Here is a 55910-nt window from a genome sequence, read left to right as displayed (position 1 = left end):
TCATGTGACGGACCTTGACGCGGTTGCCGGGGAGGGCAACAACGACGATTTGGTCGCACAGATCGTGCAAAGCGCAAGTACTTCGGTTCAGCTTGGGGGCGGATTTCGGACCCGGCAACGGATCGAGGATTGGATCGACAGGGGGGTGGCGCGTGTCGTCATCAGTACGCTTGCGGTTCAGGACCCGGCACTGGTTCAGGAAATGGCGGTACGCTATCCGGACCAGATCGTTCTGGCGGTTGATATCTACCAAGGCAAGCTGATGACGGAAGGTTGGCGGCAGACCGGCGCGATGGACCCCGCTGACTTTGTCCGTGCTTACGAGGGCGTGCCCTTGGCGGGGGTGATCGTGACGGATATCGACGCCGATATCGGTGATCAGGACGGGCAATTGGCAGTGATTGCCGGAATCGCCGAGGCCACGCCACACCCCGTCATGGCGCGCGGGACCGTGAGGAGCCTGGATGACATCTCGCGCCTGAAATATGTGGCCAATATCAGTGGAACCCTGGTGGGGCGAGCGCTCCATGCAAAGGATATCGATCTTGCCGAAGCGCTTGAGGTTGCGAAACCCATGCCCGAGCCCAAGGCCGAGTTCCAGTAAAGGCGCACGGTCGAACATACGCGGCGCCTCATTCCGCGTGGGGTGCCGTTTCTTGTGGTGGATGCCCGCCCATGGGGCCGGTTGCTCTTGCCCATTGGGGGCGTTGCGGGGTATGAGCAAAAAAAGACTTCTGAGGAAGGGCACATCATATGCGTCGTGTAGTTATTACTGGGCTTGGGCTCGTTACTCCGCTGGCTTGCGGTGTTGAAGAAAGCTGGTCGCGGATCCTGGATGGGCAGTCGGGCGCTGGACCGATTACCCGATTCAACCCGGAGCGGGTCGGCACAAAATACGCCTGCGAAGTTCCGTATGGGGATGGCAGCGATGGCACCTTCAATCCGGATGACTGGATGGAACCCAAGGAGCGCCGCAAGGTCGATGACTTCATCCTCTATGGTGTTGCCGCCGCCACTCAGGCGGTTGAGGATTCGGGCTGGAAGCCCGAGGACACCGAGGGGCGTGAGCGTACTGGTGTGATGATCGGTTCGGGGATCGGCGGCTTGCAGTCGATCGAACAGACAACGCTGTTGATGGCGGAAAAAGGTCCGCGCCGCGTATCGCCTTTCTTTATTCCGGGCGCTCTGATCAATCTGATTTCGGGACAGGTCAGCATCAAGTACGGATTCAAGGGGCCAAACCACGCGGTTGTGACCGCCTGTTCGACCGGGGCGCATGCCATTGGTGATGCGGCACGCCTTATCGCCAGCGATGATGCTGACGTCATGGTGGCCGGTGGCGGCGAAGCGGCGATCTGCGAAATCGGGATTGCCGGTTTCAACGCCTGCAAGGCGCTCAGCACGAAATACGCGGACGAGCCGACCAAGGCCAGCCGACCCTATGACGCGGATCGCGACGGGTTCGTCATGGGCGAAGGCGCGGGTATCGTGGTTCTGGAAGAATACGAACACGCCAAGGCGCGCGGCGCAAAGATTTATGCCGAGGTTCTGGGCTATGGGCTGTCGGGCGACGCCTATCACATCACCGCACCTTCAGAAGATGGCGAAGGTGGTGAACGGTCGATGCGCGCGGCGCTCAAGAAAGCCGGTCTGAAGCCGGAAGATATCGACTATATCAATGCGCATGGGACCTCGACCATGGCGGATGTGATCGAACTTGGCGCGGTGGAGCGCCTGATGGGCGACGCCGCAAGCAAGGTGACCATGTCCTCGACTAAGTCGATGACCGGGCACCTGTTGGGTGCGGCGGGCGCGATCGAAGCGATCTTCTCGATCCTTGCAATCCGCGACCAGGTGGCGCCGCCGACAATCAACCTGGACAACCAGGCGGTCGAGACACCCGTCGACCTGGCGCCCAATGCCAAGCGCGAACGTGAAATCAACGTGGCCCTGTCGAACTCTTTCGGGTTTGGCGGCACCAACGCATCGGTGATCTTCGGAAAGGTCGACTAAATGTGGCGCGCCATTGCCTCGAACGCGATCACGTTGCTGATCGTGACCCTTTTCCTGTTGGGCGGGGTGATCCTGTTCGGGCAGTCGCAATACCGGGCTGAAGGGCCGTTGGAGGAGGCGATCTGTCTGCGGGTGGAACGCGGTTCGAACATGAGTCGGGTGTCGACAAATCTTGAGAACCAGGGCGCAATTCGCAGTGGTACGCTGTTTCGTTTGGGCGCCGAATACTCGGACAAGTCCTCATCGCTCAAGGCGGGCAGCTTCCTGATCCCTGCCGGTGCAACGATGGAAGAGATCACGGAGATCGTAACGCAGGGGGGGGCGAGTACCTGCGGGACCGAGGTGGTCTATCGGGTTGGCGTGACCCGCCAGTCTGTTCAGGTGCGCGAACTCGATCCAGTGACGACCAAATTCGTGGAGGTTGCATCCTTCAACCCCAAGGAAGACGAAGTTCCGACGAGCTACACAGAGGTGCGTAGCCAGCCGGATACCCGGTACCGGATTTCCGTGGCTGAAGGTGTGACCAGCTGGCAGGTGATGGATGCGCTCAATGGCATAGATCTGTTGACCGGCGCGATTGAACGCCCCGAGGAAGGGACTCTTGCGCCGGACAGTTATGAAGTGCGTGCCGGGGATACCCGCGCCAGCGTAATCAAGCGGATGGCGGATGCGCAAGAGGTGTTGCTGGCAGCGGCGTGGGAAGGGCGGTCGCAGGATGTGCCTTTGCAGTCGGCGCAGGACCTTCTCATCCTTGCTTCGATCATCGAAAAAGAGACCGGGGTTCCCGAAGAGCGTCGTCAGGTTGCCAGTGTCTTCGTCAACCGCCTCAAGCGTGGTATGCGTCTCCAGACGGACCCGACAGTGATCTATGGTATCACCAAGGGGGAAGGTGTTCTTGGCCGTGGACTGCGGCAGAGCGAACTGCGGCGCGAGACCCCTTGGAACACGTATGTCATCACCGGCCTGCCGCCCACGCCGATTGCCAACCCAGGCAAGGCAAGCCTTGAAGCGGCGGCGAACCCGGATGATACAAACTTTGTGTTCTTTGTTGCGGATGGCACCGGCGGTCACGCGTTCGCCGAGACGCTGGCGGAGCACAATCGGAACGTCGCAAAATGGCGCCAGATCGAGGCGGAGCGCGCGAACCAGTAAGGCAGGTTGGCTTGGGTCAGTCGATGAGGCTGGTTGTGTAGATCGCTGCAGGACTTGCAAAGTCGGTTGCGGCCGCTGTGTTTGCCGGGGCAATCTGCGCGCTGATCGCCATACAGATCGTTGCAAGGCTCAAGATCAGTGTGGCGCTGCGTGTCAGGTTTTTTGTGCTCGTCATTGGCGCACAAGATTTCACAATTGTGTCTGGAATATGCGACAACTTTGGCCAAATTTAGGCGGATTGGGTGCATCGGCGCTCTTCGAGGTAGCGTTCTGATCATTAACTAATTGAAAATACATGTAATATTGACTTTGCGTTCGGTGTTTGCTAGAACATGTTTACGCTGGAAGACGTGTGAAACGGCTCGTGGGAGAAACCCTGCGGGCCGTTTTTCATGTCGCTTGTGCGGAGGGGTGGACTGCGCATGAGAGGCACCGAGCACATATGACCTTAGAAACTCCGCCTGACGACGCAATTGACCTGAGCCGGCAAATCGGTGGTCTTCGGCAATCCCTGTCCGACATGGCGACGCAACTTCGACATCTTCACGGCGTGGAAGTGTCGCAGGAGCATACCCTTGTCGATGAGATGCAGAGATTGCTGGCCCAGGTACGGGCCTGTGTCCGACTGGCAATTGAAACGGAGATCCGACTGAATGAACGCCACAAAACGAAAGCAGATCGGGGCAGGGCCTGCCCCCTCGATCTCGACACCGCACGATCTTCGATACGGTGCCGATTGGATCGCCTCAGAACCTGCCGAGGTTCAGGCAGCGTTCCTGGATAGTCTGACCGAGGGAGAGCTTCTGGCTCTCCCTTTTTTGTTCGATTTCTGGGCTTTTCCGCACCAGCTTCCGCCGGAAGGTGACTGGAAAACCTGGGTCATCCTTGGAGGGCGCGGAGCAGGTAAGACCCGTGCGGGTGCTGAATGGGTGCGCAGCATGGTCGAGGGATCAGGCCCAAAAGATGCTGGGCGCGCGCGCCGGGTCGCTCTGGTCGGGGAAACAATCGACCAGGTCCGTGAGGTGATGATTTTTGGCGAAAGCGGTATTCTGGCCTGCTCTCCGCCAGATCGGAAACCCGTTTGGGAAGCCGGGCGCAAGCGGTTGGTGTGGCCAAACGGGGCGGTGGCACAGGCGTTCTCGGCCCACGATCCGGAAGGGTTGCGCGGCCCGCAGTTTGATGCGGCGTGGGTGGACGAGATCGCCAAGTGGCGCAACGGGCGTGAGACATGGGACATGCTGCAGTTCGGGCTGCGGCTTGGGGATCATCCGCAACAATGCGTGACCACGACGCCGCGCAACGTGTCGGTGCTCAAGGATTTGCTTAAGGTGACAAGTACGGTTCAGACCACGGCGCCTACCGAGGCCAACCGGGCCTATCTTGCCGAGAGCTTCCTAGAGGAGGTTCGGGCGCGCTACGAGGGTACGCAGCTTGGCCGACAGGAACTGGACGGAGTGTTGCTGGAGGATCTTGAGGGCGCCTTGTGGAAACGCGAGATGATCGATGCCCACAGGCTTGCGAAGGCACCGGAGCTGGATCGGATTGTTGTGGCGGTTGACCCGCCCGTGACTGGGCATTCCAAGTCCGACGAATGCGGGATCGTGGTTGTCGGGGCCAATATGCGGGGACCGGTTCAGGATTGGAAGGCGGTTGTTCTTGAGGATGCAACCGTGCGGGCGGCTAGCCCTGAAGGCTGGGCCAGTGTTGCGATCGCAGCTATGGAAAGTTGGGGGGCGGACAAGCTGGTTGCAGAGGTCAATCAGGGCGGAGATCTTGTACAATCGGTGATCCGGCAGATCGACCCGCTTGTCCCGTTCAAGGCGGTACGTGCATCGCGTGGCAAGGCGGCGCGGGCCGAGCCGGTGGCGGCGCTTTACGAATTGGGCCGGGTCAGTCATCTGGGCGGGCTGAATGTGCTTGAAGACCAGATGTGTGCCATGACCTTGCAGGGGTATGAAGGTAGCGGAAGCCCCGACCGGGTGGACGCTCTTGTCTGGGCTTTGACGGAACTGATCATCGAGCCATCCGCCACTTGGCGTGCGCCCCGCTTTCGGGCGATTTGATCGAGGCAACGGGCACCGCGCGGTGCCCAAGCCGCATCTTAAGACCGCTCTGCGATAACGTTTCCAGTCCAAGGCGGACACAGGAATTGGCGCGGGTTTCCAAGTTGGAAATCGGGGGCGCAGGTAGCTTGGGAGCATCAGACGATGGTATTTGATTTCTTGCGGCGGGGGACCAAGGACGTGCCCGAGCAGAAGGCGAGCGCAACCGGACCCGTCGTGGCCTGGCAGAGCGCCGGGCGCGTCGCCTGGAGCCCGCGCGACACCGTTTCGCTGACGCGGACAGGGTTTGCCGGAAACCCGGTCGGGTATCGTTCCGTCAAGCTGATCGCCGAGGCCGCATCGGCGCTTCCGCTAGTGTTGCAGGATGCGCAGCAGAGGTTCGAAACGCATCCGATCCTGTCACTGATTCAGTCGCCGAATGCAATCCAAGGCCGCGCAGAGCTTTTCGAGGCGTTGTTTGGGCAACTTCTGCTGTCCGGCAATGCATATCTTGAAGCGGTTGGGGCCGATCAAGGTCTACCGTTGGAACTGCACGTACTGCGCTCGGATCGGATGAGTGTGGTGCCGGGCGCGGATGGCTGGCCGGTCGCTTATGAATATGCTGTGGGTGTACGCAAGCACCGCTTTGACGCGCGTGGCATGTCGCCGGTCTGCCATATCAAAAACTTCCACCCGCAGGACGATCATTATGGGTTTTCACCTATGCAGGCTGCGGCAATGGCGCTTGATGTGCACAACAGTGCGTCGCGCTGGTCCAAAGCGCTGCTCGACAATGCCGCACGTCCGTCCGGCGCGATCGTTTACAAGGGCAATGATGGGCAGGGAAGCCTGAGCACCGATCAATATGACCGGCTGGTGGGTGAAATGGAGAGCCACCATCAGGGTGCGCGCAATGCGGGACGACCGATGCTGCTGGAAGGCGGGTTGGACTGGAAACCAATGGGGTTCTCACCCAGCGATATGGAATTCCAGAAAACCAAAGAAGCTGCAGCGCGCGAGATCGCTTTGGCGTTTGGGGTGCCTCCGATGCTGCTTGGTATTCAGGGCGACGCGACTTACGCAAACTACCAGGAAGCCAACCGCGCCTTTTATCGGTTGACGGTGCTGCCGCTGGCCACGCGGGTCACAGCGGCAGTTGGGGCATGGTTGTCGGATTTTGTTGGGGAGAGTGTCGTGCTGAAGCCCGACCTGGATCAGGTGCCGGCGCTGTCTGCCGAACGGGATGCGCAATGGGCACGGGTGGCAAATGCCGGCTTTCTGACAGTTGCGGAAAAGCGCGCCCTGCTTGGTTTGCCCGCAGAGGCAGATGGGGACTTGGATGGGTGAAAAGCGATATGGGTTCGAGACATTTGATTGTGCCCCGGCGTTGCGGCTGGAAGCGCATGAGCGGGTGGCGAAATTGCAGTTCGACGGATTGAACCGCCGACTCGACAAGATCGAGGCGTTGATGGAGCGGTTGGAAAAACGGCTTTGGTTGACTGTCTACGGGGTGGTCGGTGTGATCCTTGCGCAGGCGTTTCAGTCGCTATTGAGTGCCGTGCCCTAGGGAACAAATGAAAGGGGTTAGGATGGAATTCGCGAATGTTCTGGAGCGCAAATTCGCGCGGTTTGGGGACGGCTTGAACGTAGAAGACGGAACCGTGATCGAAGGTTATGCCTCACTTTTTGGGTCCGTGGATCAGGGCGGTGACATCGTGCAGAAGGGCGCATATGCAAGTTCACTTGCGGCGCTAAGCAAGTCAGGGCGCAGCGTGAAGATGTTGTGGCAGCACGATCCGGCCCAACCAATCGGCATTTGGGACGAAGTGCGCGAAGACGCGCGCGGACTTTGGGTCAAGGGGAGGCTCTTAACCGATGTGGATAAAGGACGCGAGGCCGCCAAGCTGATCGGGGCAGGGGCGATCGACGGGCTGTCGATAGGCTATCGAACGTTGAAGGCCACGAAAAATGACAAGGGCCAGCGGCTCTTGAAGGAACTGGAGCTGTGGGAAGTGTCGCTCGTGACATTCCCGATGTTGCCCAGTGCGCGGGTGGCGGCCAAGGGGGAAGCCCCTGACATGGATGCCGCTTTGCGTGAATTGGCGGCGACCATTCAGGGCGCCCGCCGGGAGCTGGCGCGCTTCTAGCGCCGGCAGAAACTCAACTGAGGATCTGTGGATGAGTAAGACCGAGACGAAGGCTCGGGCCGGGGAAGATGTGTCTCCGGTAGCCGAGGTGAAGTCTGCCGTGGCGGGTTTCATGAGCGACTTCAAAGACTTCTCTAGCGAAATTGATGACCGACTGAAGAAACAGGAAGATCGAATGACCAAGATTGAACGTAAATCTCTTGTTGCAGCGCGCCCGGTTCTGGCGGCGGCAACCGATTTTGACGCCCCGCACCAGAAGGCTTTCAACGCCTATCTGCGTTCAGGCGAGGATGATGGGCTGCGTGGCCTTGAGCTGGACAGCAAGTCGATGTCGACGGCGGTGAATGGCGACGGCGGATACTTGGTCGACCCGCAGACGGCAGAGTCGATCAAGTCGGTGCTGAATGCCACGGCTTCGATCCGTGCGATTGCGAATGTGGTCAACGTCGAGGCTGGATCGTTTGATGTTCTGATCGACTCGACAGAAGCGGGGGCTGGCTGGGCCGATGAAACCTCGGCGACGGGTGAAACAGGCACGCCGACCATCGAGCGGATCACCATTCCGCTGCACGAACTCAGTGCGCTGCCGAAGGCATCGCAGCGTCTTCTGGATGACAGTGCATTTGACATCGAGGCCTGGCTTGCAGGTCGCATTGCGGACAAATTTGCTCGCGCCGAGGCGGCCGCATTCATCAATGGTGACGGTGTCGACAAACCGACCGGTATTCTAAACCACGCGGCGGTGGACAATGACGTCTGGACCTGGGGCAACATCGGTTATGTCCCGACGGGTGTGGATGGCGATTTCAATGGCGGAGATGCCATTATCGACCTCGTTTATGCGCTGGGGGCCCAGTATCGCGCTAGCGGCACCTTCGTGATGAATTCCAAGACGGCGGGCGCAGTGCGCAAACTCAAGGATGGCGACGGCCGCTTCCTGTGGTCGGATGGGCTTGCCGCCGGTGAACCGGCGCGCCTTCTGGGCTATCCGGTGCTGATTGCGGAAGACATGCCGGACATTGCGTCGGGTGCCGACGCGATCGCCTTTGGAGACTTCAACGCAGGTTACACGGTGGCCGAACGCCCGGACCTGCGGGTGCTGCGGGATCCGTTCAGCGCCAAGCCGCATGTGTTGTTCTATGCGACCAAGCGCATTGGTGGCAATGTGAGCGATTTTGCCGCGATCAAGCTTCTGCGGTTCTCGGTCTCCTAACGGATCGAGGAAACAAAGGCGGGACACCGCCTTTGTTCGGGCGCGCGCCAGTTATCTTGCGTTGTCTAGCCGTTCCCCTCCGTTCGAGCGACGTGAGGGCGCGCGCCCAGCCTGTTGAGAGGGTGGATTATTGGAGTTTTCCATGATGTTAGTCGAAGAGACCTCGGTGCCGCCGTCGGCCCTGCCGGTCGATGAGTTCAAGGCCCATCTGCGGTTGGGCAGTGGATTTTCCGATGAAAGCCTTCAGGACAGCGTTCTGGAAAGCTTTTTACTGGCGGCAATGAGCGCTGTGGAGGCGCGTACCGGAAAGGTTCTGATTGCAAGACGATTTTCCTGGCTGCTGAGTGGGTGGCGCACTGCGCAGGCTCAGGGGCTTCCGGTGTCACCGGTGTCTACAATCGAAAGCGTCGCGTTGATCGATCGACAAGGGGACGCGGTCACGGTTGCCCCAAGTGCTTATCGTTTGGTGCAGGATGCTCAACAGCCGACACTGCGTCCTGTTGGAACGTGCCTGCCGACCATTCCAATGGATGGAAGCGTGTCGATTGTATTCTTTGCCGGGTTTGGTTCGGCATGGGGAGATCAACCGTCGGATCTCGCTCAAGCGGTTTTCCTGCTCGCGGCGCATTACTACGAATACCGACATGAGACCTCGCTTCAGAGTGGCTGCATGCCGTTTGGAGTGACGAGCCTGCTGGAGCGCTATCGCCCCGTGCGCATGCATATGGGGGCAGGGCTATGAAACGGGTTTCTCTGAGCCGGAAACTCACTCTGGAAACACGCAGCAGCCTTCCGGATGGCGCCGGCGGCACCGTGGAGGCCTGGACGCAGGAAGGAGTTCTCTGGGGCGATGTGCAGGTGCGGACTGCGCGTGTGCGCAACGCGGCTGAAACTGCTTTTTCGACCGTGGGATACCGCATTTTCGTGCGGGCAGCCCCTTCAGGACAGCCATCGCGCCCGGAGGCGGGACAGCGCCTTCGCGAAGGAGCCCGCGTGTTCCGTATCGAAAGCGTCGCAGAGTGGGATCCCGACGGCCGCTATCTGGTTTGCAACGCCAAAGAGGAGCGTGTGGCATGAGTTATGCAATTGCGGCGGCCCTTCAGACCGCGGTTTTTCAGGCCTTGGCGACGGACGTCGCGCTGTCTTCGCTCATTGGGGGCGCCGTCTATGACGAGCTTCCAGAGGGGATTGCGCCCGATACCTATGTCATTCTCGGGGCGGAAACGACGCTGGATCGCTCGGATGCGGACGGAGATGGCGCCGAACATCGGCTCATTGTGTCGGTATTTTCCAGTGCTGGTGGCTTTTCCCAAGGAAAACAGGCGGCTGCGGCAGTCAGCGATGTGCTGCACCGCGCTGACTTGACCTTGTCGCGGGGCAGGATGGTTTTCATGACATTCGAAAAGGCAGTGGCCAAACGGGACACGGTGTCCGGGCTACGTCGCATCGACCTGAAGTTCCGCGCGCGCGTGGAAGACGATTTGATTTCTTAAATGGAGGCGCATCATGGGTGCACAGAATGGCAAGGATCTTTTGATCAAAGTGGATCTGACCGGGGACGGCCAGTTCGAGACGATTGCGGGGCTTCGGGCAACCCGGATCAGCTTTAACGCGGAAAGCGTGGACGTGACCTCGCTGGAGAGCCAGGGAGGCTGGCGAGAACTGCTCAGTGGCGCAGGTGTGAAATCGGCGTCGATTTCCGGGTCGGGTGTTTTCAAGGACGCCAGCACGGACGAACGGGCACGCCAGATTTTCTTTGATGGTGAGACACCTGATTTTCAAGTCATCATCCCCGATTTCGGGATCGTGGAAGGCCCGTTTCAGGTTGCGTCTGTTGAGTATTCGGGCACGCATAACGGCGAAGCCACGTACGAACTCTCGCTGGCTTCCGCTGGCGCGCTTACGTTCGTGGCGCTTTGACATGGCCAATCCGTGGGCAGGTGAGGTCGAGCTCGTTATCGATGGTCGGCCGCATGTACTCAAGCTGACGTTGGGCGCGTTGGCAGAATTGGAAGACGGCTTAAAAAGCGGAACGCTTGTCGAACTGGTCGAGCGGTTCGAAACCGGCGCGTTTTCCTCTCGCGATGTGCTGACGCTGATCTTGGCGGGACTTCGGGGTGGCGGATGGCGCGGCCATGCGGATGCCTTGGTGAGCGTCGACATTGAAGGGGGCGCGCTGCATGCGGCAAAAGTCGCCGCCGAGTTGCTCGCGCGTGCCTTTGTCGTTCCGGGAGAAGTGTCTTCATGAGCGGGTTTGACTGGCCCCGCCTCATGAGGGCCGCGTTCGGGGGGCTGAGAATGCCCCCAGAACAATTCTGGGCGCTCACCCCAGCCGAGCTGGCGCTTTTGCTGGGGCAGGAAGGTGGGCTGGCTCCGATGAACAGAAGCGGTCTCGACAAGCTGTTGAGTGCCTATCCCGATCAAGCAAAGGGAATTCGAGATGACGGAAATTGAAGGATTGGACGAACTAGAGGCGCAGGTCGATGCGCTTGAGGTCAGTCTTGGGCAGACCACGGCAGTTGCCGCCGGGTTCGACACGGAGTTGAAGCGGATGCGTGATGCCCTGTCTGCGACGGGACAAGACGTGGCGACCCTTGAAAAAGGCATCGGGCGCGGCTTGCGCAAGGCATTTGATGGCCTGGTGTTTGACGGGATGAAGTTGTCGGATGCGCTCGAAACCGTCGCAGGGTCGATGATCGATGCCACCTACCGAGCGGCGCTGACACCTGTAACAGACCAGCTGGGCGGAGTTATCGCGGGCGGAGTCAGCAATCTGATTGAAGGCCTTCTTCCGTTCGCCAACGGTGCCGGGTTCGCTCAGGGGCGTGTAATGCCTTTCGCGAAGGGCGGGATCGTTTCGGGCCCAACCACGTTTCCGATGCGCGGTGGCGTTGGACTGATGGGGGAGGCAGGTCCCGAGGCGATCATGCCCCTGAGCAGGGGTCCCGATGGTCGTCTCGGTGTTCAGGCAGGCGGCGGGAGGGCTGTCAATGTCGTGATGAACATCACGACGCCGGATGTTGAGGGGTTCCGGCGTTCTCAGGGGCAAATCGCGGCCCAGATGAATCGCGTCCTGTCTCGCGGTCAACGCAACGGCTGAAAAAGGGGGATGAAACATGGTATTTCATGAAGTGAGGTTTCCGGCAAACCTGAGTTTTGGCTCCATTGGTGGACCGGAAAGACGTACAGATGTCGTGACGCTGGCCAATGGGTTCGAGGAGCGCAACACGGCCTGGGCGCATTCGCGCCGCCGCTACGACGCCGGCGTCGGTGTCAAATCGCTGGACGATATCGAGGTACTGATTGCCTTTTTCGAAGCCCGTCGAGGTCAACTACACGGGTTTCGTTGGAAGGATTGGTCTGACTTCAAGTCCTGTAAACCGTCTGATACGCCGGACTATCGTGATCAGATCATTGCGCGGGGAGATGACGCAACCAAGACATTTGCACTCGTGAAAAACTACCGCTCGGGTGCCTTTTCCTATCAACGCCCGATTGCCAAACCGGTTTCCGGGACGGTTCGGGTTGGTCTCGCCGGGGATGAACTTAGGGAAGGCGTGCATTTCGAAGTCGAGGTCGATACCGGGCTCGTTCATCTTCGTGAGCCGCCCGGCTTGGAAACCGAGATTACGGCAGGGTTCGAGTTCGATGTTCCGGTCCGCTTCGATACGGACCGCATTCAGACCAGCGTTGCCAGTTTCAGAGCAGGTGATGTACCGAATGTTCCGGTCGTCGAGGTGCGTGTGTGATGGCGTTTCAAAAAGCTTTGCAAGCACACCTGCAAACGGGGCTCACCACCGTGGCGCGTGCCTGGGGCGTGATACGTCGCGACGGCGCACGTCTAGGGTTCACGGATCATGATTGCGCGCTTGAGTTCGAAGGGTTCACGTTTCGCGCTGACAGTGGGTTGACCGCGATGTCTCTGGAGCAGAGCACAGGTTTGTCCATCGACAATACCGAGGCTCTTGGCGTGTTGAGTGCTATGACGGTTCGCGAAGAGGACATCCTCGCGGGGCGGTATGATGGCGCCGAAGTCGTCGCGTGGATTGTAAACTGGGCCGATGTTAGCCAGCGAAGCATTCTTTTTCGCGGTACGATTGGGGCGTTGCATCGTGCCGGCGGAGCATTTCGGGCCGAATTGCGCGGACTGTCCGAAGCATTGAACCAGCCGATCGGACGTGTTTACCAGAAGCCGTGTTCCGCGGTGTTGGGGGATTCCCAGTGCAGGTTTGACATTGATACTTCAGGTTATTCAACCGCGCTCCCGGTTGACGTTGTTGACGGGAGCCGTGTGTTTGAGTGGCATTCGCTCGTGGATTTCGAACCCGGTTGGTTCAGCAAAGGCCTTTTGCGGATGGAAACCGGCGCTGCCTCAGGCCTGACCGGTGTCATCAAGCGCGACTATGTGAGGGATACCGGCGAACGGATCATCGAGCTTTGGGAACCTTTGGGCGCAAAGCCTGTTTCCGGCGACACACTCAAGCTTGTTGCCGGATGTGACAAGCGTTTTAACACCTGCCGGTTCAAATTCGGAAACGCACTCAACTTTCAGGGTTTTCCGGATATTCCCGGTGAAGATTGGATGGCGAGCTACCCCAAATCAGATGGCACAGCCTCTGGTGGGAGTCGCCGCAGATGATGGTATCGCGTAAGGAAGTCGTGCGTGCAGCGCGCGCATGGATCGGAACGCCCTATGTTCATCAGGCGAGTTGTCGGGGCGCCGGAACCGATTGCCTTGGTCTGGTTCGGGGTGTTTGGCGGGAACTATTTCATGGTGAGCCGGAGATCATCCCCAACTATAGCCGTGACTGGTCGGAAGCCGAGGGTCGAGAAGAGTTGTGGACTAGCGCGCGCCGGCACCTGACGGAAAAACCGCGTGAAAGCTTGGCTTTGGGGGACGTGATCCTATTCCGAATGAAAGAAGGCTGTGTGGCCAAGCATTTGGGGATTGTCACGCAAACTGGTCCGTCGGCATGCTTTACACATGCATATTCCGGGCATTCGGTCATCGAGAGCCCTCTCAGCGCCCCTTGGCGCAAGCGTATTGTTGCGCTTTTTGAATTTCCCAGGAGTTGAATAATGGCGACTGTTGTGTTGGCTGCAGCCGGGGCTGCAATTGGTGGTACTTTGGGCGGTGGTGTCGCTGGCGTTTCGGCGATTGCACTGGGCCGGTTGGCTGGCGCGAGCGCCGGGCGACTTGTTGATCAAAGAATCCTGGGATCCGGTGCCAAGACCGTCGAAACCGGTCGGGTGGACCGCTTTCGGATATCGGGATCGGCTGAGGGCGCGACACAATCCCGGATATTTGGACGTATGCGTGTTGCTGGGCAGGTGATCTGGGCAAGTCGCTTCGAAGAAATGCAGTCCGTCAGCGGAGGTGGAAAGGGTGCGCCGGCGAAACCCAAGACACGGACGTACAGTTATTCGGTGTCCATGGCGCTAGCGCTTTGCGAGGGTGAAATTCAGCGCGTTGGGCGTATCTGGGCTGACGGCATTGAGATTTCTCCAGATGACCTGAATATGCGCGTTTACAAGGGCGATATGGATCAGCAGCCTGACCCGAAGATGGAAGCTATCGAGGGCGCGGGAGCGGTCCCTTCGTATCGTGGGACAGCCTATGTTGTGCTGGAGGACTTGCCCTTGGAGCAATTTGGCAACCGCGTTCCTCAATTCAGCTTTGAAGTTATTCGTGGCACCCCGCAAGATGTCGGGGACGCGGTCTCAGACATGGCTCGGAGCGTGAATGCCGTCGCCTTGATGCCGGGGTCGGGAGAGTATGCTTTGGCAACTACGCCCGTAAGAATTCGCGGAGATTTGGCGGAATTCCGTACGGTGAATGAACATTCTCCATCAGGGAAAACCGACTTTGTTTCTTCTGTTGATGCATTGCGTGATGAGCTTCCCAACTGTGGAGCGGTGTCGCTTGTTGTCAGCTGGTTTGGAGATGACCTTCGAGTCGGTGAGTGTCAGTTGCGCCCAAAAGTCGAGCAAAAAGATGCTGACGCGAAGGAGATGCCCTGGCGTGTTAGTGGATTGACCCGCGAGTCGGCGCAGCAGATTCCCCGCAAGGACGGCATGCCCGTATACGGGGGAACACCCTGTGACCAATCAGTCCGGGATGCGATCCGGCATCTCCAAGGTAACGGATTACAGGTGATGTTCTATCCCTTTATCCTAATGGAACAGTTGGAGGGGAACGGTCTGCCGAATCCTTGGGACGGCGAGGATAACCAACCTGTTCTGCCCTGGCGCGGGCGCATCACGCTTTCTGCAGCGCATGGGCGAGACGGTTCTCCTTCTGGAAGCGACGTGGCGGATCAGGAAGTTGCAAGCTTCTTTGGAACAGCGAGCGCTGCTGATTTCACCGTCGGCGAAAATGGCGTGGAATACAATGGACCGGAAGAATGGAGCTATCGGCGCTTCATATTGCATAATGCGGCATTGTGCGCGTCAGCTGGCGGTGTAGATGCGTTTTGCATTGGTTCGGAAATGCGTGGGCTGACGCAGATTATCGGGCAGCACGGATTCCCGGCTGTGCAGGCGCTGATCACTCTTGCAGCTGAAGTACGGCAGTTGCTGGGTGCTGAAACCAAGATCGGGTACGCGGCAGACTGGAGTGAATACTTCGGTTATCAACCTGACGACGGTTCCGGCGACGTCTATTTTCACCTCGACCCACTGTGGTCCGATGCCAACATAGATTTCGTCGGCATCGACAATTATGTACCGCTGTCTGACTGGCGCGATGGAAAAGACCATCTGGATGCGGCGGAATGGCGGTCGATCTATGATCCAGAGTATTTGAAGGCGAACATCGAGGGGGGGGAGGGCTATGATTGGTATTACCATTCAGACGAGGCGCGTTTCGCGCAGCGCCGAACCGCGATTTCCGACGGAACTCATGATGAACCATGGGTGTTTCGCTACAAGGATATCCGAAACTGGTGGTCGCATTCTCACCATGATCGCATCGGTGGAATTCGATCCGTGGAATCCACACCCTGGGTGCCGGGTAGCAAACCCGTCTGGTTCACTGAAATCGGATGTGGTGCGATCAACAAGGGAACCAATCAGCCGAATAAGTTTGTTGACCCGAAGTCCTCGGAGTCGTCGGTGCCTTGGTTTTCGAATGGGGCAAGGGACGATTTCATTCAACAACGATATCTTCAAGTGATGCGCAGTTACTGGGAAGATGAAGAAAACAACCCAGTATCGGCTGAGTATCAAGGTCGGATGATCGATGTCTCTCGCATGTTTGTCTGGGCTTGGGATACGCGCCCTTTCCCCAGCTTTCCAAATAACAAGAGTGTCTGGGATGACGGCGAAAACTACAAAACGGGGCATTGGATTACTGGGCGGAGCTCAAACAGAACGCTTGAAAGCGTGGTGTCAGAAATATGCGAACGTTCTGGCATGACGTATTTTGATGCGTCCCAGTTGGAAGGCGTGGTACGCGGATATGTTGAGGAAAATGTCGCCGATGCCCGTGCCATGTTGCAGCCTTTGATGCTGTGCCACGGTTTTGATGCGGTTGAGCGGGACGGCGTTTTGAATTTCGTGATGCGTGGTCGCAATGAGATCGTCGAGGTTGAGAGGAACCAACTGGCGGAGACTGGAGAACTTGGTGCCGTGGTCGAAAAAACACGAGAGGCTCAGGGGTTGGAGACCGGCCGTGTCAGGTTAGGGTTCATCGAGGCGGGAAGTGATTTTGCAACGGTTTCCGAAGAGGCGATCTCGCCCGATGAGGCGACGACTGCTGTCTCCGTCAGCGAATTCCCCATCAGCATGTCTCGTTCTGAAGGTCGTCTTGTCGCCGAACGATGGATCGCGGAGGCCGCGCAGGCAAAAGAAAGTATCAGGTTGGCACTGCCGCCTTCGAAGTTCGGCCTGGGTGCGGGGGATGTTATCTCGATTTCGTCGGAAGAGGGGGTCGATAACACATTTCGGATCGATAACGTCGATTTTGGTGAAATGCAGATTGTTGATGCCACGACAATTGAGCAGACATTGTACCAGATGGCGATGTTGGATGACGATCTTCCACAAAGTTCGGTCTTCGTGCCTCCAACACCGGCGCTTTCGCTGTTTCTTGATTTGCCCCTTATGACGGGTGACGAGGTCCCCCATGCGCCGCATGTTGCGGTAACAGGCAAACCTTGGACTGGTTCCGTCGCAGTGTATGAGTCTTCGGTTGAATCAAACTATCGGCTGAATTCTATTGTGAATTCGCGTTCGATTATTGGTGTCACGCAGACAGCAATGTTCGCCGCGAGGCCCGGGTTGTTGGATCGTGGCGATGGCCTACAAGTCAAACTCACAAGCGGTGCGTTGGAGAGCATTCCACTTGAGCAGTTGTTAAGTGGCGGCAATCTAGCGGCAATTGGAGATGGTTCCACGGACAATTGGGAAGTGTTTCAGTTTCAAGTCGCAGAGCTGGTCGACACCGACACCTTTCGTCTTTCAGTGCGGCTTAGGGGGCAACTCGGATCAGATGTCAGGATGCCAGATGTTTGGCCAGCAGGGAGTTGGTTCGTAATGCTTGACGGGAACCCGCGCCAGCTCGATCTTCCAACGTCCTCGCGAAATGTCGCACATCACTATCGTGTAGGTCCGGCGGGGCGTTCGATGGAAGACAGTTCGTATTCCCACCACATTAAGGCGTTCTCGGGAAATGGTTTGAAACCCTATGCGCCCGTTCACTTGCACTGTGCAACAAATGCAAATGGCGAAAAAAGCTTTTCCTGGATACGGCGTACTCGGATCATGGGTGACAGCTGGGACGGCCTTGAAGTGCCCTTGGGCGAAGAAATCGAAAGCTATCTCGTGAGGGTTCTCAAGGATAATCGCGTTGTCAGAGAAGACGTCATTTCTTCGCCCAAATGGGTCTACAGCGCCGCGGATCAATCTGTAGACGGGTGCACTGGCGGTTTTACTTTTCAGGTCGCGCAGATTTCCGCACATTTCGGAGCCGGTGGGTTCGGTTCGTTGGGGGTTGAATAGATGCGTGACGTGCTGCCGGGCGATGTCGTTTCTGTCGCCCGGTTGCTGCTCGCGGTTTCGGGTGAGGAGCGCGCGCAGTGTTGTCGTAGGATAATGCTGCAAGCAGAAGCCGCTCATCAATACTTCAATCGATTTGGCAAGTCACATCCGATGTGGGGCAATGGCTCCTTGTGCAGTGCAGTTGCGCGGTTTCATCTTCCACCGGAGCCGAGTTTCTCGGACCGTGAATATCGAAGGTGCCATTTGGTGGTGCTGAATGAGCTCGAAGGTCACTGTCTGTCGCCGAAACCAAGTCGTGCGCCCGAATAGAGATGCAGGAGGAAGGCTCTTTGACGCCACCAACAAGGCGATGACAACGAGCATTGAAGGTTTGCCTATTGGGCAATTCGCGCTGAAAGTTTCTTGCTTTTTCGGGTATTCGAAGCCGTGATCTTTACCATTCCGGGTTTGAATTTGCAGGACATGCGCTATCTGTAGTACTCTGGACACAAAGGAGAGTGCAGTTCATGGCCGAAAAACGCGCAGTGTTGACTGAGTTGGATCCCGTTTGGCAACGCATCACGGAAGAAGCCCAAACAGCAGTTCGAGAAGAGCCGCTGATGGGTGGCCTGATCCACGCGTGTGTGCTGCATCACAAATCAATTGAAAGGGCGTTGAGCTATCGGTTCGCAGCCAAGCTTTCTTCCAATGAAATGTCGATGGTGATCTTGCGGGAGATTGGAGACGAGGCGTTTGCGTGTGACCCATATCTTGCTGAAGCCGCGCGGGCGGACCTCATGGCCGTATTCGAGAGGGATCCGGCCTGTCATAGGCTTTTGCAACCAATTCTGTTTTTTAAAGGCTATCAGGCGATGCAGGCCTACCGGATCGGTCATTGGCTTTGGAAGCAGGGGAGACATGACCTCTCCTACTTTATCCAGATGCGCACGTCGGAGATTTTTGGCATTGATATCCATCCCGCTGCGCGCATCGGCAAAGGGATCATGATCGACCACGCCCATTCGATCGTCATCGGAGAGACTGCAGTGGTCGGGGACAATGTTTCCATGCTGCATTCGGTCACACTTGGTGGTACAGGCAAGGAAGAAGAGGATCGTCACCCCAAGATTGGTGACGGTGTTCTAATCGGGGCAGGCGCCAAAGTTTTGGGCAATATTAAGATCGGTCATTGCAGCCGCATCGCTGCCGGTTCAGTTGTGCTTGAAGATGTCCCACCTTGTTCGACGGTTGCCGGTGTGCCGGCAAAGATTGTGGGCGAAGCCGGGTGTCCGCAGCCTTCCATCGAGATGGATCAAATTCTGAAAAGCTGATTATTCAGCGAATTGTAACCGCAAACGCCAGCTCGCCGAGCTGGCGTTTTCATGCATTTAGGCAAGCATTGCCATCGGGTTCTCAAGATTGGTCACAATATGATTGAGCACCTCTGCACCCAGTGCCCCATCAATGACACGGTGGTCGACCGATAGTGTCACCGACATGACGGTCGCTGCTTCGATGTTGCCATCTTTGCCAACTACCGGCTTTTTTACCCCGGCACCGACAGCCAGAATGGCTCCGTGCGGAGGATTGATCACCGCGTCGAAGTTGTCGATACCAAACATCCCCAAATTCGAAATTGCAAAACTTCCGCCCTGATATTCATGAGGAGCGAGCTTGCGATCCCGGGCACGCGCCGCGAGATCTTTCATTTCGGATGACAATTTTGAAAGCGATTTTGCGTCAGCATCCTGGATAACTGGTGTGAACAGGCCTCCTTCGATTGCCACGGCTACCGCGATATCTGAAGGTGTCAGTTTCAGAACGCGATCACCAGCCCAAACCGCATTGGCATCTGGAACGGCCTGCAATGCAAGCGCGCAAGCTTTGATGATGAAGTCATTGACGGAAAGCTTGACGCCACGGCTTTCAAGCTGCGCGTTCAACTCGCCTCGGAACTTGAGCAGGGCATCCAGTCGGATGTCTCGGCGAAGGTAGAAATGCGGAATGGTTTGCTTGGCTTCAGTCAATCGAGAAGCGATTGTTTTGCGCATCCCATCGAGGGGCATTTCTTGATATTCGCGGCCCTCGTAGATTTTCGCGATGGCTGATGCGTCCACGGTCGGAGCTTTTGCGGATGCGGGCGCTGGCGCGGCAGCGGGTTGTGCCGCATCCGGCGTTTTGGCCGCGGGCGCACTTTCCAGATCTGCCTTGACGATCCTGCCTCTTGGGCCGCTACCGGAGATGGCGGTCAGATCAATGCCTTTTTCCGCCGCAATTCGGCGGGCCAGTGGAGAGGCAAAAACACGTGCTCCAGAATCCGTTCGCGTTGCTTTCGGAGCAGGAGGTGTGAGGAGAGCTTGGGGCGTTGCGGCGACTTCTGGTGTAGCAGCGGAAGCACTTGTTGTTGACGACGAAATTTCCAAGTCATCGGCATCTTCACCGTCTTCAAGCAGCATCGCGATGGCGGTATTGACCTTGACCCCTTCGCTGCCTTCGGGAACCAGTATCCTCCCGACGACCCCCTCGTCGACAGCCTCGAACTCCATCGTGGCCTTATCGGTTTCGATTTCCGCAATGATGTCGCCGGATGCGACAGTATCACCTTCCTTTACCAGCCACTTGGCCAAGGTCCCTTCTTCCATTGTCGGAGAGAGGGCGGGCATGAGGATTTCAATAGGCATATCCGGGTCTCCTCAACGATAGGTCACTTGCTTGACGGCTGCGATCACCTCGTCGGTGGTCACGAGCGCCAGTTTTTCAAGGTTTGCAGCATAGGGCATGGGGACGTCCTTGCCGGTGCAGTTGATCACGGGGGCGTCCAGATAGTCAAAGGCGCGCTCCATGATTGTGGCCGAAAGGTGGTTGCCGATCGAGCCGACCGGCCAACCTTCCTCGACGGTGACGCAGCGGTTGGTTTTCATGATCGAGTTGATCACGGTGCCATAGTCGATGGGGCGCAGGGTCCGAAGGTCGATGACCTCCGCATCGATGCCATCTTCCGAGAGCTTTTCAGCGGCTTCCAAGGCATATTGCATCCCGATTCCAAAACTCACGATGGTGACATCACTGCCTTCGCGCCAAATCCGGGCTTTGCCAAAGGGGATCGTGAAGTCTTCCATTGCCGGGACTTCAAAGGAACGCCCATACAGGATCTCGTTTTCAAGGAAGATCACCGGGTTGGGGTCGCGAATTGCCGACTTGAGCAGGCCCTTTGCGTCCGAGGCGCTGTAGGGCATGACCACTTTGAGGCCGGGAATTTGCGCGTACCAAGCTGCATAATCCTGACTGTGTTGGGCACCGACGCGTGCGGCGGCACCGTTGGGGCCACGGAACACCATTGGGGCACCCATCTGACCGCCCGACATATAAAGCGTTTTTGCCGCTGAATTGATAATATGATCAATGGCTTGCATGGCAAAGTTGAATGTCATGAACTCGACGATCGGTTTCAACCCGCCAAAGGCCGCCCCAACGGCAATTCCGGCAAAGCCATGCTCGGTAATCGGCGTGTCGATCACGCGCTTGGAGCCGAACTCGTCAAGCAGACCCTGGCTGACCTTGTAGGCCCCTTGGTACTCGGCAACCTCTTCACCCATCAGGTAGACGTCTTCGTCGGCACGCATTTCTTCCGCCATGGCATCCCGGAGCGCTTCGCGCACCGTTTGCTGCTTCATGGGCGTGCCTTCGGGCCAATCAGGTGTCAGCTCCACAGGGGGTGCTGAGTGCGCTTGTGCGGCCACCGCAGGGGCCATCCTCGCCGGTTCCGCAGGTTCAGAGGCCTGTGCAGGCGCAGAGGGCACCGGGGCCGCCCCGGCTTCCTCACCTTCTTCAAGAAGGGTCGCGATGGCCGTGTTGACCTTAACGTTTTCGGTGCCTTCGGGCACGAGGATGTGGCCGATCACGCCCTCATCCACTGCTTCAAACTCCATCGTGGCCTTGTCGGTTTCGATCTCGGCCAGAATATCGCCTGCAGAGACAGTATCTCCTTCTTTGACGAGCCACTTGGCCAAAGTGCCTTCTTCCATCGTGGGCGACAGGGCGGGCATCAGAATTTCGGTTGCCATCTTTTCAACTCTCCTCTGTCAGATCACGCGTAGATGTCCGTCCACAGCTCTTCGGCTGCGGGCAGGGGGCTTTCCTTGGCGAAATCGGCGCTGGCGTTCACCACCGCCTTGATCTCCTTGTCGATCGCCTTGAGATCGTCTTCGCTGGCGTGTTTGCCCTCAAGGATCAGGTGGCGCACATGTTCGATCGCGTCACGCTCCTCGCGCATCTTCTGCACTTCTTCGCGCGTCCGGTACTTGGCCGGGTCTGACATCGAGTGACCGCGATAGCGATAGGTTTTCACCTCGAGAATATAAGGGCCCTTGCCCTTTCGGCAGTGGGCCACTGCGCGTTCGCCGGCGTCTTTGACGGCCAGCACATCCATGCCGTCGACCGCTTCACCGGGAATGCCGAACGCCTCACCGCGGGTGTGGATATCGGGGGTCGATGTCGAGCGTTTCTGAGCGGTGCCCATCGCATACTGATTGTTTTCAATGACAAAAATCACAGGCAGGTCCCAAAGGGCCGCCATGTTGAAGGTCTCATAAACCTGGCCCTGATTGGCGGCGCCGTCACCGAAATAGGTGAATGTGACCCGTCCATTGCCCTTGTATTTGTCGGCAAAGGCCAACCCTGCGCCAAGCGGCACCTGCGCCCCCACGATACCATGGCCGCCGTAGAAATGCTTCTCCTTCGAGAACATGTGCATCGAGCCGCCCTTGCCTTTTGAATAGCCGCCCTCGCGGCCCGTCAGTTCGGCCATGACGCCGTTGGGGTCCATGCCACAGGCCAGCATGTGGCCGTGATCCCGGTATGACGTGATCCGCTTGTCGCCTTCCTCGGCAGCGGCTTCCAAACCCACGACGACCGCTTCCTGACCGATATAAAGGTGACAGAAGCCCCCGATCAGCCCCATTCCGTAAAGCTGACCCGCTTTCTCTTCGAAACGCCTGATCAAAAGCATGTCCCGATAGAACTGTTTGAGCTCATCCCCAGAGACATTCGTCTTCTTGGTGGTGCGTCTGGCCGCCATTCCATTCCCTCCCGAACGCTGAATAGTTTAGCGTTAAACAATACAGGATTTCAGCGTAGCGCAGACGTGCGGTACTTGCGAGCGGAAAAGTGTTTTTCTTTTCAGTGTCTTGAGGAGTTTAGCGGATCACGATCTCGTCGGCGCGGATCATCCCAAGCACATCGCGCACCTGCTGGTCGAGCAAATCAAGGTCGAGATACTCGTCCGACAGGCGGTGCGTGATATTTTCCATATGCGCCACTTGCGCTTGCACTTCGGCCAGTTCGGCTTGCAGCTTTTCTTTTTCAGCAAGGATTTCCACCCGGCGGAACAGGCCATAGTCGCCCTGAACGGCGGCAAAAGTGAAGTAGGAAGACAAGGCAAAAGCCAGCCCGAAGAACACGAGCGCACCGATTGCTGGTCTGGATTTTTGCGTTGTCATGCCTGCCTCTTGTGCCCTCTTGCCGGGGCGTGTGCAGGAACTATGCCATATCTGATTCGTCCTGTGAATCCCCTAAACCCACGTTCGGGCAACAAAAATGTGACGCAACGGCGAGCTTGGTCGGGGCGGATTCCTTTGGCAGGCTGGCGACGAGGGAGAACATCATGACAGTTTCAGATCCGGTCAGCCGCTTGGGTACACACGAAGTCTTCAACCAGCCGACACCGCGTGGGGCGCGCGACTTGTGGGCCAACGATTTGGCCCTGCGCGACCATGCCGGGGCGGCGGGTGCGGATGGGGCCCGGTTGGCCCGGGTCGGGGCGCTTTATGGGTCCGAGGCGCTATTGCAGGCGGCCACGGATGCGCAGCGTGATCTGCCGCGGCTCAAGCTTTTTGACCGCTCCGGGCGACGGGTCGACGAGGTCGAGTTTCATCCCGGCTATCACAAGTTGATGCAGGAGGGGCTGGGCGCGGGCTATGCCAGCGTGGCCTGGACCGGGCAGCCGGGGGGACATGCGACCCATGCCGCGATGGCCTATTTTCAGGCACAGCTGGAGCCGGGCGTGGCCTGTCCATTGACGATGACCTATGCGGCGGTACCAGCGCTGCAGGCGGATCAGAAATTGGCCGAGACATGGATTCCGCGTTTGTCGTCAGGGATTTATGATCCGTCGATGCGCCCGATTGAAGAAAAGGCCGGGGCGACTCTGGGCATGGCGATGACCGAGAAACAGGGTGGCTCGGACGTGCGGGCCAACACCACGCGGGCGGTGCGGGAGGGCGACGTGTATCGGTTGAACGGGCATAAATGGTTCTGTTCGGCGCCGATGTGTGACGGGTTCCTGACTTTGGCGCAGGCCGAGGGCGGTTTGACCTGTTTCCTCGTGCCGCGTTGGCTGGACGGGGAGCGCAACGGGTTCCGCATTCAGCGACTCAAGAACAAGCTGGGCAACCAGGCCAATGCCAGTTCCGAGATCGAATATGTCGACGCGCTGGCCTATCGGCTGGGCGATGAGGGGGCCGGGGTACGCACGATCATCGAGATGGTGCATCACACGCGGCTGGATACCGCGTTGGCGCCTGCCGGGTTGATGCGGGCGGCGCTGGCCGAGGCGCACTGGTGGGTTGAGGGGCGGTCTGCCTTTCAGCGTCGCCTGATTGACCAGCCGTTGATGCGCTCGGTGCTGGCCGATCTGGCGTTGGACACCGAGGGCGCGCTGGCGGTGGCGATGTCCATGGCGGCCGCGTTTGATCGGGAGGATGAGGAGAGCCGGGCCCTGGCTCGGATCGGTGTGGCGTTGGCTAAGTATCTGAACAACAAGCGCTGTATTGCCGTCGTTGGGGAGGCGATGGAGGTGCTGGGCGGCGTTGGATATGTCGAGGAAACGCCGATGCCGATGCTGTATCGCGAGGCGCCGCTGAACTCGATCTGGGAAGGATCGGGCAATGTGATTTGCCTTGATGTGATGCGGGCTTTGGTTCGGGAGCCGGAGACCGGGGCGGTTTTGCGCAAGGATTTGGAGAGCGTGAGCGGCGCGGATCGGCGCTATGACGCGGCGCTGAAGGGCCATTTTGAGCGCTGGCCGGGGTTGCCGCAGGAGGCCGAGGCGCGGTGGTTTTCCGAGAGCCTTGCCACGCTGCTTACGGCGGCGGCGTTGATCCGGAGCGCCCCGAACGCGGTGGCTGAGGGCTATGTCACCAGCCGGGTTGTGGGCGCGCGCGGGTCGGTGCATGGCGCGGTATCGGGGCTTGACGTGGATGCGATCCTGAGCCGGTTGGCAAACGGGTCGTAAAGGCGCAATGAAGGGACCGGGCGCCGAGCTCCTCGGCCATCAGTGGCGAATCACGCAGGATCCCTTGGTTAACAGGCAAAAAGGCTCCAAAAAGCAGATCGGTTTTGCGTCGGTATAATGTCGGTATTGCGTCGGCAAACAGGCGCGCCACGGCGGCGTTAAACCACCGTGCGGCTCTGTTTCTCAATGGTCTTGAAATACCCTGGGGGAGTCACAGCAAGGCTGTGACACGGGCAACGCCCCCCGAATGTGGGACGCCGCCGGTGCGCGTCGCGTGTCAGGATCAGCCTGCGACGGAGGCCTGATAGATGCTTTCGATCGAGTCCGCGATCTTGGCATTGAAGGCAGCGTCGTCCTGCTGTGCGCTCAGACCTTCGGTCAGGGCGCGGGAGAAGCTGGCGATCATGCCGGTCTGACGCGACAGGCGGTCATTGGCTTCATCGCGGCTATAGCCGCCGGACAGGGCAACAACTTTCATCACGCGCGGATGGTTGACCAGCGGCAGGTAATGGTTGTCGGCCTCGGGCAGGGTCAGCTTGAGCATGACCTGCTGGTCCTCGGGCAGGGCGTCGAGCGCGCTTTTGAGTTCGGTAAGAAGGATGTCTTCGGCTTCGGCCTTGTCCGCGGCGTTGATGTTCACTTCGGGTTCGATAATCGGCACCAGCCCGTGGCGCAGGATCTGTTCCCCGATCATGAATTGCTGCGCCACGACAGCCCTGATGCCTTCGGCATTTGCCGAGTTCACCACCGAGCGCATCTTGGTGCCGAAGATGCCCTTGGCCACGGCGCGTTCGCAGAGCGTGTCGAGTTCGGGCATGGGTTTCATGACCTGCACGCCGTTGGCTTCGTCTTCCAGGCCTTTGTCGACCTTGAGGAAGGGCACCACGCCCCGCTGTTCCCAGAGGAAGGTCGCGGTAGGGATGCCGTCGATTTCGCGGTCCATGGTCATCTCGAACAGGATCGCGCCAACCACCTTGTCGCCGGTAAAGGCGGGCGCCTTGGCGATGCGGGCGCGCATGTCGTGGATCAGGGCAAACATTTCCTCGTCGCCGGAATAGGCGTCTTCTTCGATCCCGTAGAGGCGCAGGGCCTTGGGGGTGGAGCCACCGGATTGGTCAAGGGCCGCGATAAAGCCTGCGCCGTTTGAGATCTTTTCTGCTTGGGACTGTTTGGACATATCTGTTTCGCCTTGAAATGTTGGTGGTTTGGCCCGGCCGGGCACGTTTGACCTGCTTCTAGTCCACGCACGCCGGGCTTGCAATTATGGTGGCGCTAACCCGCTGGCAAAACAGCGGGTCAGCGTCAGGGTTTGCTTAATGGTCGAGCGCGGCGACGCCGGGGAGAACCTTGCCTTCCATCCATTCGAGGAAGGCGCCCCCGGCAGTGGAGATATAGGTGAAATCCTTGGCCGCGCCGGACGCGTTGAGCGCCGCGACAGTATCGCCGCCCCCTGCAACCGAGATCAGGTCACCCGACTTGGTGCGCGCGGCGGCTTTCAATGCGGCGGCGTTGGTGGCGGTGTCAAAGGGTTCGATTTCAAAGGCACCCAGCGGGCCGTTCCAGATCAGGGTCTTGCTGTCCTGGAAAACCGCGTCGATGGCGGCGACGCTTTCAGCACCGGCATCAAGGATCATGGCGTCCTCGGGGCATTGATCAGCGGGGACGGTTTCGTTCTCGGCGTTGGCTTCGAACTTGCGCGCCACCACGACATCGCGGGGCAAAAGAATGGTGCAGTTCAGCCCGTCGGCCTTGGTCATGATTTCACGAGCGGTGTCGACCATGAGCCGTTCGGCCAGCGATTTTCCGATCGGGTTGCCCTGGGCCATGAGGAAGGTGTTGGCCATGCCGCCACCAATGACCAGCGTGTCGACCTTTTCAACAAGGTTGGACAGGAGTTCGAGCTTGGTCGAGACCTTGGCCCCGCCAACTACGGCGGTCACGGGGCGCTGGGGATTGCCGAGCGCGCTTTCGAGGGCCGAGAGTTCGGCTTGCATCAGGCGCCCTGCGCAGGCAGGCAGATGTTCGGCCAGACCGCAGGTCGATGAATGGGCGCGGTGGGCGGCCGAAAAAGCGTCGTTGCAATAGGCATCGCCCAGCTTCGCCATTTCGGCGGTCAGCTCGGGATCATTCTTGGTTTCGCCTTTGTGGAAACGGGTGTTTTCGAGAAGCAGAACCTGTCCGTAGGTCAAGGCGTCAACCGCGGCCTGTGCCGCGGGGCCGATGCAGTCGGCTGCAAAGAGAACCGGAGCACCAAAAGCTTTTTCCAGGGTCGGGACCAGCTGTTGCAGGGAAAGGTTCTCGACACGCTCGCCGCCCGGGCGGCCGAAATGCGCCAGCAGGATCGGCTTGCCGCCAGCGGCGAGGATGTCCTTGACCGTGGGAACGATGCGTTTGATGCGGGTAGCGTCGGTCACGGTGCCTTCGACAACCGGCACGTTGATGTCGACACGCGTGAGCACGCGTTTTCCTGCCAGGTCCATCTGGTCGAGGGTTTTCCAGGCCATGTTCCCAATCTCCATATGCAAATGCGTTGCGCCTTTCCTAGCCGAAACAGGCGTGGGGTCAATGCGCTCTCTTGGCTTTCGGCGCGACGGTGATTAACTAGCGCACAAGCAAACAGACAGGAGAGCCCCATGGCCGAGATCAAAGACCCCGAAAACACGATCCTGATGGAACTCAGCAGCGGCACCGTCGTGATCGAGCTGATGCCGGACATCGCGCCCGGGCATTCCGAGCGGATGAAGGAACTGGCGCGTTCGGGCCAGTATGACAACGTCTGCTTTCATCGCGTGATCGAGGGGTTCATGGCCCAGACCGGCGACGTGGCCAACGGCAACATGGAAAACAACTTTGACCTGCGCCGCGCGGGCACCGGGGGCAGCGACCTGCCCAACCTCAAAGCCGAGTTCAGCCGCATTCCGCATGACCGTGGCACGCTGGGCGCGGCGCGCAGCCAGATGCCGGATTCCGCGAACAGCCAGTTCTTCATCAACTTCAAGGACAATCATTTCCTGAATGGTCAATATACGGTTTATGGCCGCGTGATCTCGGGGATGGAACATGTTGACGCGATCAACCGCGGTGAGCCGCCTGTCAATCCGGACCGTATGATCAGCGTGAAGGTGGCGGCCGATGTCGACGGTTAAACTGGCTGCGGCGTTCGCGCTGTTGGCCGCACCGGTTTGGGCAAGCGGCCTCCAGATCGAGATCGCCGGGGAAGGGGCCAACGGCACCGTCACCATCGACCTGTTCGAAGACGTCGCGCCCAAGCACGTGGAACAGATCACCGCGCTGGCCTCGGAAGGGGCCTATGACGGGGTGGTGTTTCACCGCGTGATCGAAGGCTTCATGGCCCAGACGGGCGATGTGCAATTCGGCAAGATGGGCGGCGACATGCGCATGGCCGGGCGTGGCGGTTCGAGCCGCCCCGACCTGCCGGCAGAGTTCTCGTCGATGCGGTTCCAACGCGGCGTTGTCGGCATGGCGCGCTCGCAGGACCCCGACAGCGCCAACTCGCAGTTCTTCATCATGTTTGACGATGGTGACTTCCTGAACGGTCAATACACCGTTGTTGGCAAAGTCACGGACGGGATGGATGTCGTGGACGCAATCAAGCTGGGCAAGGGGCGTAATGGCGCCGTGATCGGCCAGCCGGACGCGATGAAAAAAGTCACCGTGACCGAATAAGTGATGGGCGGGTCAACCGGATACGAACCGCTTGATACGCCGAAAGAAATTGCGCCGGGCCTCTGGATCATAGATGGCCCGGCGATTTCGTTTTACGGGTTGCCGTTTTCGACCCGCGCCACGGTTGCGCGCCTGTCGGACGGGCGGCTTTGGGTTCATTCCCCAACACGGCTAACACCCGAGTTGCAGGCCGAGATCGCCGCGCTTGGCAAGGTTGCCTTTCTGGTCGCCCCGAACTGGATACATTATGCCTATGTGGCCGAGTGGCAGGCCGCCTTTCACGATGCGGAGAGCTGGGCCGCGCCGGGTGTGGTTGAGCGGGCCGCGAAGAAGGGGCTGGCGCTTCACTTCGATCGGGCGCTGGAGGGGGCGGAGATGCCCTGCGGCGATGAGATTGACGGGTTCGTTGTTGAGGGCAGCAATTTACATCGGGAGGCGGTGTTCTTTCACAAGGCCAGCCGGACGCTTATCCTGACGGACCTGATTGAGAACTTTGAGCCGGCGAAACTGCCTTGGTGGATGCGGCCCGTTGTACGGCTGGCCGGAATTGCGGCGCCTCAGGGACATATGCCGCCGGATATGAAGGCCACATTTGACAAGGCCGTTTTGCGACCCCAATTGCAGCGCACATTGGCGTGGGACCCGGAGCGCGTGGTGCTGGCGCACGGGGCGTGGATCAAGACGCGTGGCAGGGCTTTTCTTGAAGGCGCGTTCGGAGCGGTTCTGAAACACGGGTGACGGGGACGTGAAAAGGCTTGGCTTGGTTCTGGTCTCGGGCGCGCGCAGAGTGGGATCGGGAGGACCAAACCATGTTGAAACAGCTCGTTCTTGCAGCGTCTCTGGCCCTGGCGGTTCCTGCAAATGCCGATCCGGAGTTCTGGAAACACGAATGGCCGGACACGGATTTCAGCCGGACCAGCGTTGAAAACTGGGTTGAAATCCTGTCCGGTGGACCGCCCAAGGACGGGATTCCGGCGCTGAGTGATCCGCAGTTCATCCGGGTCAGTGATGAGACCGGAATCATGGGCATGGAGCCAGTGGTGACGGTCGAGATCAAGGGGGCGGAGCCGCGCGCCTATCCGATCCGTTACCTGACGTGGCATGAGATCGTGAATGACAAGGTTGGTGGCGTGCCGATCGCGGTCACGTTCTGCCCCTTGTGCAACTCGGCCCTGACCTTTGACCGGCGGGTGAAGGGCAGGGTGTTGACCTTTGGTGTGTCGGGCAAGCTGCGCAACAGTGACATGGTGATGTACGACCGCGAGACGCAAAGCTGGTGGCAGCAGGCGCTTGGCATCGGGATTGTGGGGGAGATGACGGGGGCGGAGCTCAGGGCACTGCCAACGTGGATGGAAAGCTGGGACCAGTTCCGGGCGCGCCATCCCGAGGGGTTGGTGATGGCTCAGCCTGCGCATGCAAGGCGGTATGGCAGCAACCCATATGTGAACTATGACAGTTCTTCCCGGCCGTTCCTTTACAGCGGAGAGTCGCCGCCGCATGGCATCGCTGCGCTGGCGCGGGTGGTGCGTGTTGGGGACCGCGCCTGGCCGCTTGAAAGGCTGGTCGTAGCAGGCGAGTTGCGCGAAGCGGGGGTGGTGATCCGCTGGGAGGCGGGGCAGGCCTCGGCGCTGGATACCGGGACCATTGGGCGGGGCAAGGATGTTGGGTCGATCCGGGTGCGAACCGCGGGCGGACAGGATATGCCCCACGATGTGATGTTCGCTTTTGCGTTTCACGCATTCTGGCCGGACGGACAGTGGATGCTGGGCCGCTAGAGCAGTGTTTGGGTGGCCTTTATTCGGCCATGCGCGGCGTGCGAATTCGCCGGGTTCTTAACCAATTTTGGACATGTTTGAGCCCTAGCCTGAGGGGGCGGGAAAACCGACTCGAAGTGCGGCTCTTTCCTGTGCGTGACGCGTTTTTCAGGCAGTACGATGGCAGTCGAGACAGTACAGGTTTACCGGATTACCGGGGGGGATAGCACCTACCCGCATTCCGGCACGTTCACCATTTCGGACGCCGGTCAGATTTTGATCGACGATTCGGATGGGTTCCGGGACAGCGAGTTTGGTGACTTTACCCACACGGGTGGCTCGGACGTGCCGGACCAGAACGTGATTGCGTCGGATGTGATCGGGATCGGCATAGGTGACACCGTCGACGTGCGTTACAAATACACAGTGACCGGATCGGACGGGTCGAGCGGCACGGTCTATTTTCTCGCCTCGAACGGGCAAGCGAATTACGGACCGCTGATCGTTTCGGATTTCCCGCTGGACCCAAATGTCACCTATACATTTGGCACGTTCAACACGGACGGGGCCGTTGCCTATGATGATCTGGTGGTGTGCTTCACCACAGGCACCATGATTGTCACCGACATGGGGCAGAGACCCATCGAGACCTTGCGTGAAGGGGATCGGGTGCTGACGCGGGACAATGGGTTCCAGCCGTTGCGCTGGATTGGCCGGAAAACGATCAAGCCCAGCCGCAGGACTGCGCCGGTGCTGATCGGGGAAGATGTGCTTGGCACGCACGGGGCCTTGCTGGTGTCGCCCAATCACCGGATGCTGCTGCGCCCGCCGCAGTCCGAATTGTTTTTTCAGGAACCCGAAGTGTTGATTGCCGCCAAGGGGCTATTGGGGATGAAGGGGGTGCGCCAGGTGTTGGAACAGTCGGTGACATATGTGCATATCCTGTTCGACCGGCACGAGATCGTGTTCGCCAACGGCGCGCCGAGCGAAAGCTTTCTTCCGGGCCCTCAGGCCCTAGACACACTCGAAGAGGAAACGCGCGGCGAGGTGTTGCATCTTTTCCCCGAACTCGGTGAGCGCGAGAGTGCGTTTTCCCATGCCGCGCGGGTGTGTCTGAAGCCGCATGAGGCGGACATCCTGCGCAAGTTGATGGTGGCATGAGACAAGACGGTATCGCGCCATGGCGCGTGCCGCGTCGTCAGGCCCAACAAAAAACGCCGCCTCGAACGGGCGGCGTTTCAAGTTGATCTGGTTGGTTTCTTAACCGTTGGCCTTGGGCGCGGCGGCCTTGGGCGCGGGGGCTTCACCTTTTTTGGTGAGCGGATCGTCCTGACGCTGAACCGAGCCTTCGAAATGGGCGCCGCTTTCGATCGCGATGGTCTTGTGAATGATGTCGCCTTCGACGCGGGCGGTCGATGTCAGGCGCACCTTCAGGCCTCGTACACGGCCCACGATGCGGCCATTGACCACGACATCATCGGCGGTGACTTCGCCCTTGATCGTGGCGCTTTCACCGACGGTCAGCAGGTGGGCGCGAATATCGCCTTCCACGGTGCCTTCAACCTGGATATCGCCCGTGGTGCGCAGGTTGCCGGTGATGTGCAGATCCGAAGAGAGGACCGAGGCCGGCGGCTTGGCCTTGGGGGCGGACGCCTTGAAGTCGCTGCCCTTGGCAGGAGCGGCGGGGATTGCCGGGGAATCCGGGGCTGCGGGCTTGGCCGGATCAGCGGATTTCGGTGCAGGTTCGTTGATTTTGCTCTTAGAAAACATCTCTTCCAGCCTTGATAAAGGTCATCGGGTTCACGGCTCGACCGTTCACGCGTACTTCGTAATGCAAATGCGTGCCGGTAGAACGTCCGGAGTTGCCCATATCACCAATAAGCTCGCCACGCGAGACCCTTTGCCCCTCTTTTACGCGGATTTTTGCCAGATGGGCGTAGCGGGTCTCGATGCCGAACTCGTGCTTGATCTTGATCAGGCGACCGTAGCCTGACAGCCAGTCGGCATGAACGACCACACCGTCGGCGGTCGCGTGGATCGGTGTGCCGTAGCGGGCGGCGAAATCGGTGCCCTTGTGCATGCGGCCCCAGCGCATTCCGAAACCGGAGGTATAGCGGAACGCGGATTTCAGCGGGTTGGCGAAGGGGGCGGTTTCAGCGGCAATGCGGTACATGTTGAGCTGGTCCATCTGGTCCAGCAGACGATTGGCGCGCTGTGCCTCAGGGGTTAGATCGCCGCCCGAGGTGGAGAAGGAGATCGGCATCATCGGGCCGCCCTGACCGCTATAGCCGCGCCGGACCTCTTCCATGAGGGTCTTGGTGTCGAGCCCGGCAGCTGTGAACATCTTGGTCAGCGGCTCGACGGACACGGTCATGGCATCTTCGAGTTGGCGGAAAATCTGCTCGTTCTTTTCTTCCATCAGCGCCAGATCGAGCCGCGCCTCTTCGGCATCGTGCAGGGCGGCCTGGGCATCGGCGATGACCTGATCGCGTTCCAGCGCGGTTTCGGCCAGCGCTTCGGACAGAATGCCGAGCATGTCATTGCCCAGCAGCGAATTGGCGGCCAGTGCGGTGCCGTTTTTGTCCTGTTGCGACTCACGTGACTTCAGTTCGGCCAGTGCGGTTTCACGTTCCTTCATGGTGCGGCGCAGCGTGGCCTGAATGACCTCAATCCCGGTTTCCAGCTCGCGGCGGCGGGTTTCGGATTCCAGAAGCTGTGACTGCATCACGGAAATTTGCTGCAAGGCAGTGTTGAAGCGGTTTTGTGCCGCGAGCGCTTCGGAGGTGCGGGCATCGCGTTCCGCCGACATTTCGTTCAGGCGCAGTTCATAGGTCTGCTGGTCACGCTTGGCCTGTTCGCGGAAGTTGCCCGAGCCGATACTGTCCATCAGCAGGATCGCGGTGGCAACAATGGTCCATGCGACGATCAGCGTGGAGCCGACGAAGGCGATCAGCTGCGTGGAGGGCCGAAGCCGGATAAAGCGGGTGTCTGTGTCGGATCTCAGAAAGAGGCGGCGTTCCGGAAAAAAGCGCTCCAGAAAGGCATGCAGCCGGATTTCGAGTGTTGTTCTCACCAGTTCGTTCCTTGTCCCATCCCCAAGGTGGGCGCTCTTGAGTGGGGGCGCCTCGCGGCAAGTTCTTAACGGCAGGTGACTGATCGGGCAAGGAAATTGACCCATTCCATACGGAACGGTTTGTCGCGGGCGCGATTTTGCGCGGCATCTTGCCGATTGGCTATCGGGCGTAGGCCGGTGGCGTTTCGTCCGAAAGCGGCCAGTAGAAATCGGGCGGCAGTCCAGCGTCGGCGCGCTTTTCCTCGTTGAAGGGCGGTTTCAGGGGGCCATGGAAATAGCGGCGGACCAGCGCGTGGAACTCGGCTTTGGGATCGAGCGCGTGACGCCCGCAAAGGAAGTTGAACCACTTGGACCCGTAGGCGACATGGCCAACCTCTTCGGCGTAGATCACGTTGAGTGCTTCGATGGTCTGCGTGTCCTTGGCATTCTCGAAAACCTTGATCATGCCGGGGGTCACATCCAGCCCGCGGGCTTCGAGCACCATGGGGACGACGGCGAGCCGCCCCATGAGATCATTTGCCGTGTCCTCGGCCGCACGCCACATGCCGGCATGGGCCGGAAGGGCGCCATAGAAGCTATCTTTGGCTTTAAGGCTGTCGCATATCATGTTGAAATGGCGTGATTCTTCGTCGGCGGATTTCACCCAGTCATCGTAGAAGCCCAGCGGCATTTCTGTGTCTTTGAAGCGGGCCACGATGTCCCAGTGCAGGTCCACGGCGTTGAGTTCGATATGGGCCACCGCATGCAACATGGCGATGCGGCCCTGCGGACTGCCGGGGCGGCGGCGGGGCACGTCGCGCGGGTCGAGCAATTCGGGCTGCGCGGGGCGCGCGGGGCGATCCGGCGGGGTGGCCTGCCCGATGGGCAACGGGGTGCCCGCCTTGCGGGAGTCAAACCACAGGGCTGCATTGCGCCGGGAAATGGCGGTTTTATCGCGTCCGTCGGCTGTGGTCAGGACCTCGACGGCGAGTTCGGCAAGACTTTTGTCCGTCACAGCGCTTTCACGGCCTCCAGCACCTCGGCGGCGTGGCCGTCAACCTTGACCTTGGGCCAGGCGCGGGCGATGCGGCCCGTGCCATCAATCAGGAACGTGGCGCGCACGATGCCCATGAAGGTCTTGCCATACATTTTTTTTTCCGCCCAGACGCCGAATTTCTCGCAGACATCGCTGTCGGCATCGGTCAGGAGCGGCACGGTCAGCTCTTGTTTGGCGATAAATTTGTCGTGGCTGGCCATGTCATCCTTGGAAATGCCAAAGACGCGCGCGCCAGCGGCTTCGAACTCACCCAGCAATTCTGAGAACTGCTTGCTTTCCTTGGTGCAGCCCGAGGTGTTGTCTCGCGGGTAGAAAAACAGAACGACCGGAGCAGGACGCAGGGCGGAAAGGGTCACATCCTGGCCGGTGGTGGCGGGCAGGGTGAAATCGGGGGCCATGTCATCGGCAGTAAGCATCATCGGACTCCTTGGGTCGGTTGGGCATAACGTATATAGTTGCTACGGGTGGGCAACCGATAACAGATCAATCCGAGGCAGAAACTCTGAACGACCAGCCCGAAAAAGCGCCTGAACAGCGGCGCAGGCCCCGTAGGGCAAGGCGCATAGGCCTGTTTGCGCTGGTGGGGCTATTGGTGCCCGCCGGATTGATTGCCCTTGTTCTGCTGGCTGCCGTGGACAGGCCGCTGGTGGCGCCGGAGTGGATGCGGCAACGCCTGGAGCAGGCAGCCGCGGCGCAGGTTGAAGGGGTCGATATCAGTTTCGGCGAAGTTTCGCTCGTGATTGAGGACAATTGGGATCCACGGCTGCGGGTGCGCAACCTCGAACTGCGCGCACCTGACAACCGGGGCGGCGTGACGCTGGCGCGGGTGGATGCGCGCCTTGCGCTGGCGGAACTGCGCAATGGGCAGGTCGCCCCCCGCGAGATCCGGGTTTCGGGCGTGTTTCTCAGAATCATTCGCCTTGCCGACGGGACGGTCAACATCTCGGTCGGAGATGGCGGCGGTAACGGGCCATTCGGCAAGGATACCCAGATTGCGACCTTCGGGGACCAGATCGAGGGGTATCTCGATCTGCCGTTGTTGGCGCAGCTTGAAACCTTTCGGCTGGATGACATGACCTTGCGCTACGAGGATGTGCGGGCGCGGCGTGGCTGGACCGTGGATGGCGGGCAGATGCGGTTGGATCGCGATGGCGAGGATATCGAGATTTCCACGCAGATGACGCTTTTGGGCGGGCGGGCCTATGCCACGAGCATCGAGGCATTTCTGAACACGTCGTACGAGACCTCGGCCACGCAGTTCGGCGTCAGCTTCGAAGACATTCCCTCCGGGGATATCGCGTCGCAGACGGCGGCGCTGACGTGGCTGGAGATCGTGCGCGCGCCGCTGTCCGGTTCGTTGCGTGGCGAGACCGACAGCGAAGGGCGGCTGGGGCCAGTGAATGCAACGCTTCGGGTGGATGCGGGGGTGCTGCAACCCGATGATGCGGTGCCGCCTGTCCCGTTCGAGGGATTGCGCAGCTATCTGACATATGATCCGACGCGCGGGTCGATTACATTTGACGAGCTGTCGCTGGACAGCAAGTGGATCAAGGCCACGGCGTCAGGCAAGGCCATTCTTCAGGATATGGAACAGGGGCTTCCGGGGACGCTGCTGGGGCAGCTCGAACTGAGCCGGTTCGAGGCCAATCCCAAGGAGCTTGATGACGTTCCTATGGTGCTCAACCGGTCTTTTGCCGATTTCCGGCTGCGGTTGAACCCGTTCGAGCTGGACCTTGGACAAATGGTGATTCACCAGGGCGAGCACCGCATGACGTTGAGCGGGGAGTTGGACACGACCGATGATCAGTGGGAGTTCTCGGTGGACGGGCATTCTGATGGGCTGGACGTGGCGCGGGTTCTGAATATCTGGCCGGACCGGCTCAAACCCAACCTGAGGAAGTGGATCGCAGAGAATATCCACGCCATCACGCTTCACGATATCAACCTTGCCATGCGCAGCAGGGTTGCCGCGCCGCCGGAGGTTTATGTCGATTTCCAGTTTTCCGATGCCGAGCTGAAAGTGCTCAAGACCATGCCACCTGTGCAGGAGGCAAGCGGATATGCCAGCCTGGTCCGGAACCAGTTCCGCGTGGCAGCCGAAAGTGGGACGGTCCTTGCCGACCAGGGCGGGCGGGTCGATGTGGCCGGGACTGGGTTCATCGTCGAGGATACCCGGATCAAACAGTCACCTGCGTTGGTGCAGCTCAGGGCACGGAGTTCTGTGACGGCGGCGGCGTCGCTTCTGGATCGTGAGCCGCTGCGGGTTTTCACAAAGGCGCGGCTTCCTGTAGACCTTGCCAAGGGGTGGGCGGAGGTCGAGGGCGAAGCCCGGTTGATGATGAAGCCCAAGGTCGAGCCGGAAGACGTGCAATACGAGGCGCGTGGCATCTTGCGGGACGTGGTGACGACGCATTTCATCAAGGACAAGGAAATCCGCGCCGACATGCGGCTCCTGGCCACCAACAAGGAGGTTGAGTTGAGCGGGGCAGGCACCGTCGGGGCGCTGCCCTTTGAGGGGCGTTGGCACATGCTGATGGGCAAGGAGAACGCCGGAAAGAGCCAGTTGACCGGAACGGCGGAACTGAGCCAGAGGGCGGTGGACGAATTCAACATCGGGCTTCCCAAGGGGACGGTGAGCGGTGAAGGCAAGGCCGCGTTCTTGATCGACCTTGTGGGGCAGGAGCCGCCGCGGATGACGCTGACCTCCAACCTTGCCGGGGTTGTCCTGTCGGCTCCGCCGCTGGGGTGGCGAAAGGCCGCCGACAAAGTTGGGGTGCTGGAGGCGGATGTCACCCTGAGCAGCCCGCCAAAGGTTGAGCGAATTGCGCTTGAGGCCGACGGGTTGACCGCGCAGGGGGATATCACGCTGAGCGCGGCAGGTGGCCTGGAGACCATGCGGCTTGAAAGGTTCGAGGTCGGGCGCTGGCTCAGGGGCACGGGGATGTTGCAGGGACGCGGGGCAGGCAGTGCCCCGGCAATTGTGATGACATCTGGCACGTTTGACATGCGCCACATGCCCCGCACGACCGGAGAGGCTGGAAGCAGCGGCACCGGCGGCGCAACCAGCCAGATCAGCGCCCGCGTCGACCTGGTGCAGGTGACGGACGATATTTTTCTGACGGACGTGAAGGCAGACCTGAGCACGAGCAACGGCATTGCCGGTACCTTCACTGGGGCGTTCAAGGGGGGACCCGGTCTGACCGGAGAACTGACACCGCACCAGTACGGCACTGCCTTAACGGTGACCTCGCCCAAAGGGGGCAAGATTGCCGTTGCAATGGGCGTGGTCAACTCGGCAACTCGCGGCGATATGCGCCTGACCCTGACGCCACACAAGACGCGCGGCGTATATGATGGCCGGCTGAAAATGGAAAACGTCAAGGTGCAGCAAGTCCCGGTCGTGGCCGAGCTTTTGAACGCGATTTCGGTGGTGGGGCTGATTGAACAGCTTAATGGGCCGGGGCTTTTGTTCTCGGAGGTTTTCTCGCGTTTCCGCATCACGCCCCAGCAGCTTGTGATTGCCGAAAGCAGCGCGGTTGGTCCATCACTGGGGATATCGGCGGATGGGACGTATACGTTCGAAAACAAACGGTTCGATATACAGGGCACGGTGTCGCCGATCTATGCGGTGAACTTCATCGGGCGGCCGATATCAAAGCGCGGCGAGGGGCTGATCGGGTTCAACTATACGATGCGGGGGCCGTCAAACCGCTTGCAGTTCGGTGTCAATCCGCTATCGGCATTCACGCCCGGATTCTTTCGGGAGATTTTCAAACGCCCTCCGCCTGACCTGAGCAACTGACGACCATGCAGCTTTCCGATTTCGACTTCGACCTGCCCGAGACGCTGATTGCGACCCGGCCCGCAGAACCGCGCAGCTCGGCGCGGCTTTTGGTGGCCGAGCGGGACCGGATAACCGATGCGCGGGTGACTGACCTTGTGGACTGGCTGCGCCCCGGCGATCGGCTGGTGCTCAATGATACCAAGGTGATCCCGGCGCGCCTTTCGGGCTATCGCGAGCGCGTGGGGCCGGATGGCCCGACACAGGCGCGGATCGAAGTGACCCTGCTTGAGCCGCGCGCGGGCGGACACTGGGCCGCATTGGTCAAGCCGCTCAAGAAAATCCGAGAGGGTGAGCGGATTGTTTTCGCCGCCGGGCTGACCGCGACGCTGGAGGCCAAGGAAGACGGGCAGGGGATTCTGGGCTTTGATCTTGCAGGCGAGGATTTTGACGCCGCGCTGGCCGAGGCCGGGTCGATGCCCTTGCCTCCCTATATCGCGGCCAAGCGTGCCGCTGACGAGCGTGACAAGACGGATTACCAGACGGTCTGGGCCAGGCATTCGGGCGCCGTGGCGGCACCAACCGCCTCGCTGCATTTCGATGCACCGTTGCTGGCCACGCTGGAGGCAAAGGGGGTGCAGTTCACCCACGTGACGCTGCATGTCGGGGCGGGGACGTTCCTTCCGGTCAAGGTCGAGAACGTCAAGGACCACAAGATGCACGCCGAATGGGGGCGGGTGACGCCGGAAGCGGCGGCCGAGATTGCCGCGACCAAAGCGGCGGGCGGGCGCGTGATCCCGGTGGGCACGACGGCTCTGCGCCTGATTGAAAGCGCGGCTCGCAGCGGTGTGATCGCGCCATGGGAAGGTCCAACGGACATCTTCATTTATCCCGGCTTTGATTTTCACGTTGCCGACGCGCTCATGACCAATTTCCACCTGCCAAAATCCACGCTGATGATGCTTGTGTCGGCGTTGATGGGGGCGGAGCGGATTCGCCGGATCTATGACCATGCCGTGCGTTCCGAGTACCGGTTTTTCTCCTATGGGGATGCGTCGCTATTGCTGCCATCCGGGTAATTGTCTGATTTTCAAAGCCTTGAGACGTAAAACCGACATCTGGTGTCGGTCATGGTCATGTCGCGGGGCTATCGGTTTTGCATCCAACGACAAACGTGCGAAGGTTTCATCATGTTTCAGTTTCTAAAAAGCGCATGGGCTCTGCTTCTCGGGATGATGCTCCTGATGGTGGGTAACGGGATGCAGGGCACGCTGCTGGGTATTCGCGGCGAGCTGGAAGGGTTTTCGACTTACGAGATGTCCTTTGTGATGTCGGCGTATTTTGTCGGCTTTCTCGGCGGATCATGGGTCGCGCCGGATATGATCCGGCGTGTCGGGCATGTGCGGGTCTTTGCGGCGCTGGCGTCGTTCATTTCCGCCGTGATGATCCTTTACCCGACGCTGGTCGAGCCATGGGCCTGGGTTCTGGGGCGTGTCGTGATCGGGTTCTGTTTCTCGGGTGTGTATGTGACGGCGGAAAGCTGGCTCAATAACGCAGCCACCAACGAGAACCGCGGCAAGGCCTTGTCGCTGTATATGATTGTGATGATGATCGGTATCGTGTCCGCACAGGGGCTTTTGCTGGTGGCGGATCCGTCCGGATATGTTCTTTTTGTCATTCCCTCGGTACTGGTTTCGATTTCGTTTGCGCCGATCCTGTTGTCGATCTCGCCCACGCCTGCATTTGACACGACCAAGCCGATGAGTCTTGGCGAGTTGTTCAAGATTTCACCGCTGGGTGTCGTTGGCATGACGCTGTTGGGAGGGATTTTCGCAGCCCAGTTCGGCATGTCTGCGGTTTTTGCGACGCGCATCGGGCTGAGCCTTAGGGAGCTGTCGATCTTCGTGGCGGCGTTTTACATCGGAGCGACCCTGTTCCAATTCCCTCTTGGCTGGCTTTCCGACCGGATGGACAGGCGTGTTCTGATCATGATGGTGGCATTTGCCGGAGGTTTCGGTGCCGTTCTTGGCTGGCTGTTCATGGACAACTACTTGATGCTGCTTGTGGCCGCTGCGCTTGTCGGGGGCACATCGAACCCGCTTTATTCGCTGCTGATTGCCCATGCGAACGACTTTCTGGAGACCGAGGACATGGCGGCGGCCTCGGGTGGGTTGGTGTTCGTCAACGGTGTGGGCGCAATTGCCGGGCCGCTGGTGACAGGGTGGATGATGGAGGCGACGGGTCCGTCGGGCTTCTTTGTGTTCCTGGCAATTCTGATGGCTGCGACCGGCGGATATGCAGCCTATCGTGCCACGCGTCGGGCGGCCCCGTCGGTGGAAGATACTGCCAGCTATACCCCCGTAATGCCTTCGGCGTCACCAGTGGCTGTCGAGGCGGCGCAGGAGTATGCGATCGAGACGATTCAGGAAGAAGTGGCGCAGCAACAGTGACTTGTGTGACCTTTTGTTGTAAATTGTTACTGTTCGCATAAGTTATTTTCAGTGTAGCCTTTTTACTAACACCCTCGGGGGGGGGGGCGCAAAAAATACAAGGAGTTGGGGCGATGGTGGGTCCCGAAGAAATACTTGAGTTCTGGCTGGACGAGGTGGGTCCGGCCGGGTGGTACGAAGTCTCCGACGCGCTTGACCAGAAAATACGTGACAGATTCGAAGCCACCTGGGATCGCGCTCAGGAGGGTAGTTTTGCGCATTGGCTGACATATCCCAGCGGAACGTTGGCCTATATCATTCTGAACGATCAGTTTTCGCGCAACATGTTCCGGGGGTCTCACAAGGCCTTTGGATCGGATCGCCAGGCGATGGCGGCAGCCAAGATCGCGATAGACAAGAAATGGGATCTCAAGATCGATGAACCGGCGCGGCAGTTCTTTTACATGCCGTTGATGCACTCAGAGAACCTGTGCGATCAAGAGCGGTGCATCCGCATGTTCCTTGAGCGGATGCCCGAAACCGGGGCCAGCAACCTATTGCATGCACGGGCGCATCGGGAAGTGATCCGCAAGTTTGGCCGGTTTCCCTATCGGAACGAGGCGCTTGAGCGCATCTCCACGTCGCCCGAGCGGGCCTATGTGGCTTCGGGCGGCTATGGTGAGACGGTACGCGAATTGCAGGCTGCGAGCGCCTGATCAACTTTCCGGTGACACGGCGGCCTTGTCGTCCGGCGCGGTGCAACCGCGCAGGGCTTGGAGGCCGTTGATCATGCGGTCTGCGGTTTCATCAATCGCGACGGTCATCAACCGGTCCGGGGTAACCGCGATCCGGGTCAGGGAGGTTTGCAGATTGTCGAGTTTCCCATCAAGCAGAGCAAGGCGCGCCTCTACATCCCGGCGCAGCTCCTGCGAGCGATCCCCGCTTGCCTGCGCCAATGCCCCCAGATCGGTGCGCAGGCCCGCAACCTCAGCGCGAAGGGCCTGAGCTTCGCCTTCCAAGGGTTTGACAATGTGCAGGTTCTCGGAAAATTGTCCGGCGATGTCCTTGGCGGTTCCCGACAGTTGCCAAAGCAGGAACAGACAGAGCGCGACGAGAATCAACGTCGCGTTGATCATCGCCACAAGTAGATCCTTGAGGGTTTTCATGAGGGCGCTCCGATTATTGTTCAAGGGTGGCAGTCCGCATAAAACACCACGACGCATGCAATGAAAACCCTGCACGAAGGCGCGTTGCGGGAGGCGCGGAGTTGAACTAGGCTCAATTGTGGACTTGCACGTGAGGAGGGCCAACATGGCGTCGCAAAGCTTTGACATGATTGTAATCGGGGCGGGACCGGGGGGCTATGTCGCCGCGATCCGGGGCGCGCAGCTTGGTCTCAAGGTGGCGATTGTCGAGCGTGAACACATGGGGGGGATTTGCCTGAACTGGGGGTGCATTCCAACCAAGGCTTTGCTGCGCAGTTCGGAGGTGTTCCACCTGATGGAACGGGCCGGGGAGTTCGGACTCAAGGCCGAGAAGATCGGCTATGATCTCGACGCGGTGGTCAATCGGTCGCGCGGGGTGGCAAAGCAGCTCAACTCCGGCATTGGCCACCTTATGAAGAAGAACAAGGTCACGGTGTTCATGGGCGAGGCGACGTTGCCCGCAAAAGGCAAGGTCAGCGTCAAGACCGACAAGGGCGCAGAAGAGCTGACGGCCAAGCACATCGTTCTGGCAACGGGCGCGCGGGCGCGGGAATTGCCGGGGTTGGAAGCCGATGGCGTGCGGGTCTGGACCTATAAACACGCACTTGTGCCACCGCATATGCCCAAGAAGTTGTTGGTGATCGGTTCGGGCGCGATCGGGATCGAGTTTGCCAGTTTCTACAACACACTCGGGGCAGATACGACGGTTGTCGAGGTAATGGATCGGGTGCTTCCGGTTGAAGATGCCGAGATAAGTGCTTTTGCCAAAAAGCAATTTGTCAAACAGGGCATGAAGATCATGGAAAAGGCCATGGTCAAGCAGCTGGACCGCGCCAAGGAAAACGTCACGGCGCATATCGAGGTCGGCGGCAAGGTCGAGAAGATGGAATTCGACACGGTGATTTCCGCTGTAGGGATCGTCGGCAATGTCGAGGGGCTGGGACTTGAGGCGCTGGGTGTCAAAGTCGACCGGACCCATGTCGTGACGGATGCCTATTGCCGGACCGGGGTCGAGGGCCTTTACGCAATCGGTGACATCGCGGGCGCGCCCTGGCTGGCGCACAAGGCGAGCCATGAAGGCGTGATGGTGGCCGAACTGATTGCGGGGGGCAGCCCGCATCCGGTCAAGCCCGAGAGCATCGCAGGGTGTACCTATTGCCACCCGCAGGTCGCCAGCGTGGGTTACACCGAAGCCAAAGCCAAGGAGCTGGGGTACGAGGTCAAGGTGGGTCGGTTCCCGTTCATCGGCAATGGCAAGGCCATCGCGTTGGGCGAGCCCGAAGGCATGGTCAAGACGGTGTTTGATGCAAAGACCGGAGAGCTTCTGGGCGCGCATATGGTCGGTGCGGAGGTCACGGAAATGATCCAGGGCTACGTGGTGGGCCGCACCCTGGAAACCACCGAGGCGGAATTGATGGAGACCGTGTTCCCGCATCCCACGCTCAGCGAAATGATGCATGAAAGCGTGCTGGATGCCTTTGGGCGCGCCATCCATATCTAAGGTGGCGCGGTGGGGAGTCTGAACCGGATCGTGATGAACCGGGTCAGCCGGGGCTGGTTGCGTGCGCTTGACCTCGAAAACATGGATATTGCCGAGGTCTCGGGCAAGTGGGGGAGCGGGCTGCCCAACCGAAGCTATCGCAGTTATCGCTATCCCAAATTCGACATCTGCGCGGGCCCGTACCTTGATGGGCGCGGACGGGTGCGCCAGTTCGATCTGATCCTTGCAAATCAGGTGTGGGAACATCTGGACCGTCCTTTCATGGGGCTGGTCAATGTTCTCGAGATGTTGCGGCCGGGGGGATATTTCTGGCTGGCGGTGCCGTTTTTCGTTCCGTTTCACGCCGCTCCGCAGGATTGTTCGCGCTGGTCGGCGCGCGGTTTGAAGAACCTGCTTCTGGAGGCTGGGTTTGCCGAAGAAGACATCCGTGCCGAGCAGTGGGGCAACCGTGCGGCGGCTGCGCGCAATCTGGAACAACCCTGGCCTCCGCCTTTTCATCCGGACACGGATGACCTCTCCAATGATCCGGATTTTCCCATGGTATCATGGGCGCTTGCGCGAAAACGTTAAGGTCTTCTTCTGAGCAGAGGTCCGGGGTCGAACCCGGGCGACCTTAGGCGCGTTCGATGGCGCCGCCAGCCTGAACCCAGTGGCCGAGGCCGCCGATGTTGTGCACGTCCTCATAGCCCAGCCGACGCAGGATCATCTCGCCGCTTTGGGACCGGCCTCCACTGGCGCAGTAAAGCGCAATGGTGGAAACGCCGTTGAGATCAGGGTGAAAATCAGGGTGGCGCGGATCGGCCATGTCGGCCAATCGCATCAGAGGGATGTGCAGCGCCCCCTTGGCCTTGCCGCTGGCGGCGACCTCGGAATGCTCGCGCACGTCAATCACTGTCAATGCGCCGTTCTGGGCGTCTTGAACGGCCTGCGCCGCGCTCATGCCGGTGGGTTTTGGTCTGAGAAAGAACATGGGGTGCCCTGTCCGCTGGGAAATGCTACTGGTCTCCAAGTTAACATTCAAATAGTGGAATGCAATAGTTTTGCGCCCGGACCGGGTTGGGCCGGGCGCAGCTGCCTCAATTCACGTCAACGACGTTTTCCGCCAGCGCGCGGGCGTCTCCCCAGATGGAAACATAGCGCAGCGCGTAGCGGCCGGGAGTTTCCGGCACGGGCACGGTGACAGAGGTCTTGTCGTAGACATACTCGTAAGTGTCATAGGCGTCCGGGCCCGAGTCGAGAGGGGCGAAGGTGATGTAGTCGTCATCATAGGCGGGGCCGTCATGGGTCACGGTGATGGTGCCGCCGGCCTGGGCCGAAGCGGGCGCGGTCAGCGTGACAGCCCTGTCGGTCAGCGTGATCGGGACCGCGTGGGCGATCGAGCTGTTTTGACCGTTGATGTAGCGCAGTTCATAGGCGCCGGGGAACAGCGTCAGGCGCAGTTCGAGCGGGTTGCCCTTGGAAACGTATTCATAGGTTTCATAGCTGGCGCCATCGCTGCTGGGTTCGGCCAGTGTAATGTAATCCTCGCCATAACCGCTGCCGGTCCAGTCGACCTTAATGGTTTCTCCGATCACGGCTGTGGCGGGCGCGTTAAGACCAAAGCTGCGTTCGCTGAGCGTGATGGTTTTGGTCGCAAGCACGGTCGGGCCGACGCTTTGCAGGTAGCGGATGTCATAGGTGCCGGGCTCGGTGGGCATGCGTAGCATCACCGGGTTGCCCTTGTGCACGTACTCATAGGTCACATAAGTTCCCGCGTCGGCGCCGGGGAGCGCGGTATCAAGATAGTCGTTTTCGGTTGCTGGCCCCTCCCATGTGACCGCGATAGTGGCACCGGTTTCGGCCGTATCTGGCGCGATGAGAGTTGCCGGGGGCTTCAGTGGTTGCAAGCGCAACGAGATTTCCGACGCCATGCCCGGGCCGACAAAAAAGGCGGTTTCGGCGCTGGCGCCGTCTTCGGGGCGGGTCAGGCGAGCGGTGTAGTCGCCTTGTGCCAGTTTGAGCATCCCGATTCCCCCGTTGATGGTGCCTGCCGGGTTTCCGGCAGCGTCGAAAATCTCCCAGCGGGCCGGAAACTTGAGCGCGTCGCCATTGGGTTCGAGACTGCCGGCAAAATGGGTGTAGTGCAGGACAGGTTCGGGATCGGGGGTTGGCTCGGGCGCGGGGGGCTGTTTGATCTCGGCCACTTGCGTCAGCGCGGCGCCAAGCTCATCGGCATTGGCGGCAGAAAGGAATTTGCCCCCCGTGGCTTCGGCCATGCATTGAAACTGGGCGCGGGCCTCGGGGTCTTTCACGTCAAAGCCGACGACATGGGCGGTGAAATCCACGCCGGTCGCCTCAAGCTCGCGTGCGACGGCGCATACATCGGGGGCGCAGGTTTCGATCCCGTCCGAAACAAGGATGACGGTGGCGGCGTTTTCATGGTGGCGCAGCGCCTTGGCCGCGGCGACCACGGCGTCGGCCATGGGGGTTTTGCCCTTGGGTTTGATCCCGTTCACTGCGCTGGTGATGGCGGCGCGGGTGCCCGGGCCGGGCAGGACCAGCGTTTCGATATCCGAACAATCGCCCTTGCGGCGGTGCCCATAGACCGTCAGGCCAAGATCAAGGTCGGCAGGCAGGGTGGTCATCAACTCCCCCATGACCTCCTGGGCAATGGTGATCTTGGCCACCCCGTCGATCTGGCCCCACATCGAGCCGGACCCGTCCAGAACAAGAATGGCGGCGGGGTTGTCTTGGGCAAGTGTTGTCATTGGAAGAAGGCTCGCGGCGAGCGCGAGTGGTGCAATGCGGTTCATTTTAATCCCTCGGTCAAATTCCTGCGTAACTTTATGAAGCGATTTCAGAGGGCTGCAAGTCAGCGGTTCCTGACCTGCGGGTCAGGAGTTATTTGTTCCCTTTATGTTCGCGAATTTTGGTTGGCACTGGGGCCGTGCTGACTTATGTCTAAAGCGTTAACCGGGGGCTTTTATGGCTGAGTTGAAGAACATCGAAGTGCGCGGTGCGCGCGAGCATAACCTCAAGAGCATCGACGTGGACATTCCGCGGGATCAGCTGGTCGTGATCACCGGGCTTTCGGGCTCGGGTAAGTCGTCTCTGGCGTTCGATACGATCTATGCCGAGGGGCAGCGACGCTATGTCGAGAGCCTGTCCGCCTATGCGCGCCAGTTCCTTGACATGATGGAAAAGCCGGATGTGGACCATATCAGCGGTCTCAGCCCGGCGATCTCGATTGAACAGAAAACCACGTCCAAGAACCCCCGTTCGACCGTGGGCACCGTGACCGAGATTTACGACTACCTGCGCCTGTTGTTTGCGCGGGTGGGGACGCCCTATTCGCCCGCCACCGGCCTGCCCATCGAGGCGCAGCAGGTGCAGGACATGGTCGACCGGATCATGGGGTTGGAAGAGGGGACGCGTGGGTATCTGCTGGCCCCGATCGTGCGGGATCGCAAGGGCGAATACCGCAAGGAATTCCTTGAGCTGCGCAAACAGGGGTTCCAGCGGGTCAAGGTGGATGGTGTGTTCTATGAGCTGGACGAGCCGCCGACGCTGGACAAGAAGTTTCGCCATGACATCGACGTGGTGGTGGATCGCCTCGTGGTGCGCGAGGGGATGGAGACGCGGTTGGCAGACAGTTTGCGTACCGCGCTGGACCTCGCGGACGGGATCGCCATTCTGGAGACTGCACCAAAAGAGGGTGAGCCGGAGCGTATCACGTTTTCGGAGAATTTTGCCTGTCCGGTGAGTGGGTTTACCATTCCCGAGATCGAGCCGCGCCTGTTTTCATTCAACGCGCCCTTCGGAGCCTGCCCGGAATGTGACGGGCTGGGGATGGAGCTGTTTTTTGACGAACGGTTGGTGGTGCCGGACCAGACGCTCAAGGTGTATGACGGGGCGCTGGCGCCGTGGCGCAAGGGCAAGTCGCCTTACTTCCTGCAGACCATCGAGGCCATCGCCAAGCATTACCAGTTTGACAAGAATACGCCGTGGAAAGACCTGCCCAAGAAGGTGCAGCATGTGTTTCTTTATGGCTCGGGGGAAGAGGAAATTCCGTTCCGCTATGACGAAGGCGGTCGGGTGTACCAAGTGACGCGCGTCTTTGAAGGCGTGATCCCGAACATGGAGCGGCGCTATCGCGAGACGGATTCGAACTGGATCCGCGAAGAATTTGAACGCTATCAGAACAACCGCCCCTGCGGTGCCTGTCGCGGACACCGCCTGCGGGAAGAGGCGCTGGCGGTGCGGATTGCCGACAAGCATGTTGGTCACGTGGTGCAGTTTTCGATCCGCGAGGCATTGGCGTGGATCGAGGATGTTCCGAACCATCTGACCCCCCAGCGTCAAGAGATCGCCCGGGCCATCGTCAAGGAAATCCGCGAACGGCTTGGGTTCCTGAATAACGTGGGATTGGAATACCTTACGCTCAGTCGTTCAAGTGGAACGCTGTCGGGCGGCGAAAGCCAGCGCATCCGTTTGGCCAGCCAGATCGGGTCTGGTCTGACCGGGGTCCTGTACGTGCTCGACGAGCCGTCCATTGGCTTGCACCAGCGCGACAATGATCGCTTGTTGGGGACGCTCAAGAATCTGCGGGATCAGGGCAATACCGTGATCGTCGTCGAACATGACGAGGAGGCCATTCGCGAGGCGGATTACGTGTTCGACATTGGTCCCGGTGCCGGTGTGCATGGCGGTCAGGTTGTGTCCAAGGGCAAGCCCGAGGAGATTGCGGCGGATGCCGCGTCGCTGACCGGGCAGTATCTTTCGGGGCAACGAGAGATTGCCGTGCCGGTCGACCGGCGCAAAGGTAACGGGAAAAAAGTGAGCGTTGTCAAGGCGTCAGGCAATAACCTTAAAGACGTGACGGCGCATTTCCCGCTGGGAAAATTTGTCTGTGTGACCGGGGTTTCGGGCGGCGGGAAATCAACGCTGACCATTGAAACCCTGTTCAAGACCGCTTCGATGCGCCTGAACGGTGCGCGCCAGACGCCGGCGCCTTGTGAAACCATCAAGGGGCTGGAGCATCTCGACAAGGTGATCGACATCGACCAGCGCCCGATCGGGCGCACGCCACGGTCGAACCCGGCAACCTACACGGGGGCTTTCACTCCGATCCGGGACTGGTTCGCGGGGCTGCCCGAAGCCAAGGCGCGCGGCTATAAGCCCGGGCGGTTCAGCTTCAACGTCAAGGGCGGGCGCTGTGAAGCCTGTCAGGGCGACGGGGTGATCAAGATCGAGATGCACTTCCTGCCGGACGTCTATGTCGAATGCGAAACCTGCAAGGGCGCGCGGTACAACCGCGAAACGCTGGAAATCCGGTTCAAGGGCAAGTCGATTGCCGACGTGCTCGACATGACCGTGGAAGAGGCGCAGGAGTTCTTCAAGGCCGTACCCAGCATTCGCGACAAGATGGACGCGCTGGCGCGGGTGGGCTTGGGCTATATCAAGGTCGGCCAGCAGGCGACCACCCTTTCGGGCGGCGAGGCGCAGCGGGTGAAGCTGTCCAAGGAACTGGCCAAGCGGTCGACGGGGCGCACGCTGTATATCCTGGATGAACCAACGACGGGTCTGCATTTCGAAGATGTGCGCAAGCTTCTGGAAGTGCTGCATGAATTGGTCGATCAGGGCAACACCGTCGTGGTGATCGAGCACAATCTCGACGTGGTAAAAACCGCCGATCATATCATCGACATTGGCCCCGAGGGCGGCGATGGCGGGGGTGAGATCGTGGCTGTGGGCACGCCCGAAGAGGTCTCTGAGGAGGTGCGAAGCCATACCGGACGCTATCTCAAGGAGATGCTGTCCGGGCGCAAGGTGGCGGCGGAATGAACCGCCTGGGCCTGGCGCTTGGATCCGGCGGGGCGCGGGGATGGTGCCATATCGGTGTGCTGCGCGGGCTGGATGATCTGGGCATTGCGCCGGAGGTGGTTGCAGGCTGTTCCATGGGGGCGCTTGTCGGCGCGGCCTGGGCTGCCGGGCGGCTGGATGCGCTGGAAGACTGGGCGCGGGATTTGACCCTGACCCGGATGGTGGGGTTCATTGACCTGCATTTTGATCGGGGCGGGCTGATGCGAGGCGGCACTGTGGCCGAAATGATGAGGAGCCTCGATTTACCAGAGCGGATCGAAGACCTTGACCGACCATTTATTGCGGTGACAACAGATATGGCGACGGGACACGAAGTCTGGCTTCGCGAAGGATCACTGTTTGACGCGGTGCGGGCGTCGATCTCGATTCCGGGCCTGTTCAGCCCGCATGAGATCAACGGACGGTGGATGCTGGATGGCGGGTTGATCAACCCGGTTCCGGTGTCGGCTTGCCGGGCATTGGGTGCGACGACAACTTTGGCGGTCAATCCGAATGCAAAAACCGGACCTCTCTGGGAACCTGGAGACAATATCTATGAACAGCTTGGCGTGAAGGACTGGGTGGGCAGGCTGCCGGACCCGGTGCGTGGGTTGCTAAAGCATGACGAGGTGCCGGGACCGGGCATTCTCGATGTTGTATCGACCTCGATCGACATTATGACCGAGTTCCTGCGCAAAGTGCGCACGGCGTCGGATAGCCCCAGTCTCACGCTGGAGGCGGACCTTAACCACATGTCCGTTCTGGACTTGTATCGTGCCGACGAGGCGATTGCCGAGGGCCGCCGCCTTGTCGAGGTGCATTCAGACGCTTTGCGGGCCTGCTGCGCCTAGTTTTTGTTGAGCGGGCAGGTCGACATGCCGAAGATCGAGTAGAGCGGGCAGGACGACATGAAACCGGTGACAAGCGGGATAACCCCGATCCACATCCAGACGCCATAGCCCATCAGGGCGCCCAGAACGAGCAGCGCGCCGATGACGATGCGCAGTATACGGTCAACGGAACCGACATTTTTCGTAAACATGGTGAGACTCCTTTTTGCTGTCTTGAGCTCAAGATAGCGCGCCCGAGTCGCGGCGTATGTGACTGGGGTCACAAAAGTGGATCTTCTCCGGCGGCTGCGATTTTGCGCAGGCGGTTAGGGTCGTTGATCGTCACCTTGCCCCGGGCGGTTGTGACCCAGCCCTTGGCCGCCCAGTTTTCCAGCTTGCGCGAGACCACTTCGCGCGCGGTGCCCACCGCCGAGGCCAGTTCGGCCTGAGTGCTGCGCAGGGTGGTTTCGCCATCGGGCAACTGGCGTAGAAGGTGTTCGGCCAGACGACATTCAACGGTTTGAAAGGCTAGCTTTTCAAGGAGTTCCATCATGGACCTCATGCGCGATCCAAAGGCGGAGAACACAACGTCGCGAAAGGCGGGCGAGTCTTCCATGAGCGCTTCATAGTCGTGACGGGGCAGCAGAACGAGGCGCGTCGGGCCGGTGGTTTCGGCTTCGGCGGTGTAATGCGTGTCGCCGCCCATGAGGCCCAGCGTGGACTGTATGCAGGATTGTCCGGGCACCACCGAATAAAGCAGAATTTCGCGTCCCGCGGCGGTGGTCAGGCGCACGTCAACGCGGCCCGAGAGCACGATGGCATAGCCCTGAATCGCGTCGCCCGGCTGAAACAGCCGGGCGCCTTTTGGCAGGTCGAGCGGGTGCAGACGGTCCAGCCGGGCGCGATCCCTGTCGGACAGGGTCTCAAGTCCGGGGGCGTCTGCGGCCCAAGTCATGTCTCGCGGCTGCGCTTCTCAAAGCGCGGCAGCATGGCCGAGAAATCGGTCCCAAGTCCGTCTTCGCTTTCGACGAACTGCTCGTAGAGCGCAGTGGCGATCTTGCCCATGGGCGTGTCGGCATCCGCGCTTTCGGCGGCCTGTTGCGACAGGCGCAGGTCCTTGAGCATCAGTTCCGAGGCAAAGCCGGGTTTGTAATCGTTGTCCGCAGGCGAGGTCGGGCCAACGCCGGGCGCGGGACAATAGGCGTTCATCGTCCAGGAATAACCCGAGGAGGTGGACACCACATCGAACATCTTTTGACGGTCCAGGCCCAGCTTGTCGGCCAGCGCGAAGGCTTCGCAGGTGGCGATCATGGTGACGCCGAGGATCATGTTGTTGCAGATCTTGGCGGCCTGACCGGCGCCGGACTCGCCGCAATGCACGGCCTTTTGACCCATGATATCAAACAGCGGTTCGGCCTTGGCAAAGGCTTCTGCCGAGCCGCCGGCCATGAAGGTGAGCGTGCCGCCAGCGGCGCCACCGATGCCGCCCGACACGGGCGCGTCGACGGCGAGAAGGCCGGCCTCGGCCGCCTGAGCCGCTACGGCACGGGCGCTGTCCACGTCTACGGTCGAGCAATCGACCAGCGCGGCACCCTTGGACATGGCGGGGATCACTTCGTTGGCGACGGCGCGCAGGATATTGCCGTTGGGGAGCATGGTGATGACCACGTCGGCCCCGGTTGCGGCCTCGGCGCCCGAGGCGGCCATGGTCACGCCGTCAATGGCGACATCCGCCATGTCGAACCCGGTCACGTCATGGCCCGCCTTGGCGAGGTTTGCGGCCATGGGGCCACCCATATTGCCCAGTCCGATGAATCCGATCTTCATGGCTTAGTCTCCCTTTTCAAATGTCAGTTTCGCATCCCCGAGCGGCATCAGCATCTTTGTCACCTCGATCTGCGACATGTCGTCAAGCTGATGCTTCCATTGCGGGTTGCGGTCCTTGTCGATGATCTGCGCGCGGATGCCTTCGAGGAAATCGCCGTGTTCCATGGCGCGATAGGTAAAGCGGTATTCCTGTTCGAGCGCGAAGCGGATGTCGCTTCGGGTGCGGACGCGGTGGATGATCTCGAGCGCGCAGCCCATGGCCAGCGGAGAATTGCGTGACAGTTTCTTGAGCGTGTCGCGGGCAAAATCGCTGTCGGTGGCGTTCAGCGCATTCAGGATGTCGCGCAGGGTCTCGCCGCCGAAATTGGCGTCGATCTCTTCGGCCTGTTCGGCAATGGGGCCGGGGGCGTTCCATTTTCCGGCATCATCAATCAGCGACCAGTCGCCGGTTTCCTCAAGCTGCGCGATGAGCGCGGGCCATTGGTCTTCGGGAATGTAGTAGTCGGCAAACCCGGTGTGGATCGCATCCCCCGCGTTGAGCCGCGCGGCGGTCAGGCCGAGATATTCGCCCAGCCGCCCCGGAGCGGTGGCGAGGATGTAAGAGCCGCCCACGTCCGGCACGAGGCCGATGCCACATTCGGGCATGGCGATCTGGCTGCTGTTTCCAACGACGCGGTGCGAGCCATGACAGCCCACACCGACGCCGCCGCCCATGGTGAAGCCCTGCATGAAGCTTGCCACGGGCTTGGGGAAGGTGAACATCTTGGCGTTCATGCGGTATTCGTCGGCCCAGAACTTTTGCCCGTAGGCAAAATCGCCCTTGGTGCCGGTGTCATAGAGCTCGGCGATGTCGCCGCCCGCGCAGAAGGCTTTGTCACCCTCTGCGTCGATCACGATCATCCTGACCCCGTCGTCGTTTTCCCATGCGTCGAGCGCATTCTCGATGGCAATGCACATCTCGTAAGACATGGCATTGAGCGCCTTGGGGCGGGCGAAGGTGATACGCCCGGTCTTGCCGACCTTGCGGATATTGATGTCGCTCATGCCGCGTCCGCAATCAGCTGGCGCGAGACGATCAGGCGCATGATTTCATTGGTTCCTTCGAGGATCTGGTGCACGCGCAGATCCCGCACGATTTTCTCGATGCCATAGTCGGCAAGGTAGCCATAGCCGCCATGCAGCTGCAGGCAGCCATTGGCAACTTCGAACGCGTTGTCGGTGACCATCAGCTTGGCCATGGCGCAGAACTTGGACGCGTCATGCGCGCCGTTGTCGAGTTTCCAGGCGGCCTGGCGCAGGAAGATGCGCGCGCTTTGCAGCTTGGTTTCGTATTCGGCCAGCTTGAACTGAAGCGCCTGGAACTGGTTGATGGATTTGCCGAAAGCCTTGCGCTCGGACATGTATTGCAGGGTCATGTTGAGCGCGGCCTGTGCGCCGCCAAGGGCGGAGGCGGCGATGTTGAGGCGGCCGCCGTCAAGACCGGCCATGGCATAGACAAACCCTTTACCTTCTTCGCCGATCAGGTTGTCGGCGGGGACTTTGCAATCGTCGAACTGCACCTGTGCGGTCGGTTGGGCGAGCCAGCCCATTTTCTTTTCCAGCGCGCCAAAGGAGAGACCTTCTGCGCCGTCTTCGACGACCACGGTCGAGATGCCTTTGGGCCCGTCTTCGCCGGTGCGCACCATGGTGACATAAGCGTCCGAATAGGAGCCGCCCGAGATGAACGCTTTGGTGCCGTTGAGGACATAGCCGTCATTGGTACGCTCGGCCCGGGTTTTCAGCGCGGCGGCGTCCGAGCCGGAGCCGGGCTCGGTCAGGCAGTAAGAAAACACTTTGGACATGGTGCAGAGGTCAGGCAGCCATTTCTGCTTGGTTTCTTCCGAGCCGAACTTGTCGATCATGCCGCCGCACATGTTGTGGATCGACAGGAACGAACCCACAGCAGGACAGGACATGGCGAGCGCTTCGAAGACCAGCGTCGCATCGAGCCGAGACAGCCCCGAGCCGCCGTATTCTTCGGACACATAAATCCCGCCAAGACCCAGCTCGGCAATCTGCGGCCATAGCTCTTTCGGGATGGTGCCTGCAGCCTCCCATTCCATTGCAAAGGGGGCGATATGCTCTTCGGCAAAGCCTTTGGCCATGTCAAAGATCAGCGTCTGTTCCTCGGTCAGTGCAAAGTCCATGGGGCTCCTCCAAGCATGTTTGTCGTGCGACTTAAATGAACGCGTGTTTAATAATACAATCCTTGCAGGATTATGTCAGGCCGCAAAAATGCAAAACGCTTTGCAAAATTACAGGTCTGCGTGGAATTCCTCGGTCAGGTGTTTCACTACCGCGCGCAGGGCCTGATCATGGCTGTAGTCCGCCTGTACAGCATCCGCGTAGACGGCACGTTGGCGGTCTGCGCTGGTTCCGGTTTGCAGAATTGCCAGAGCGTTTTCGATTTCCCTCAAACTTTGCAGCGCGGCCGCGTCTTCTTCGACCAGTTCGACAATCTCGTTCAGAAGGTCCGCGAAGGGAACGATTTCGCGCCGCCCCCAGTCGATCAGCCCTTCGGAAATGCCATAGCGCTGTGCCCGCCAGCGGTTTTCCTCGATCAGGAAGCGGTCGTAGAGGCGCCAGCGTTGGTTGTGGGTGGCCAGCCGCCAGAGCATCCGGCACAGGGCCTGCGTCAATGAGGCGATGGTCAGGGTGGTTTCCAGAAGCGGCGAGACATCGCAGATGCGGCTTTCGATGGTCGGGAAGCGCGACGAAGGGCGCAGGTCCCACCAGATCTTGCTGGCGTCCTCGATGACACCGACATTTGTCATGGCCTGCACCGAGCGTTCATAGGTGGACCAGCTGTCCATCTGTGGCGGGATGCCCGTGCGGGGCAGGTTGTCGAACACGGTCAGTCGATAGCAGGCCAACCCGGTGTCCTGCCCCTGCCAGAAAGGCGAAGAACAGCTTAGTGCAAGCATGTGTGGCAGGAAATAGCGCAGCTGATTCATGACGTCGATGCGCAGATCAGGGCTGTCCAGGCCGACATGCACGTGCTGACCGCAGATCAGCATCCGCCGGACGACGCCGCCCAGATCGTCGCGCAGAACGTTGTAACGCTCCTTGTCGGTATGGTGCTGGTCACGCCAGTCGGAGAAGGGATGGCACGAGGCTGCAATGGGGGCGAGGTTGAACCGCGCGGCTTCCTCGGCGACGGCGCTGCGCAAGCGTTTGAGGTCTTCGCGGGCCTCTCCAACGGTCTTGCAAACACGCGACCCGATCTCGATCTGGCAGTTGAGATATTCCGGCGCGACCTGGTCCTGCAGCCGGGCGGTGCAGGCGTCCATCAGTTCTTGCGGGGCAGGGGCGAGGTCCAGAGAGTCCTTGTCGACGAGAAGATATTCTTCTTCGACGCCGATGGTGAAATCGGGTTCTTTCAAGGCCATGCGCCGTCCTCCCAAGTCGAAACACGGCAAGTTGAGCAGGAATGCGGGTTCTTTTCAAGCGCGGGGCGGGGGCGCGGCAATTTTGCCCGGCGATCAGAGTCAGCGCTGCGCCGCCGGCTCGCCGCGTGGTTCGAGATCACGTTCTTCGAGCGAGAGAACGGCCCGTGCTTCATCAAGGCTGGTCAGGACAAGCGGGATCACACCAGGCAGGTTCTGCCATGACCGGACGGCGGCCATGGCCATGGTACGCGTCAACTCGGTGGGGGCCACGAAAATCAGGTAGATTGGTGCGTCCGCTTCAAGGAAGACATCCACCTGGTGCGCCTGAAGCGCCATGATCTTTGTGAAGTCCCGTTCGTATTCTGTCACGGCGCTCAGATCGACGAGGTGCGATTGGCCGGGGTGCGCATCAGGATGTGAACTGTAGCGGTCGAAGGTCTCGGTCGTTTCCGCCAACGTCACCATGCCGGAAAAGGTCACAAGGACAAGGTTGTGATCAGGAAGTACGCTGAACTTGACGGGCATTTCGGGTAATGGGCGTCCTACGTGAAAGGGGCGACCGCAGCCGCCCCCGAATTTCTGTCACACTTGGAATTCTGAATCAATCCATCGGTTTGAAGTTGAACTCGCCGCCTTCCTTGATGCCCGAGGGCCAGCGCGAGGTGATGGTCTTGGTCCGGG

Annotated in this window: 57 protein-coding genes (2 of these 57 only partly in view); 35 read left to right on the top strand and 22 right to left on the bottom strand. The window is 59.9% G+C overall.

What is annotated here, in order from left to right; translation table 11 throughout:
• From BMZ35_RS13830 to mltG, 3 genes are all read left to right on the top strand, one after another.
• Nucleotides 1–604 carry the 3' portion of a 1-(5-phosphoribosyl)-5-[(5-phosphoribosylamino)methylideneamino]imidazole-4-carboxamide isomerase gene (locus BMZ35_RS13830; protein ID WP_093094440.1) on the top strand. It extends 140 nt beyond the left edge of the window, so the window shows 604 of its 744 coding nt (coding positions 141–744); its start codon lies beyond the left edge, outside the window; it ends in the stop codon at nucleotides 602–604.
• Between the two features lie 149 nt (nucleotides 605–753).
• Nucleotides 754–2013, top strand: coding sequence for a beta-ketoacyl-ACP synthase II (gene fabF, locus BMZ35_RS13825; RefSeq protein WP_093094439.1), 1260 nt, complete (start codon nucleotides 754–756; stop codon nucleotides 2011–2013).
• Nucleotides 2014–3165 (top strand): endolytic transglycosylase MltG, encoded by a 1152-nt coding sequence (gene mltG / locus BMZ35_RS13820; RefSeq protein ID WP_093094438.1) that lies wholly within the window; start codon nucleotides 2014–2016, stop codon nucleotides 3163–3165.
• A gap of 16 nt (nucleotides 3166–3181) precedes the next feature.
• Here the strand turns inward: mltG and BMZ35_RS20950 are convergent, their stop codons facing one another.
• The gene (locus BMZ35_RS20950) at nucleotides 3182–3340 is read right to left on the bottom strand and encodes a hypothetical protein (protein WP_165610084.1); all 159 of its coding nucleotides are present in this window, start codon (nucleotides 3338–3340) and stop codon (nucleotides 3182–3184) included.
• A 478-nt stretch (nucleotides 3341–3818) separates the two neighbouring features.
• On the opposite strand from BMZ35_RS20950, the gene BMZ35_RS13815 reads away from it, so the two are divergent.
• The 18 genes from BMZ35_RS13815 (at nucleotide 3819) to cysE (ending at nucleotide 18877) form a co-directional block, all read left to right on the top strand.
• Complete coding sequence (locus BMZ35_RS13815) at nucleotides 3819–5228, top strand: DNA-packaging protein (protein WP_093094437.1); 1410 nt, start codon at nucleotides 3819–3821, stop codon at nucleotides 5226–5228.
• A 144-nt stretch (nucleotides 5229–5372) separates the two neighbouring features.
• Nucleotides 5373–6554 (top strand): phage portal protein, encoded by a 1182-nt coding sequence (locus BMZ35_RS13810; protein WP_093094436.1) that lies wholly within the window; start codon nucleotides 5373–5375, stop codon nucleotides 6552–6554.
• Nucleotides 6547–6774, top strand: coding sequence for a GTA head formation protein, RCAP_rcc01685 family (locus BMZ35_RS13805; RefSeq protein ID WP_093094435.1), 228 nt, complete (start codon nucleotides 6547–6549; stop codon nucleotides 6772–6774). Before BMZ35_RS13810 ends, BMZ35_RS13805 begins: the two co-directional genes overlap by 8 nt.
• 22 nt (nucleotides 6775–6796) lie before the next feature.
• Complete coding sequence (locus tag BMZ35_RS13800; protein ID WP_093094434.1) at nucleotides 6797–7354, top strand: HK97 family phage prohead protease; 558 nt, start codon at nucleotides 6797–6799, stop codon at nucleotides 7352–7354.
• Nucleotides 7355–7385: 31 nt separating this feature from the next.
• A complete protein-coding gene (locus BMZ35_RS13795) occupies nucleotides 7386–8567 on the top strand; it encodes a phage major capsid protein (protein ID WP_093094433.1) in 1182 nt (393 codons plus the stop codon).
• 142 nt (nucleotides 8568–8709) lie between these two features.
• Nucleotides 8710–9309, top strand: coding sequence for a head-tail connector protein (locus tag BMZ35_RS13790; protein WP_093094432.1), 600 nt, complete (start codon nucleotides 8710–8712; stop codon nucleotides 9307–9309).
• Complete coding sequence (locus BMZ35_RS13785) at nucleotides 9306–9644, top strand: head-tail adaptor protein (protein ID WP_093094431.1); 339 nt, start codon at nucleotides 9306–9308, stop codon at nucleotides 9642–9644. Before BMZ35_RS13790 ends, BMZ35_RS13785 begins: the two co-directional genes overlap by 4 nt.
• Complete coding sequence (locus tag BMZ35_RS13780) at nucleotides 9641–10060, top strand: DUF3168 domain-containing protein (RefSeq protein WP_093094430.1); 420 nt, start codon at nucleotides 9641–9643, stop codon at nucleotides 10058–10060. Before BMZ35_RS13785 ends, BMZ35_RS13780 begins: the two co-directional genes overlap by 4 nt.
• Nucleotides 10061–10073: 13 nt before the next feature.
• Nucleotides 10074–10487: a phage major tail protein, TP901-1 family gene (locus BMZ35_RS13775; RefSeq protein WP_093094429.1), complete on the top strand. Its 414-nt coding sequence runs from the start codon at nucleotides 10074–10076 to the stop codon at nucleotides 10485–10487.
• A gap of 1 nt (nucleotide 10488) precedes the next feature.
• Nucleotides 10489–10815, top strand: a complete 327-nt coding sequence (locus tag BMZ35_RS13770; RefSeq protein WP_093094428.1) for a gene transfer agent family protein — start codon at nucleotides 10489–10491, stop codon at nucleotides 10813–10815.
• Nucleotides 10812–11021 carry a rcc01693 family protein gene (locus tag BMZ35_RS13765; RefSeq protein WP_093094427.1) on the top strand — a complete coding sequence of 70 codons (210 nt, stop codon included), beginning with the start codon at nucleotides 10812–10814 and terminating at the stop codon, nucleotides 11019–11021. Before BMZ35_RS13770 ends, BMZ35_RS13765 begins: the two co-directional genes overlap by 4 nt.
• Entirely contained in the window at nucleotides 11008–11667 is a 660-nt protein-coding gene (locus tag BMZ35_RS13760; RefSeq protein ID WP_093094426.1) for a phage tail tape measure protein, read from the top strand. The genes BMZ35_RS13765 and BMZ35_RS13760 overlap by 14 nt, the downstream gene beginning before the upstream one ends.
• Before the next feature lie 16 nt (nucleotides 11668–11683).
• Complete coding sequence (locus BMZ35_RS13755; protein ID WP_093094425.1) at nucleotides 11684–12316, top strand: DUF2460 domain-containing protein; 633 nt, start codon at nucleotides 11684–11686, stop codon at nucleotides 12314–12316.
• Nucleotides 12316–13206, top strand: a complete 891-nt coding sequence (locus tag BMZ35_RS13750; protein WP_093094424.1) for a DUF2163 domain-containing protein — start codon at nucleotides 12316–12318, stop codon at nucleotides 13204–13206. Before BMZ35_RS13755 ends, BMZ35_RS13750 begins: the two co-directional genes overlap by 1 nt.
• Entirely contained in the window at nucleotides 13203–13643 is a 441-nt protein-coding gene (locus tag BMZ35_RS13745) for an NlpC/P60 family protein (RefSeq protein ID WP_093094423.1), read from the top strand. Before BMZ35_RS13750 ends, BMZ35_RS13745 begins: the two co-directional genes overlap by 4 nt.
• A 3-nt stretch (nucleotides 13644–13646) precedes the next feature.
• Nucleotides 13647–17567: a baseplate multidomain protein megatron gene (locus BMZ35_RS13740; RefSeq protein ID WP_093094422.1), complete on the top strand. Its 3921-nt coding sequence runs from the start codon at nucleotides 13647–13649 to the stop codon at nucleotides 17565–17567.
• Nucleotides 17568–17876, top strand: coding sequence for a DUF7742 family protein (locus tag BMZ35_RS20785; RefSeq protein ID WP_131814379.1), 309 nt, complete (start codon nucleotides 17568–17570; stop codon nucleotides 17874–17876).
• Nucleotides 17877–18073: 197 nt separating this feature from the next.
• Entirely contained in the window at nucleotides 18074–18877 is an 804-nt protein-coding gene (cysE, locus tag BMZ35_RS13735) for a serine O-acetyltransferase (protein WP_093094421.1), read from the top strand.
• Between the two features lie 57 nt (nucleotides 18878–18934).
• On the opposite strand, the gene BMZ35_RS13730 is transcribed toward cysE, so the two are convergent.
• The 4 genes from BMZ35_RS13730 to BMZ35_RS13715 all read right to left on the bottom strand — a co-directional run bounded on the left by BMZ35_RS13730 (nucleotide 18935) and on the right by BMZ35_RS13715 (nucleotide 23044).
• Nucleotides 18935–20227, bottom strand: a complete 1293-nt coding sequence (locus tag BMZ35_RS13730; protein WP_093094420.1) for a pyruvate dehydrogenase complex dihydrolipoamide acetyltransferase — start codon at nucleotides 20225–20227, stop codon at nucleotides 18935–18937.
• 12 nt (nucleotides 20228–20239) lie between these two features.
• On the bottom strand, nucleotides 20240–21610 hold the full coding sequence (locus tag BMZ35_RS13725; protein WP_093094419.1) for a pyruvate dehydrogenase complex E1 component subunit beta: 1371 nt from the start codon (nucleotides 21608–21610) through the stop codon (nucleotides 20240–20242).
• Between the two features lie 23 nt (nucleotides 21611–21633).
• A complete protein-coding gene (gene pdhA, locus BMZ35_RS13720) occupies nucleotides 21634–22623 on the bottom strand; it encodes a pyruvate dehydrogenase (acetyl-transferring) E1 component subunit alpha (protein WP_093094418.1) in 990 nt (329 codons plus the stop codon).
• A gap of 118 nt (nucleotides 22624–22741) precedes the next feature.
• Nucleotides 22742–23044 (bottom strand): FtsB family cell division protein, encoded by a 303-nt coding sequence (locus tag BMZ35_RS13715; protein WP_093094417.1) that lies wholly within the window; start codon nucleotides 23042–23044, stop codon nucleotides 22742–22744.
• A gap of 164 nt (nucleotides 23045–23208) precedes the next feature.
• Between BMZ35_RS13715 and BMZ35_RS13710 the strand changes: the two genes are divergently transcribed.
• Nucleotides 23209–24837, top strand: a complete 1629-nt coding sequence (locus BMZ35_RS13710) for an acyl-CoA dehydrogenase family protein (protein ID WP_093094416.1) — start codon at nucleotides 23209–23211, stop codon at nucleotides 24835–24837.
• A gap of 283 nt (nucleotides 24838–25120) precedes the next feature.
• On the opposite strand, the gene BMZ35_RS13705 is transcribed toward BMZ35_RS13710, so the two are convergent.
• The gene (locus BMZ35_RS13705; protein ID WP_093094415.1) at nucleotides 25121–26014 is read right to left on the bottom strand and encodes a fructose bisphosphate aldolase; all 894 of its coding nucleotides are present in this window, start codon (nucleotides 26012–26014) and stop codon (nucleotides 25121–25123) included.
• A 136-nt stretch (nucleotides 26015–26150) separates the two neighbouring features.
• The gene (locus tag BMZ35_RS13700) at nucleotides 26151–27341 is read right to left on the bottom strand and encodes a phosphoglycerate kinase (RefSeq protein WP_093094479.1); all 1191 of its coding nucleotides are present in this window, start codon (nucleotides 27339–27341) and stop codon (nucleotides 26151–26153) included.
• A gap of 129 nt (nucleotides 27342–27470) precedes the next feature.
• Between BMZ35_RS13700 and BMZ35_RS13695 the strand changes: the two genes are divergently transcribed.
• The 5 genes from BMZ35_RS13695 to BMZ35_RS13675 all read left to right on the top strand — a co-directional run bounded on the left by BMZ35_RS13695 (nucleotide 27471) and on the right by BMZ35_RS13675 (nucleotide 31439).
• Nucleotides 27471–27983: a peptidylprolyl isomerase gene (locus BMZ35_RS13695; protein WP_093094414.1), complete on the top strand. Its 513-nt coding sequence runs from the start codon at nucleotides 27471–27473 to the stop codon at nucleotides 27981–27983.
• Complete coding sequence (locus BMZ35_RS13690; protein WP_093094413.1) at nucleotides 27970–28524, top strand: peptidylprolyl isomerase; 555 nt, start codon at nucleotides 27970–27972, stop codon at nucleotides 28522–28524. The genes BMZ35_RS13695 and BMZ35_RS13690 overlap by 14 nt, the downstream gene beginning before the upstream one ends.
• Nucleotides 28525–28527: 3 nt before the next feature.
• Nucleotides 28528–29262 (top strand): DUF4336 domain-containing protein, encoded by a 735-nt coding sequence (locus tag BMZ35_RS13685; protein ID WP_093094412.1) that lies wholly within the window; start codon nucleotides 28528–28530, stop codon nucleotides 29260–29262.
• A 71-nt stretch (nucleotides 29263–29333) separates the two neighbouring features.
• The gene (locus BMZ35_RS13680) at nucleotides 29334–30299 is read left to right on the top strand and encodes a DUF3179 domain-containing protein (RefSeq protein WP_093094411.1); all 966 of its coding nucleotides are present in this window, start codon (nucleotides 29334–29336) and stop codon (nucleotides 30297–30299) included.
• Between the two features lie 159 nt (nucleotides 30300–30458).
• Complete coding sequence (locus tag BMZ35_RS13675) at nucleotides 30459–31439, top strand: Hint domain-containing protein (RefSeq protein WP_093094410.1); 981 nt, start codon at nucleotides 30459–30461, stop codon at nucleotides 31437–31439.
• 99 nt (nucleotides 31440–31538) lie between these two features.
• On the opposite strand, the gene BMZ35_RS13670 is transcribed toward BMZ35_RS13675, so the two are convergent.
• From BMZ35_RS13670 to BMZ35_RS13655, 4 genes are all read right to left on the bottom strand, one after another.
• Nucleotides 31539–32048, bottom strand: a complete 510-nt coding sequence (locus BMZ35_RS13670) for a bactofilin family protein (RefSeq protein WP_093094409.1) — start codon at nucleotides 32046–32048, stop codon at nucleotides 31539–31541.
• Complete coding sequence (locus tag BMZ35_RS13665) at nucleotides 32038–33351, bottom strand: M23 family metallopeptidase (protein ID WP_093094408.1); 1314 nt, start codon at nucleotides 33349–33351, stop codon at nucleotides 32038–32040. Before BMZ35_RS13665 ends, BMZ35_RS13670 begins: the two co-directional genes overlap by 11 nt.
• Before the next feature lie 160 nt (nucleotides 33352–33511).
• A complete protein-coding gene (locus BMZ35_RS13660; RefSeq protein ID WP_093094407.1) occupies nucleotides 33512–34345 on the bottom strand; it encodes a ferritin-like domain-containing protein in 834 nt (277 codons plus the stop codon).
• Nucleotides 34342–34803, bottom strand: coding sequence for a peroxiredoxin (locus BMZ35_RS13655; protein ID WP_093094478.1), 462 nt, complete (start codon nucleotides 34801–34803; stop codon nucleotides 34342–34344). The genes BMZ35_RS13660 and BMZ35_RS13655 overlap by 4 nt, the downstream gene beginning before the upstream one ends.
• Nucleotides 34804–34979: 176 nt before the next feature.
• Here BMZ35_RS13655 and BMZ35_RS13650 point away from each other — a divergent pair, with 176 nt between their 5' ends.
• From BMZ35_RS13650 to BMZ35_RS13635, 4 genes are all read left to right on the top strand, one after another.
• Nucleotides 34980–38189, top strand: coding sequence for a YhdP family protein (locus BMZ35_RS13650; RefSeq protein ID WP_131814378.1), 3210 nt, complete (start codon nucleotides 34980–34982; stop codon nucleotides 38187–38189).
• Between the two features lie 5 nt (nucleotides 38190–38194).
• Nucleotides 38195–39247: a tRNA preQ1(34) S-adenosylmethionine ribosyltransferase-isomerase QueA gene (queA, locus tag BMZ35_RS13645; RefSeq protein ID WP_093094405.1), complete on the top strand. Its 1053-nt coding sequence runs from the start codon at nucleotides 38195–38197 to the stop codon at nucleotides 39245–39247.
• 111 nt (nucleotides 39248–39358) lie between these two features.
• Nucleotides 39359–40618, top strand: coding sequence for an MFS transporter (locus BMZ35_RS13640; RefSeq protein WP_093094477.1), 1260 nt, complete (start codon nucleotides 39359–39361; stop codon nucleotides 40616–40618).
• A gap of 113 nt (nucleotides 40619–40731) precedes the next feature.
• Complete coding sequence (locus BMZ35_RS13635; RefSeq protein WP_093094404.1) at nucleotides 40732–41313, top strand: DUF924 family protein; 582 nt, start codon at nucleotides 40732–40734, stop codon at nucleotides 41311–41313.
• Here BMZ35_RS13635 and BMZ35_RS13630 read toward each other — a convergent pair whose 3' ends face one another.
• Nucleotides 41314–41763 (bottom strand): hypothetical protein, encoded by a 450-nt coding sequence (locus BMZ35_RS13630; protein ID WP_093094403.1) that lies wholly within the window; start codon nucleotides 41761–41763, stop codon nucleotides 41314–41316.
• Nucleotides 41764–41908: 145 nt separating this feature from the next.
• On the opposite strand from BMZ35_RS13630, the gene lpdA reads away from it, so the two are divergent.
• A complete protein-coding gene (lpdA, locus tag BMZ35_RS13625) occupies nucleotides 41909–43303 on the top strand; it encodes a dihydrolipoyl dehydrogenase (protein WP_093094402.1) in 1395 nt (464 codons plus the stop codon).
• 9 nt (nucleotides 43304–43312) lie between these two features.
• Nucleotides 43313–43873, top strand: a complete 561-nt coding sequence (locus BMZ35_RS13620; protein ID WP_165610083.1) for a class I SAM-dependent methyltransferase — start codon at nucleotides 43313–43315, stop codon at nucleotides 43871–43873.
• Between the two features lie 43 nt (nucleotides 43874–43916).
• Here the strand turns inward: BMZ35_RS13620 and BMZ35_RS13615 are convergent, their stop codons facing one another.
• On the bottom strand, nucleotides 43917–44273 hold the full coding sequence (locus BMZ35_RS13615; RefSeq protein ID WP_093094400.1) for a rhodanese-like domain-containing protein: 357 nt from the start codon (nucleotides 44271–44273) through the stop codon (nucleotides 43917–43919).
• 106 nt (nucleotides 44274–44379) lie between these two features.
• Nucleotides 44380–46050, bottom strand: coding sequence for a vWA domain-containing protein (locus tag BMZ35_RS13610; protein WP_165610082.1), 1671 nt, complete (start codon nucleotides 46048–46050; stop codon nucleotides 44380–44382).
• A 217-nt stretch (nucleotides 46051–46267) separates the two neighbouring features.
• Between BMZ35_RS13610 and uvrA the strand changes: the two genes are divergently transcribed.
• Entirely contained in the window at nucleotides 46268–49126 is a 2859-nt protein-coding gene (gene uvrA, locus BMZ35_RS13605; protein WP_093094398.1) for an excinuclease ABC subunit UvrA, read from the top strand.
• Nucleotides 49123–49995: a patatin-like phospholipase family protein gene (locus BMZ35_RS13600; RefSeq protein ID WP_093094397.1), complete on the top strand. Its 873-nt coding sequence runs from the start codon at nucleotides 49123–49125 to the stop codon at nucleotides 49993–49995. Before uvrA ends, BMZ35_RS13600 begins: the two co-directional genes overlap by 4 nt.
• Here BMZ35_RS13600 and BMZ35_RS13595 read toward each other — a convergent pair.
• The 8 genes from BMZ35_RS13595 to BMZ35_RS13560 form a co-directional block, all read right to left on the bottom strand.
• Nucleotides 49992–50186 carry a YgaP family membrane protein gene (locus BMZ35_RS13595; RefSeq protein ID WP_093094396.1) on the bottom strand — a complete coding sequence of 65 codons (195 nt, stop codon included), beginning with the start codon at nucleotides 50184–50186 and terminating at the stop codon, nucleotides 49992–49994. The genes BMZ35_RS13600 and BMZ35_RS13595 overlap by 4 nt on opposite strands.
• Nucleotides 50187–50254: 68 nt before the next feature.
• Nucleotides 50255–50929: a Crp/Fnr family transcriptional regulator gene (locus tag BMZ35_RS13590; protein ID WP_093094395.1), complete on the bottom strand. Its 675-nt coding sequence runs from the start codon at nucleotides 50927–50929 to the stop codon at nucleotides 50255–50257.
• A complete protein-coding gene (gene mmsB / locus BMZ35_RS13585; protein ID WP_093094394.1) occupies nucleotides 50926–51801 on the bottom strand; it encodes a 3-hydroxyisobutyrate dehydrogenase in 876 nt (291 codons plus the stop codon). The genes BMZ35_RS13590 and mmsB overlap by 4 nt, the downstream gene beginning before the upstream one ends.
• A gap of 3 nt (nucleotides 51802–51804) precedes the next feature.
• Nucleotides 51805–52845 carry an enoyl-CoA hydratase/isomerase family protein gene (locus BMZ35_RS13580; protein ID WP_093094393.1) on the bottom strand — a complete coding sequence of 347 codons (1041 nt, stop codon included), beginning with the start codon at nucleotides 52843–52845 and terminating at the stop codon, nucleotides 51805–51807.
• On the bottom strand, nucleotides 52842–53987 hold the full coding sequence (locus tag BMZ35_RS13575; protein ID WP_093094392.1) for an acyl-CoA dehydrogenase family protein: 1146 nt from the start codon (nucleotides 53985–53987) through the stop codon (nucleotides 52842–52844). The genes BMZ35_RS13580 and BMZ35_RS13575 overlap by 4 nt, the downstream gene beginning before the upstream one ends.
• Before the next feature lie 108 nt (nucleotides 53988–54095).
• Complete coding sequence (locus BMZ35_RS13570) at nucleotides 54096–55229, bottom strand: carboxylate-amine ligase (protein ID WP_093094391.1); 1134 nt, start codon at nucleotides 55227–55229, stop codon at nucleotides 54096–54098.
• Nucleotides 55230–55328: 99 nt separating this feature from the next.
• The gene (locus BMZ35_RS13565; protein ID WP_093094390.1) at nucleotides 55329–55754 is read right to left on the bottom strand and encodes a hypothetical protein; all 426 of its coding nucleotides are present in this window, start codon (nucleotides 55752–55754) and stop codon (nucleotides 55329–55331) included.
• A 76-nt stretch (nucleotides 55755–55830) separates the two neighbouring features.
• A protein-coding gene (locus BMZ35_RS13560; protein ID WP_093094476.1) for a CoA-acylating methylmalonate-semialdehyde dehydrogenase crosses the window boundary here: on the bottom strand, nucleotides 55831–55910 show its end. Its footprint extends 1420 nt past the window's final position; the window shows 80 of its 1500 coding nt (coding positions 1421–1500); its start codon lies off the right edge, out of view; the stop codon is at nucleotides 55831–55833.

The organism is Shimia aestuarii (genome assembly GCF_900114635.1).
GTDB lineage: Bacteria > Pseudomonadota > Alphaproteobacteria > Rhodobacterales > Rhodobacteraceae > Shimia > Shimia aestuarii.
Note: the sequence above shows the minus strand (reverse complement) of the source record. Positions and strands in the feature narration are given on the sequence as shown.

Coding starts and splice junctions, on each gene's coding strand:
- fabF (WP_093094439.1), top strand. CDS start 754: ATGCGTCGTGTAGTTATTACTGGGCTTGGGCTCGTTACTCCGCTGGCT.
- mltG (WP_093094438.1), top strand. CDS start 2,014: ATGTGGCGCGCCATTGCCTCGAACGCGATCACGTTGCTGATCGTGACC.
- BMZ35_RS20950 (WP_165610084.1), bottom strand. CDS start 3,340: ATGACGAGCACAAAAAACCTGACACGCAGCGCCACACTGATCTTGAGC.
- BMZ35_RS13815 (WP_093094437.1), top strand. CDS start 3,819: ATGAACGCCACAAAACGAAAGCAGATCGGGGCAGGGCCTGCCCCCTCG.
- BMZ35_RS13810 (WP_093094436.1), top strand. CDS start 5,373: ATGGTATTTGATTTCTTGCGGCGGGGGACCAAGGACGTGCCCGAGCAG.
- BMZ35_RS13805 (WP_093094435.1), top strand. CDS start 6,547: ATGGGTGAAAAGCGATATGGGTTCGAGACATTTGATTGTGCCCCGGCG.
- BMZ35_RS13800 (WP_093094434.1), top strand. CDS start 6,797: ATGGAATTCGCGAATGTTCTGGAGCGCAAATTCGCGCGGTTTGGGGAC.
- BMZ35_RS13795 (WP_093094433.1), top strand. CDS start 7,386: ATGAGTAAGACCGAGACGAAGGCTCGGGCCGGGGAAGATGTGTCTCCG.
- BMZ35_RS13790 (WP_093094432.1), top strand. CDS start 8,710: ATGATGTTAGTCGAAGAGACCTCGGTGCCGCCGTCGGCCCTGCCGGTC.
- BMZ35_RS13785 (WP_093094431.1), top strand. CDS start 9,306: ATGAAACGGGTTTCTCTGAGCCGGAAACTCACTCTGGAAACACGCAGC.
- BMZ35_RS13780 (WP_093094430.1), top strand. CDS start 9,641: ATGAGTTATGCAATTGCGGCGGCCCTTCAGACCGCGGTTTTTCAGGCC.
- BMZ35_RS13775 (WP_093094429.1), top strand. CDS start 10,074: ATGGGTGCACAGAATGGCAAGGATCTTTTGATCAAAGTGGATCTGACC.
- BMZ35_RS13770 (WP_093094428.1), top strand. CDS start 10,489: ATGGCCAATCCGTGGGCAGGTGAGGTCGAGCTCGTTATCGATGGTCGG.
- BMZ35_RS13765 (WP_093094427.1), top strand. CDS start 10,812: ATGAGCGGGTTTGACTGGCCCCGCCTCATGAGGGCCGCGTTCGGGGGG.
- BMZ35_RS13760 (WP_093094426.1), top strand. CDS start 11,008: ATGACGGAAATTGAAGGATTGGACGAACTAGAGGCGCAGGTCGATGCG.
- BMZ35_RS13755 (WP_093094425.1), top strand. CDS start 11,684: ATGGTATTTCATGAAGTGAGGTTTCCGGCAAACCTGAGTTTTGGCTCC.
- BMZ35_RS13750 (WP_093094424.1), top strand. CDS start 12,316: ATGGCGTTTCAAAAAGCTTTGCAAGCACACCTGCAAACGGGGCTCACC.
- BMZ35_RS13745 (WP_093094423.1), top strand. CDS start 13,203: ATGATGGTATCGCGTAAGGAAGTCGTGCGTGCAGCGCGCGCATGGATC.
- BMZ35_RS13740 (WP_093094422.1), top strand. CDS start 13,647: ATGGCGACTGTTGTGTTGGCTGCAGCCGGGGCTGCAATTGGTGGTACT.
- BMZ35_RS20785 (WP_131814379.1), top strand. CDS start 17,568: ATGCGTGACGTGCTGCCGGGCGATGTCGTTTCTGTCGCCCGGTTGCTG.
- cysE (WP_093094421.1), top strand. CDS start 18,074: ATGGCCGAAAAACGCGCAGTGTTGACTGAGTTGGATCCCGTTTGGCAA.
- BMZ35_RS13730 (WP_093094420.1), bottom strand. CDS start 20,227: ATGCCTATTGAAATCCTCATGCCCGCCCTCTCTCCGACAATGGAAGAA.
- BMZ35_RS13725 (WP_093094419.1), bottom strand. CDS start 21,610: ATGGCAACCGAAATTCTGATGCCCGCCCTGTCGCCCACGATGGAAGAA.
- pdhA (WP_093094418.1), bottom strand. CDS start 22,623: ATGGCGGCCAGACGCACCACCAAGAAGACGAATGTCTCTGGGGATGAG.
- BMZ35_RS13715 (WP_093094417.1), bottom strand. CDS start 23,044: ATGACAACGCAAAAATCCAGACCAGCAATCGGTGCGCTCGTGTTCTTC.
- BMZ35_RS13710 (WP_093094416.1), top strand. CDS start 23,209: ATGACAGTTTCAGATCCGGTCAGCCGCTTGGGTACACACGAAGTCTTC.
- BMZ35_RS13705 (WP_093094415.1), bottom strand. CDS start 26,014: ATGTCCAAACAGTCCCAAGCAGAAAAGATCTCAAACGGCGCAGGCTTT.
- BMZ35_RS13700 (WP_093094479.1), bottom strand. CDS start 27,341: ATGGCCTGGAAAACCCTCGACCAGATGGACCTGGCAGGAAAACGCGTG.
- BMZ35_RS13695 (WP_093094414.1), top strand. CDS start 27,471: ATGGCCGAGATCAAAGACCCCGAAAACACGATCCTGATGGAACTCAGC.
- BMZ35_RS13690 (WP_093094413.1), top strand. CDS start 27,970: ATGTCGACGGTTAAACTGGCTGCGGCGTTCGCGCTGTTGGCCGCACCG.
- BMZ35_RS13685 (WP_093094412.1), top strand. CDS start 28,528: ATGGGCGGGTCAACCGGATACGAACCGCTTGATACGCCGAAAGAAATT.
- BMZ35_RS13680 (WP_093094411.1), top strand. CDS start 29,334: ATGTTGAAACAGCTCGTTCTTGCAGCGTCTCTGGCCCTGGCGGTTCCT.
- BMZ35_RS13675 (WP_093094410.1), top strand. CDS start 30,459: ATGGCAGTCGAGACAGTACAGGTTTACCGGATTACCGGGGGGGATAGC.
- BMZ35_RS13670 (WP_093094409.1), bottom strand. CDS start 32,048: ATGTTTTCTAAGAGCAAAATCAACGAACCTGCACCGAAATCCGCTGAT.
- BMZ35_RS13655 (WP_093094478.1), bottom strand. CDS start 34,803: ATGCTTACTGCCGATGACATGGCCCCCGATTTCACCCTGCCCGCCACC.
- queA (WP_093094405.1), top strand. CDS start 38,195: ATGCAGCTTTCCGATTTCGACTTCGACCTGCCCGAGACGCTGATTGCG.
- BMZ35_RS13640 (WP_093094477.1), top strand. CDS start 39,359: ATGTTTCAGTTTCTAAAAAGCGCATGGGCTCTGCTTCTCGGGATGATG.
- BMZ35_RS13635 (WP_093094404.1), top strand. CDS start 40,732: ATGGTGGGTCCCGAAGAAATACTTGAGTTCTGGCTGGACGAGGTGGGT.
- BMZ35_RS13630 (WP_093094403.1), bottom strand. CDS start 41,763: ATGAAAACCCTCAAGGATCTACTTGTGGCGATGATCAACGCGACGTTG.
- lpdA (WP_093094402.1), top strand. CDS start 41,909: ATGGCGTCGCAAAGCTTTGACATGATTGTAATCGGGGCGGGACCGGGG.
- BMZ35_RS13615 (WP_093094400.1), bottom strand. CDS start 44,273: ATGTTCTTTCTCAGACCAAAACCCACCGGCATGAGCGCGGCGCAGGCC.
- BMZ35_RS13610 (WP_165610082.1), bottom strand. CDS start 46,050: ATGACAACACTTGCCCAAGACAACCCCGCCGCCATTCTTGTTCTGGAC.
- uvrA (WP_093094398.1), top strand. CDS start 46,268: ATGGCTGAGTTGAAGAACATCGAAGTGCGCGGTGCGCGCGAGCATAAC.
- BMZ35_RS13600 (WP_093094397.1), top strand. CDS start 49,123: ATGAACCGCCTGGGCCTGGCGCTTGGATCCGGCGGGGCGCGGGGATGG.
- BMZ35_RS13595 (WP_093094396.1), bottom strand. CDS start 50,186: ATGTTTACGAAAAATGTCGGTTCCGTTGACCGTATACTGCGCATCGTC.
- BMZ35_RS13590 (WP_093094395.1), bottom strand. CDS start 50,929: ATGACTTGGGCCGCAGACGCCCCCGGACTTGAGACCCTGTCCGACAGG.
- mmsB (WP_093094394.1), bottom strand. CDS start 51,801: ATGAAGATCGGATTCATCGGACTGGGCAATATGGGTGGCCCCATGGCC.
- BMZ35_RS13580 (WP_093094393.1), bottom strand. CDS start 52,845: ATGAGCGACATCAATATCCGCAAGGTCGGCAAGACCGGGCGTATCACC.
- BMZ35_RS13575 (WP_093094392.1), bottom strand. CDS start 53,987: ATGGACTTTGCACTGACCGAGGAACAGACGCTGATCTTTGACATGGCC.
- BMZ35_RS13570 (WP_093094391.1), bottom strand. CDS start 55,229: ATGGCCTTGAAAGAACCCGATTTCACCATCGGCGTCGAAGAAGAATAT.
- BMZ35_RS13565 (WP_093094390.1), bottom strand. CDS start 55,754: ATGCCCGTCAAGTTCAGCGTACTTCCTGATCACAACCTTGTCCTTGTG.